This window comes from Streptomyces sp. NPDC001002 (assembly GCF_053599215.1).
Genome location: NZ_JBSFLV010000056.1, coordinates 1 through 55,633, shown reverse-complemented (window position 1 = coordinate 55,633; position 55,633 = coordinate 1). Strand labels below are relative to the sequence as shown.

Genomic DNA, 55,633 nt, shown 5'->3' with positions numbered 1-55,633 from the left:
CCACCTGCGCTCGCTGCGCCCCTTCGGCATCCCGCTCACCGTCACCCCGGGCGACACCGGCCCCGGCTACGAGGCCTCGACCGGCGGTCCCGCCTACCGCGCCGCGCTCGCCGCGATGGAGGAGGCCTGGGGCGCGGACGCCTCGTACGTGGCCACGGGCGGTTCGATCCCGCTGGTCAACGGGCTCGCGCAGGCGGCCCCGGACGCCGAGGTGCTGCTCTTCGGGGCGCAGGACAGCATGTGCAATCTGCACGCCCCGAACGAACGGGTGCTGTTCTCGGAACTGCGCAACACGGTCGTGGCGATGTGCGGATTCGTCGAACGGTACGCGGCGGACTTCCGGCGGGAGAGCGCCGTATGACCGCGGAAGACGGCCGCGCGACCGCCGACACGGACACCCAACAGCCTGGCCAGAAGCGGAAGTTGACGTTTCCCTCCGCGCTCACCGTGCTGGCGATCGTCACCGTCGCCGTCTGGCTGCTCGCCTTCCTGATCCCCTCCGGGCAGTACGAGCGCAACGACTCCGGCGCCCCGGTGCAGGGCACGTACCACCGCGTCGACTCGGGGCAGAGCTTCCTCGACCGGCTCAACGACCTGTTCCTGTCGCCGGTCAACGGCCTGTACGGCATCCAGGACGAGAAGTCGGGCCAGGTAGGCCCCGATCTGGCCGGCGAACTCTACGGCAGCGCGGGCGTGTTCCTGTTCGTGCTCGCCATCGGGGCGTTCATCACGGTGGTGTTCGCGACCGGCGCCCTCGACCGGGGCATCGCCCGGCTGGCCCACCGGCTGCGCGAGCGTGGGGCGTTGCTGATCGCCGGGATCATGGTCGTGTTCTCGGTGCTCGGCACGGTCGAGGGCTTCGCCGAGGAGACCCTCGGTTTCTACGGGCTGATCGTGCCGTTGATGCTCGCCCTCGGCTACGACCGGATGGTGGCCGTCGGCACGATCATCCTCGGCGCCGGGATCGGGGTGCTGTGCTCGACGGTGAACCCCTTCGCGACCGGCGTCGCGTCCTCGGCGGCGGACATCTCGCTCGGCGACGGCATCGTGCTGCGGTTCGTGATGTGGGTGGTGCTGACGGCGGTGACGGTCGCGTACGTGATCCGGTACGCGCGGCGCGTGCAGAAGGACCCGGCGCGGTCGGTGTCCGGGTTCCTGCCCGGGGACCGGGACCAGAACGAGGAGGCCGTGGGGGAGGCCCCCGAGCTCACCGGGCTGCACAAGGCGGTCCTGGTCACCATGGGCCTGGTCTTCGCCTTCATGATCTTCTCGGTGGTGCCCTGGGCGAGCGCGCTCACCGGCGACGCGGACGCGACCCCGTACGGCTGGGAACTGGACTGGTCCTTCCCGCAGTTGGCCGCGCTCTTCCTGTGCGCGGCGGTCCTGATCGGACTCGTGGCGCGGATGCGCGAACAGCAACTCAGCTCGACGATCATCCAGGGCGCGGCGGACTTCATCTCACCCGCGCTCGTCATCGTGCTGGCCCGTGGCGTGACCGTCATCATGAACAACTCGAAGATCACGGACACCGTGCTGCACTCCATCGAGGGCGTGGTGAAAGGCACTTCGGCGGGCGTCTTCGCGATCCTCGTCTTCGTCGTCAACCTCCCGCTGGCCTTCCTGATCCCCTCCACCTCCGGCCACGCCACCCTCGCCATGCCGATCCTCGCGCCCCTCGCCGACTTCGCCGGTGTCTCCCGCGCCCTCGTCGTGACGGCTTGGCAGGCGGCCAGCGGCTGGATGAACCTGTGGGTCCCGACGACGGCGGTGACGATCGGTGGCGTGGCCCTCGCCAAGATCGGCTACGACAAGTACCTGCGGTTCGTATGGCCGTTGCTGGCGATCCTGTTCCTCCTGATCTGCGGGTTCGTGGCGCTCGGGGCGGCATGGACGTAGCGGACCTGACCGGAGGACGGTGACCCGGACATGGTCATACGGTGGTGACGTGGACGCCCTCGCCGAACTCGACCTGCGCATCTCGGACTGCCGTGCCTGCCCCCGGCTGGTCGACTGGCGTGAGGAGGTGGCCCGCGTCAAGCGCGCCGCCTTCGCCGACTGGACGTACTGGGGACGGCCGGTACCGGGCTTCGGCCCGCCGGACGCCCGGCTGCTGATCATCGGCCTCGCCCCGGCCGCGCACGGCGGCAACCGCACGGGCCGCATGTTCACCGGCGACCGCTCCGGGGACGTGCTCTACCAGGCCCTGTACGACGTGGGGTTGGCGAACCAGCCGACGGCGGTCTCCGTGGACGACGGCCTAGCCCTGCACGGCGTGCGCATCACGTCTCCCGTGCACTGCGCACCACCCGAGAACAAGCCGACGCCGGGGGAGCGGGACGCCTGTCGCCCTTGGCTGGTCGACGAACTGCGGCTGCTGCAGCCGACGTTGCGGGCGGTGGTGGTGCTCGGCGCCTTCGGCTGGCAGGCGGCGCTGCCGGCGTTCACGGCGGCGGGCTGGACGGTTCCTCGGCCACGGCCGGTCTTCGGGCACGGAGTGCGCGTCCCGTTGGACGGGATCGATCTGTTCGGCTGCTTCCACGTCAGCCAACGCAACACGTTCACGGGGAAGTTGACGCCTGAGATGCTGCGGGACGTGCTGCGGACGGCGGGGGAGACGGCGGGCCTTGCGATGCGTGGAGAGGCGGTCTAGAGGGTGATCTTCTTCAGCTGGGCCTTGATGATCGCCTCCTGTACGACGGCCGCCTTCTTGCCCCCTGGGCGCGAGGGGTTGTTGAACGTACGGAACATGGCGACCGTCGCCCCCTGCCGGACAGCGACCACCGCGTAGGGGACCCGGACGTCGTCGCCCGACACCAGCTGTGTCATGCCCAGGGACACCGACTCGTCGCCGAGACCGGCGTCCGGTCGCACCTCGACGTCCTCGTAGGAGAGGTCCGCGGTGACGTCCTTGAAGCCCTCGCACCGCTCGGCGGCCGTCCGCAACGCCTCCATCACCCGCACGGCGTCCGCGGCGCTGTGGGACGAGAGGATCACCTGCGCGCCGCTGCCCTGCTTCTTCGGGAAGACGACACGCCCGACGCGCGCCGTGGCCGCGTAGCCGCTGCTTCCGCCGACCGCCTGCATGAGGGGAGCGCACGCCTCGGGATCGGCCTTCTTGCGGGACGCGTACGTGGCGGTCAGCGTCGTCTGAACCTCGTAGCTGGCGAGATCGGTGGCCGTGACCGCGGACCGTTCCAGCTCCGCCTTGCTCAGGGTTCTGGCCCTCGGGCCTGATGTGTTCTTCGCCTGTTGACGCGCGGGCTCGTCGTCCGCTCCGGAGCCGCACGCGGCCAGCGCCGGAACCATCATGAGCATGGCAATGGATACGGAGAGGCTGAGCCGGGATCGGCGCGCCATGGTGTCCCCCAGTTGGTGATGTTCGTAAGTCGGTTGGTGATGGCTGTACGGCAGTCGGTGTTTCCCGGATGACCCGGTGGATCAGCCGTCCGCCTCGCCATCCCCGAACAGATGCCGCACCGTGGAACGGTAGTTGGCCTGCACGTGGTCCAAGGCGTGGGCGCGAGCCCGGTCGGGATCGCCGGAGGCAATCGCCTCGTACAACTCCTGGTGTTCGGTGAGGAGTTGGGGCCACTCCTCGTTCTGGCGGGTGAGCCAGCGCAGGCGGCCGTCGACCGGTTCCATGACCGAGATCAGGAGGCTGTTGCCGGCGAGGGCGAGGATGCGGTCGTGGAAGCGGGTGTTGACGTCCGTGATGGTCTCGCCGTCGCCCGCCTCGGTCGCCGTGGCCGCCTGGGCGAGCAGTTCGCGCAGCTCCGTCAGTGCCTCGGGTGTCGCCCGTTGGGCGGCCAGGCCCGCCGCGTAGACCTCCAACGCCTCGCGCAGTTCGAAGAGTTCCTTGACGTCGGTGGGTGTCAGACGGCGTACGACCGTACGGCGGGCGGACTCGAAGAGGACGAAGCCCTCGGCGACCAGGGCCCGGATCGCCTCCCGGACCGGCACCCGGGAGACCCCGAACCGCTCGGCCAGCTCCCGCTCGACCAGCCGGTCGCCGGCCCGCAGCCGGCCCGCGATGATGTCCTGCCGCAGCGTGGCCAGGACCCGCTCGCGCACCGCACCGAGGGGTTCGATCTTCGTCATGGCGCCCATGGCCCCATCTTCGCCGACGCGGGGGTGTTCCCGCGGAGGCGGGTGAGGGTGGGTTTACGGAGAAGTAACGGGGCGGACATCGGTCGGAACGCTTGACGGCGGGACCATGTCGGCAGTTTGGTATACCAAACGAATCGGCAAGCAGTCCTCCTCCGTCCCCCAGCCCCGTCGCTCATGGAGGCCCCGTGTCCCTCGCCGACCGCGCCGAAGCCACCGGCGCCCCAGCGTTCGTCCCCGACCCCCGGCTCACCAACGAAGACCTCGCCCCCGCCGGCAAGCGGAACTGGAAGGTCTTCGACCTCTTCGCCATGTGGATGTCCGACGTCCACAACCTCGGCAACTACACCTTCGCCGCCGGCCTGCTGGTCCTCGGCATGAACGTCTGGCAGGTCTTCACCTCCCTGCTCGTCGGCTTCGTGCTCATCTACGTCGGCATGAACTGGATGGGACGGATCGGCCAGGCGCACGGCGTCCCGTTCCCGGTCGTCAGCCGCATCAGCTTCGGCGTGTGGGGCGCCAACATCCCGGCCCTCATCCGGGCCGTGATCGCCATCATGTGGTACGGCATCCAGACCTACCTGGCCTCCGTCGCCGTCAACGTCATGCTGCTGGCCGCCTGGCCGGGCCTTGAGTCCTGGACTCACCACTCCTTCCTGGGACTTGACGCCCTCGGCTGGGTCTCCTTCGTGTCGCTGTGGCTGATCCAGGCGGTGATCATCAGTCAGGGCATGGAATCCGTACGGAAGTTCCAGGACTTCTGCGGTCCCGCGATCTGGCTGGTGATGATCGCGCTGGCCATCTGGGTTCTCTCCAAGGCGGGTTGGAGCATCTCGCTCACCTCCACCCCGCACCCGGTCTCGGTCGGCGAGCAGTGGCGCCAGTGGTTCGGCGCGATCGGGCTGATCCTCGCCACCTACGGCACGTTGATGCTCAACTTCTGCGACTTCTCCCGCTTCGCGCCGGACTACAAGACAGTCCGCCGCGGCAACTTCTGGGGCCTGCCCATCAACTCCACGGCGTTCGTGGTCGTTTCGGTGATCGTCACGGCCGGCTCGCTGGAGGTCTGGGGCCAGGCCATCACCGACCCCGCGGAGCTGGTCGCCAAGGTCGGCAACACCTGGGTGATGGTGCTGGGCGCGCTGACCTTCGCCATCGCCACCATGGGCGTCAACATCGTCGCCAACTTCGTCTCCCCGGCGTACGACCTCGCCAACGTCTGGCCGCAGAAGATCACCTTCAGGATCGGCGGCATGATCAGCACGGTGGCCGCGCTGGTGGTGACCCCGTGGAACCTCTTCTCCAACCCCACGGTCGTCAACTACTTCCTCGGCGGCCTCGGCGCCTTCCTGGGCCCGCTGTTCGGCGTGATCATGGTCGACTACTACCTGGTCAAGCGCGGCCGCGTGAACGTCGACGAACTCTTCGACGCCCGCCCCGGCTCCCGCTACTACTACCGCAGCGGCGTCAACCCCAAGGCGCTGGCCGCGTTCCTGCCGTCGGCGGCGGTCGCGGCGGTGCTCGCGCTGGTGAAGACGTTCAGCGATGTGGCGCCGTACTCCTGGTTCATCGGCACGGCGCTGGGAGCGGGCCTGTACCTGCTGATCTGCCGCGGCGAGCGCGCCGAGCGCGGTGCCGAACCGGCCGTCGAGGTGGGGGTCTGAGCGGAGTGCGGATCGTCGTCACCAACTGCAACACCACGCAGGAGATGACCGAGGAGATCGTACGAGGTGCCCGGGCCGCCGCAGGCCCGGGCACCTCCGTGACCGGCCTGACCCCCGCCTGGGGCCCCGAGTCGGCGGAGGGCTGGCTCGACAGCTACCTCTCGGCGGCGGCCGTCATGGACCTGCTGCGCACATACGAAGGCCCCGCCTACGACGCCGTCGTGCTGGCCGGCTTCGGGGAGCACGGGCGGGAAGGCGTACGGGAGTTGGTGGACGTACCCGTGGTCGACATCACGGAGGCGGCGGCTCACTTGGCATGTCTGCTGGGCCGCCGCTACGGCGTGGTCACCACCCTTGAGCGCTCCTGCGGCCAGATCGAGGACAGCCTGGAACTGGCCGGCGTGGGCCGCAACTGCGCCGCCGTCGTCGGCACGGGGCTCGGCGTCCTCGACCTGGGCGACCCCGACCGCACGGAGGAGGCGTTCGTGGCGGCGGCGGAGCGGGTGCGGGCGGCGGGGGCGGAGGTGTTGGTCCTTGGGTGCGCCGGAATGACGGGGCTGCAGAGGGTAGTTGGGGAGAAGCTGGGCCTGCCGGTGGTGGACGGGGTCGGGGCCGCGGTCAAACTCGCCGAGTCGTTGGTGGAGTTGGGGTTGTCGACGAGTCGGGCGGGGGGCTATGCGCGGCCGTTGGTGAAGCGGCGGGTTTGGGGCAGGGGTTGAGGAGGTGGTGGGGGTCTGATGGAGCGGGGGCGACTCCTGAGGGCGCAGGGGCCTGCGGTCAGAATGAGGGCATGAACCTTCCTGACGGACTCACTCCGGTTGCTGAGGGGCTCCATCTGTGGGCGCCGCAGCACGTCGGCACCTGGGGCTTCGCGAACTGTCTGCTGGTCACCTCGGGCGAGCAGGCGGCACTGGTCGACACCCCCTACGACCGGCCGATGACGGAGGCGTTGATCGCGGCGGCGGGCCAGGCCCTGACTGCCGACGTCACCGTGAGGACGATCGTCAACACCCACGTCAACGGCGACCACACCTTCGGCAACGGCTGTTTCCCCGGCGCCGAGATCATCGCCACCCGCGCCAGCGCGGAGCACCTGTGCCGCGAACCGTCACCCCAGCAGATGCACTTCCTCACCCACGGCACACCGCCCGACGAGCCCCTCGGCTGGTACGCGCGTGAGCACTTCGGACGCTACCGGTACGAGGACCTGGAGACCGCCCCGCCCACCACCACTTTCTCGGGCCGGTACGACCTCCAAGTGGGCGACATCCAGGCCGAGTTGATCGAGGTGGGGCCGGCGCACTCGGCCGGTGACCTGATCGTCCACTTCCCCGCCCAGCGGGTCGTCTGCGCCGGGGACGTCCTGTTCGCCGACGACCACCCCGTGCACTGGGACGGCCCGTTGTCCGCGATCATCGCCGCCTGCGAGACGGTCCTGGCCCTCGACCCCGAGGTCGTCATCCCCGGCCACGGCCCGCTGATGACTCCGCAGGACGTCCGGGCGTACGTCGACTATCTCCGCGAACTCGAAGCGCTGGTCCACGCCCACCACGCGGCGGGGGTCCCGGCGACCGAGGCCGCCGCCGACATCCTCGCGACCGGCTTCTACGACCACCTGGGTCTGCCCGAACGCGTGGTCATCCTCACCGCTGTTGAATACCGCCACCTCGACGACGACACCTCCGAGCCGAACCTCGTCGAGTTGTCGGCGCGGGCGGCGGCTTGGGCGTATCGGCATCGGGGGCCGGGGAGTGGGCAGTCCGGGCAGGCGGGGCTTGCTGTCGTGCCGGCGTCTGCGGGAGACGAGGGGTTGCGACCGCCGTCGGGGTGATTTTCCGACGACCTGCCCGGTGGTGCGCCGGGCTGTGCGGAGCCGTACCCGCAGACTCCGGTCAGGACGAGCGAGTCGTGGCGAGTCGTGCCGGGGACGGAGAAGCCAGTGTTCAGGAACCTGCCCGCTCGACTGCCGGGGTCTTGCCGGGCGAGGCAGGCGTCGGGGTCGGCGCCGCGCATACTGCTGGCGGCGTTGCTGGCCGGCCTGTGCTGCACGGGCGCGTCCCGCACTGCTGCGGCGGAGCCGTCCCCTGACCTGTGGACGGACCCCGACTCCCGCGCGGCCCGCCAGTCCGCCGAGTGGCGAGGCGAGGGCCGGACTGTCGACGCCGCCCTCATGGACCGTATCGCCGACCACCCCCAGGCCGAGTGGCTGAACGGCCCGGACCCCGGCCCGGTGGTCCGCGCCCGCACCACCGCGGCCGAGCGAGCGGGCCGCCTCGCCGTGCTGGTGGCGTACTACATCCCGAACCGCGACTGCGGCCAGTACTCGGTCGGCGGTGCCCCCACGGCGGCCAACTACCGTGCGTGGGTTGACCAGTTCGCGTCGGCGCTGGGCGACCGGGGCGCGTACGTGATCGTCGAACCGGACGCCGTGGCGCAGGTGGTGGCGGGCTGCACGCGGGTGGCGGCGACCGAGCGGTACGCGTTGCTCGCCTACGCCGTCGACCGCTTCAAGCGGCAGCCGCACACCCACGTCTACCTCGACGCGGGCAACTCCGCCTGGATCCCGGAGGCTTGGCGCCTGGTCGCCGCGCTGAAGTCGGCGGGCGTGGCCCGGGCCGACGGCGTGGCGCTGAACGTCTCCAACTTCCAGACGAACACGGCGAGTTCGACGTACGGCGACTGGCTGTCCAAGGACCTCGGCGGCAAGCACTACGTCATCGACACCAGCCGCAACGGCAACGGCCCGAACACCGCCGCCACCGGCACGGACGCCTGGTGCAACCCCCCGGGCCGCGCCCTGGGCACCCCACCCACGACCCGCACGACCAACGCCCTCCTGGACGCCTACCTGTGGATCAAACGCCCGGGCGAATCCGACGGCACGTGCCGGGGCGGCCCGGTGGCGGGGGAGTGGTGGCCGACGTATGCGCTGGAGCTGGCGCGCAACGCGGCGCAGGGAAAGGCCGGTTGAGCCGAGAGAACGCCCGTCGTAGGCAAGCACGTGGACGCCGACTCTACGGCTGCCACACGTACCGCACATCCGGCTCCCGCTCCTCGTTCCCGCTCCCGTCCGTGTACTCGACGGCGACGAAGCCGTGACGCTCGTAGAAGCGGTGGGCGGGCTTGTTGACCTGGAAGGTCCACAGGGTCAGCCCCTTCGGACTGCGCTCCTTGGCCAGCCCGACGAACAGATCACCGATCCCGCGCCCACGCCAGTCGGGTTCGAGATACAGCTGGGAGAGCTCGTCTCCCTTGACGACCATGACCCCGACGACCGTCCCCCCGACCTCCGCGACCCACGTCTCCCGAAACGGCACCACCACGTCCCGGAAATGGCCCCGCACGTCATCGGCGGACCGCGGACTGACGACGGTCGGCAGCGCGGCGGCGAAGGAACGGAGCCAGACGTCGGCGGCGGGGCGTGCGTCGGGGGCGGTGGCTCGACGGAGGACGACTTCGGGATCCGCGTCGCTGCTCATGCGGGCACCTTATGCGGCGGCCGGTCGTGGCTCACCTCATTTGTGCGACGACGAGGTGGGGTCATTCGGCATTCGCGTCTGGTGAACTCCCGTCCTCTGTCTCGAGATCCCAGACCGCCACGCTCAACGTGTGCCCCAGTTCCTCGATGTCCTCGGCGGCCCGGATGACCTGCGCCGTGTCGGTCGTGGCGGTCCACAGCACCACGTCCGCACCGACTTCGTCATCGCGCCAGGCGTAGCGCAGGGCGGCGACCACTTCGGGGGTGTCGTCGTAGCGGAGATAGCGGAATGCCCGCAGTCCTTCGCCGAGTGGTTCTGTGCGGGCGGATTCGACGACGGGCGGTTCGACGGCATCCGGATCCTCCGCTCCGACGAGGAACCGCAACGTCTCCTCACGGTCACCCTGGGCGGGCTTGACCATGGTGCACACCTGGAGAGGCATTCTCGTCGGTTCCCACATGCGCAGCAGCACGCGCGTATCGAAGGGCTCGGGCGCGAAGGCCTCCGCGAAGCGCCGCAGCGTGCCCGTGAGGAAGAGCACTCCGGATTCTTCCGGGTCCTGTTCGTACGCCCGCCAGTACAGCTTGGCGCACGTGTGCGCCCAGACGCCGATGTCCTGCCACTCCTCGGTGTCCCAGCGCGGAGGGAGCTCCAGCCAGCGACTCGGGTCGTAATCGATGTCGAGGCTGAATTCGTGCTCCAACTCGACCCTGGGTTCGGTCATGTCCAGCTCCACCTGAAGGTCGTCATCAGCGCGTCGAACCACTCGACCAGGGCATCAGCGAGTTCGTCCCGCGGGTCGCCGGCCCCGATGGTGGAGAACGCCGCCACGAACCAGCGCTCCGGATCGCCGGGAACAGGCATGAAGTAGTCCACCCTCCGGCTGGCCAACTCGGCCCCGCGGTCCACAGCCGCAGGCGCGACACGTTCCCGGCGCACGGCAAGGGCACCGTCCACCTCACCGCTGCTCGCATTCAGGTCGGCGGCCATGTCGCCGGAGAGCAACCACAGGGCGGTCTCCGCCGGATCGGACACGCGGCCGGTCATGGTGTCGGACCCCGTATGTGCGGGGACCAGCGTCTCGGAGACGATGATCGACGCACCGAGGTTCGCTTCCCCCGCCAGCCGCATAGGGAGGTACAGCTCCAGTGCCTCGGCCTTCCGAGCCTCGGCCACGGCTGCCCGCAACCTGCGTTCGAGCTCCAACCGGAGAGGGGTCAGCTTGTCGCGCGGTACGTCGGCCGGCACGCGCGAGAAGGCCGAGGTGACGATGGAGCGTACGGACTCTTCCGCGTCACCCTGCCGTAGTGGGACCTGCACCCAGTCCGACGGCAGGAGCAGGCGATAGCCGGTGGGTGGAGATGTCGACTCAACCACGCGCACGAGCCTGCCTGTTGGTGTGCCAGATGCCCGCGAAGACGGAGACGCTGAAGACGACGGTCGGCAAGAGCGGCAAGAAACCTTCGCGCAGGGCGCCGACGACGGCCATGAAGAGGTAGAGGCCACTGACGATCTTCAGATCGGACTCCATGGTCACACCGCTGCGCCTGGCCTCGGGATCGCGGAACCGGAATAGCGCCAGCAAGGGAGTCAGGGCCGCGATGTCGGTCCACCAGGTGGGCATGGGCACCTGCCATCCCCACAACGTCGCGTTCCTCAGAGCGGGCAGAAACCACAGAAGCGTGAGCACCAGCACGGCGACGAGTACGTAGCGCAGTCTGGTCGCGAGCTTGAAGAGTGCCTCGTCCGACCGGCGCGCGGCCGCTCGGTCGGCGTCGGCGGTGCCGGTGTTCTCCGCTCCCTGATTGACCGGCTTGAATCTCACCATCGTGACCCCAACGCACCTGCTGCAGGTGCCGTCATATGACCCTTTGCTTTCACGTACGTGCTTGAGTACTCGTCGCCGAGCCTGCCGCCGAGGTCGAGCACCGTGCTTGCGCCCCACGAGGCCCGCGCCATTCCCAACTGACGCTCCGCTGCGTCAGCTGCGGTGGCCAACCGGGCGTTGTCGGGATACTGGCTGCGCCAGCGGCGGATGTCCTTCACCTGCTTGGACGTGTCCCTGTCGCCGAAGGCGAGGACCTTCTCGTTTCTCGACAACTCCGGCAGGGGCTCGTCCCGTACCTGCCTGCCCGCTGCCCGTCCCGACGCGTTCTCACGCGCCCGGTGCACGCGTGCGAGTCGACCGCCGCCCCTTCTGCTCGCCGCGTTGGCACGCATGGCCTCTCGCCTGGCCTGCGCTTTGGCAAGCCCCTCGGAGAGACCGCGAGCCTCCTGCTGCAGCCCTTTGACGGCCTTGGCCGCCCTGATGCCGTTGCGCGCCATCTTGAACGATGCGACATCGGTGAGAACGTCGAACCAGGAACCGTTGCCTGTCAGCGCCTGAAGCACGTGGATCACGATGACGACCCCGGTGAGGAACCCGGCCAGAGCACCGACGGCCGGGAAGAAGATCGCGATGATGGACAGCACTGTGGTGATGTCGCTCAACCACTCGGCCAGGTCCCCGAGCCAGTCACTGCCCGCCCACGCCTTGGCCTCGTTCCACCAACTGTCTTCCATGTCGTCGTCGATCGACGACCGGATCCTGCCGGCGTGGTGGTCGGCGCGCTCACCGTAGAACGAGACAGCCTGGGTCAGCTTCGTACGGGCCGTCTCAAGGGCTTCCTCGGCCCGCTTGACGGCGGGGGTGTCGTCGGGATGGCCCCTGTCGGAGCCCTTGCCCGTGCCTTCGCTGCCGTTGTCGGGCTTGCGAAGGTCGATGACCCGTTGGGCGTCCTTCGCGTCGTCGAGGGCCCGATCCGCCCTCGTCTGGGCGGTCTCCATGTCGTCCGCCCAGCCGCCGAGATGCCCTTTCACCTTGCGGTACCGGTCTTCGGCAAGGTCCAGTCTGCGGCCCAACCCGCGTGCCTTGTCCCCGAGTTCGTCCGCGTACTTGCCTCTCAGGCCGTCGCAGTCGGCGATCGCCTGCATGGCCTTGGCCTGTGTGCGCAACTTCTCGGCGATCTTCCTCATGTGCGCGACCTCGCGCCGAATCCCTTCGGGATCCCCCGGAACGGGGTCGGTCTCGGCGAGCGGCGCCCAGTCAGCCGGCCGAGCCATGGATGTTCCCCCTGTGAAGAGCCATCGCTCCTTCTGCGCCCAAGGTGCTACCTCTTCCCCTCGGTGGCGCCGGCCAGTCGGGTGTCGAGTCCCTTGAAGGCGTCGCTGGTCGTCCTGACCATCTTCCCGACCTCTTCGATCTCTTCGACCAGCCGCTTTCGGTTCCTGTCCCAGTTGTTCACGAAGTCGGCCATGGCGCTCCGGACACGGCTGTCGCCCAGCAGAGTCGCGATGTCGTGCTTCCAGTCCTCCATACCTTTGAACTCACGGCGAATCTGGGCGAGTTGCTTGGCGCTTGTGGACAGGAGGTCGTAGTCGACCTGGAGATCCGATTCCTTCGACACAAGATCGACTCCCGGTGGGGCGAGGGTTCTCTCGAGCAGACCGAAGGTATCGGGACGGCAACAACGACACCAAAGCCAGTTCTGTCCAGGTTGACGAAGGGCAGGGGTGTTCACCGAATGAGTTCCACGACGGCCTCCGGATTCCCGTCACGGAACGCCGAGCATCGACCCGTCGTCGTACGGACTCTCCACCCGCCAGCCGTCCTCGCGTGCCACTTGCTCGAACACGCCGATCTTGTAGGCCAACCCCTCCGGCTCCCCGATGTCGCACCACCCTGTCGCCTTGGCCCACTCCTTCTCTCCGCGCACCAACGGCCGTCCGCGCACGGCGAGATGGAGCGCGAGTGTCGACAGTGCGTACAGTTCCAGCGTGCTTCGACGCTCGGACAATCGCCGGTACGCGTCTGTCTTGTGCAAGCGCAGTCGGTGGCCGTCGGTGCTGCCCACCAGAAGCGTGTTCATTTCCTCCGGTTCGGTCGAGGTCGTCGAGGGCCCGTCATCGCCTGCTACGCCTGCTACGAGAAACGTCAACGAACCGTCGGCGGCCTCGTGGACTTCGTAGCGGGGCAGGTACGACAACCGGGCGAAGCCGAGGGCGTGTTTCCAGGAGGTGAGCCAGAGGCCGCGGGTGAGGTAGAAGCGGACGGATCTCTGCCAGGTCCAGTACGAGTCCAGGCGGAATCCGTGCAGCCCTTCGGCGCGGCATGCCTCGTACACCGTGTTCAGTGCTGCCGTGGCGAGTCCGTGGCGGCGGGCGACCGGATGGACGTAGAGCGAGGAGACGCGCAATGCCCCGCCGCCCAAGGACAGGGTGCCGACGGCGATCGTGCCCACCGGGCCGCGGTTGCCGTCGGGCGGCAGGATCCAGTACCGGCGGCAGAGGGTGTCGTCGTACCGGTGCTCACGTCCGGCGGCGCCCAATCCGAGCCGTAGCCGTTTCTCGCTCGTCACCGTCAGCGAGTCCGGGTCGACGCACTCGCCGAGGGCGCCCTCGGCGAGGGAAGCGAGATCCCACAGCCCGAACCGGCGGCCTTCGCCGAAGGCGACGGGGTGCAACAAGGGGCAGGTCGCGAGCCGTTGGTGCACCCGCTGGGCTTGATCGTCCTTCATACGGCCGGAGCGTAGGGGCGCCGTGGGGTGCGGACCGGGTGCTGTCCTGGCCATCGCCGGGTACGTCATCCCGGCGATGGACCGCACTCCCGTTCAGACAACTGCCGTTCGCACTCCTGTCCCAGGTTCGGGTACGCCTCCGCGATGGCCGCGTAGATCCGGCGCCGGAGCAGTTCCTCGGCGACCGAGCGGCCGGAGCTGCCGTGCACCCCGTCCAGTAGTTCCTCGTACCGAGTCAGTCGGTGGCGTAGATAGTCGACCTTCCAGCCGTCGGGAGTGAGGTGGCCGGGGATGCGGCGGTCGGTAGTCGTGTCCCTCACTACGCGTTCGTAGGGACGCTTCTCCTCGTCATGCCGGCGGCGATGCTCGACCGCGAGTTGCTCCAGCCTCCTTGGGGCCAGTCGCGGTACCTCGATGGGTTCGGCCGCGATCCGGGCCAATACCTCGCGCCTCCTGCGCTGCGCGGCAGCCTTCGCCGCGACCGAGCGGCGTACCGCGGCAGCCGCCAGGCTCTTGAACTCCTCGCCCTGCTCGGCGGCTTCGACCCGTTCGACGCCGTAGAGCCGGATCTGTGGGGCCGCGCGGAAGTGCGGGTTGTCGCGGAGGAGATCCGGTTGGCCGAGCAGCCGGCGAATCATTCCTCGCGTCCAGCCCCGCGCCAGTAGACCAGTCGTCGAGATGTGCGTCGTCATCACTAACTCCCCCGTCGTTACACTGAGTGACGAGCTCATTGATAACGCGTGGCACTGACAATCGGTCGGGCTGGTACCTAGCCTGCTACGCCGACGGTCTCCACAGCTCCCACCAGCTCCCGGAGTTTGGCCCTAGTCTCCGCATCGGTCGAGTAGATCATCGTGCCGATCATCCCTCGCGTCAGCAACACTTTGTACGTATTGCGGATGAGCCGGTCGACGTCCGTATCCGCCGTCGACTTCTTGAACACCGGATCCTTGGACTCCGTTCGATCGGTGATCCAACGATCACCACGCCAGACCAGATCGGGTCCCATGATCACCCCGCTCCAGTCGTATTCGAAGCCCTGCGCGGTGTAGACGCAGCCGACCTGTCCGAACCCGGCCGGATCCGTGGCCCAGAGAGCGGCGGGCGGCGCACCGGCGATCCCGCGTTCCCCGTACACGTTCCACGGCCGCGCCCAGTCGCCGATCACCACATCCGTGGGCAGCGACTGACCATCCGCATACTTGGTGGTCCACTTCCAGCAGTAGCCGGCGGACATCCGAGCGCTGAAGCCCTGGGAACGGCGCTCCTGGAGGAAGTCCTCCATCTCCTGAGGGCTGTTCGCCACATGGAGCCGCATCCGGTCGTCCGGCTCCCAGGGAACCGGCCCGCCGGGTTCCAGGTTCAGCAACTGGACGACCCAGCGCAGGTAGGCATCACTGCCGCCGCACCGGAACTGGCTGTCCAGGGAGACTTCGTGGCAGGTCAGGCTCTTCGCGGCGGCGGCGTCTCGGATGTCCTTGAGGGAGCCCATCTCGCCGGGCCGTACCACTTGGTGCTCGTCGAGGAGGAAGACAGGTACCCGGGCGGCATCGATGAGTTCCTCTATCTGCCGCTTGCCCGTTCGGTGTTCGGCACGCGTGTACCGGTTCTCCGAGGTCTTGCGGATGCGGTGGGCCTCGTCGCAGATCAACACGTCAAGGCCATTCCGCTCCGCCGTCATAAAGCTGTTGAAGTACTTGAACAGCTCCTGGACTTCGCGCTTCCGGGTCCCCGCCACCTTCCTCATGGTCTTGGTGAACGAGGCCGAGCCCGTCGCGTGCAGAGCGGTTCGGCCCTGCCGGTACAACTCGCCGAGCAGAGACAGGGCGATCACGCTCTTGCCGGTGCCCGGACCGCCGGTGACGACGACCACCTCCTTGTGGTCGGCGCGAGCGGCTCTGCGTACGGCGCGCATGACCGTCTCGTAGGCGACACGCTGCTCGTCCAGGAGCACGAACTCCTCGCGCTCGCGGACCTCCCTGGCCGCGACGGCCATCAGTTGTTTGGAAGGGCCGATCTTGCCCGCGGCCAGTTCGTCGGCCGCGGTCGCTCCCGAGGCCGGCGAGAGCCGCGACTTGAGGAAGTCCACGAACTCCCCGCGCCGTTCCTCGCTGAACAGCCGTCCGCGCTCGCTCTGCTCGACGCCGTAGAGGCCGCTGATACCGAACTCGGTCGCATTGTGGAGATACGCGGCTCCGGCAATGCGGTCCGGGGTGAAGGAGAGGGCGCCGTTGAAGTGGGCGAGATAGTCGCAATAGCCCCGAACCTGCTCGACAGGGTTGAGCACGGGACGTGAATAGCTGTCCACTCTGCACAGCAACGGGTCGTCCTCGTCCGACTCGGCGTTCGACCACTGCTTCAACTCGACCACGACGTACGACGGTTCACCGGTTCTGGGGTGAACTCCCGCCAGTACGGCGTCCGCACGCTTGCTCGTCAGGGGCAGCTGGTACTCGAAGAACACATGGACATCCCCCAGATCAGCCTCCAAGAGGACGTCGAGCAGCCGGGGGAGGCTCTGTCGCCACGAGTTGGCCTCCGAGCCGCTGGGGCGATAGCCGTGCGCGTGTACGAAGCGGTCCGTGAGCCGGTGGAACAGGTCCTCGCTGAAGGCCTGTTCACGGGCGGCGGAGACGGATTCACGAAGCAAGGCGGGCTCCCGGGCAGCACGATATGACTCGTGCGGGTGGGGGCGTGTCCATGATGGGAAGCCCGGCGGGCCGCAGCAGGGTTGATCGGCCGAAGCCTATATCGGGGCACATCGTTTGCCTTCGCCTCACTTACGTCCCCAGTGATCTTTGGGCAAGTGCTTCAGGACGATGGCGATTTGGCCCAGAATCCTTGCCCGATGCGCTGAATCGCTGTCCTTCAGTGGGGCCTTGATGGCCTGGTTTCGGGTGTAGCAGTTGAAGGCATCGCGCACGATCACGACGAGCGCCGTGGCGATGATGGCGGCAATGGTCACAGCCTGGCTCTGCACGGAAACACCTTCGGGAAGAGGTGCCGGAGATGAGGCGGGGAATCGTTACGCCTCGATCCGGGCACAGGTCGTCAATGTCTTCGGACGTGCTGCGGCCGGATCAGGCCTGGATGCCGCGAATGCAGCAGCCGCCGTGGATGACGAAGTCTTCCCGAGGTGGGGAGAGTGCGAGTGGAGAACGCACTGCGTGCGCTGAGCCGCGATCTGCGGACATGAGGGAACTCCAAGTTCGGGTGGTGATGTCCCTGGTGGAGCTCAAGGGGCGAGACATCAGGCGGGCCGATCGAGTGTTCGAAATGCTAGCACGGAGAGTGACAGGTGGGGCCATGGGTTTCTGTGGAGTCCACGCGCAGAAACGGTCTGCCTCCGCCTACGCTTCCGATGACGCCCGGCACTCACATGATCGGTTGGAGCCGTAACCGTGCCCACTCTCCCTGGCTCCGTCTTCCTCGACGCCGTCGCCGACCGCCTCGCCTCCCTCCCCGCCGTCCGTGCCGTAGCCCTCGGTGGGTCCCGTGCTCAGGGCACGCATCGTCCCGACAGTGACTGGGATCTTGCCGTCTACTACCGGGGTGCCTTTGATCCGGAGGATCTTCGGGGACTCGGGTGGGAGGGGGAAGTGTCTGAGGTCGGTGGGTGGGGAGGTGGGGTTTTCAATGGTGGGGCCTGGCTCACCATTGATGGGCGACGCGTTGACGTGCACTATCGCGATCTCGATGTCGTGGAGCACGAGTTGGCGGAGGCTGAGGCGGGGCGGTTTCGGGTGGAGCCGTTGTTGTTTCATCTGGCGGGGATTCCGAGTTATCTCGTTGTTGCTGAGCTGGCTATCAATCAGGTGTTGAGGGGGGAGGGGGAAGTGCCGCGGCCGGAGCGGTATCCGGAGGCGCTGCGGGTCTCCGCCTCCGCGCGTTGGTACGGGACCGCCCGCGCCACCCTCTCCTACGCGAGGGCCAATCACGTTCCGAACGGTCGGCTCACCGAGGTCGTCGGGGCCGTTGCCACGGCTGCTGTCCAGGCTGGGCATGGTGTGTTGGCCGCGCGGGGGGAGTGGGTGACCAATGAGAAGCGGTTGTTGGAGCGGGCCGGGTTGAGGGGGATTGACCGGGTGCTTGGGGGGTTCGGAGCGGGATTGGGGGCGGAATCGGGGGCGGATCCGGTGGTGCTGGCCCGCGCTGTTGACGATGCCGGGACGCTCTTTCGGTCCGTTGCCGATTCATTCGGCGGGTGACGGAAAACCTTTCGCCTTACGGGAGTTGACGCTGCTAGCTTCCTTCTCGTGGCGAAACTCAATCAGATCATCGCGGTAGAGAAGGGCATCAAGTCCAAGGCCCATCAGGACCTCACGGCTGCCCAGCACGGGCTGCAGAAGCCGGCGTTGCTGGCCGGTATCTCGCGGACGTATCAGCCGAAGGACGAGGAGGGTGAGCAGTTGCCGCCCGAGTCGACCCGGGTGCAGGTGCAGGCCGAAGGGGTGTTGCGGGAGACCGCGGCGACGCTTACCCGGCTGTTCGACGTGACCGCCACCAAGGACTGGGCCAACTGCGAGGCGCGGGCGGATGTGACGGTGGACGGGCGGGTGGTCGTCGCCGCTGTGCCCGTTTCGTATCTGCTCTTTCTGGAGAAGCAGCTCGTCGAACTCAATGCCTTTGTGCGGAGGTTGCCCGTTCTCGACGCCTCCGAGTTCTGGGTGCAGGATCCGTCCACCGACGCCTGGAAGACCGAGGCCGTACGGACTCTGCGGACCAAGAAGGTGCCTCGCAACCACGTGAAGGCCGAGGCCACCGAGAAGCATCCCGCGCAGGTCGAGGTGTACTACGAAGACATTCCCGTCGGGTACTGGACGACCGTGAAGTTCTCCGGCGCGCTGCCCGCCCGCCGCGTCAACGAACTCCTCGACCGGGTCGAGAAGTTGCAGCAGGCGGTGAAGTTCGCGCGCGAGGAGGCGAACGGGGTCGAGGTCGTCGATCAGCGGGTCGGGGACGCCGTGTTCGGCTATCTTTTCCAGCAGTAGCCAGTAGCCAGTAGCCAGTAGCCAGTAGCCAGTAGCCAGTAGTTCAATTTTCCAGTTTTCCGGAATTCAAGACTCCCCGGTCCTTGTGGCCGGGGTGCGCCAAGAGCGCAAAGCTGATGCTGAAGCTTGTCGTGATGAATCAATCTCAGACTCTCGCTCCAGACTCAGTATTCGCCGTCCATCGCCGGATCCATCGGGGTCAGGCCCCCACGTCGTCGAAATACTGGTTCAAGTCCAGTCCGCGCAGCTCGATGTGCGGTGGTCCAAAGGCAGGACGCGACGACATGATGACTGACCTGGGCCCTTAAACGGGCCGGCGTGTGAATGTGGGCGGCCTCACAGGGCCCGGGGGCAGGCTACGCCCCCGGGTCCGCCTTCATTTGAGGGGCGGGTGCCCGGGTTTCGTTCATAAAGAACTCACCCTTCCCGCCGATCGTCACATTCCTGAAATGCCGACGCCCCGTTCTCTCCCCTCACGCGGCCTACCGTGAAGACCGTGTCCCGCACCGCGCCCGTCGTACCTCCCTGGCTCGCCCACGCCCTCCGCGCCCAACGCGGCCCCGTCCCCTGGAGCGCCGTCACCCGTGGGGCGTTGTCCGCGGGCCCCCTCCTCCTCGCCGCCGTCCTTCTCGACCGCACCTCCCTCGGTGTCGTCGCCGCCATCGCCGCGATGCTCGCCGGGATCAACGACCGGCCCGGCAGCAGGCGGGCGTCCGTGCGGCGGATCGGAGTGCCGGCGCTCGCGGGGGCCGGCGGGATGCTGGTGGGGACGTATGCGGGGGAGCATGTGGGTGCCGTCGTCCTCACCCTTCTGTTCACCGGCATCGGGCTGATCGCCGGTGGAGTCAGCGCAGTTGGGCCCATCGCCTCCGGCGCCGGTACGCAGTTGCTCGTCGCCTCCGCCATCGGTGCCGGCATGCCCCTGCCCGAGGAAGGGTGGCAGCGCGCCCTTGCTTTTCTCGCCGGTGCCGGGTGGCTGGTGGCGTTGCGGCTGGTGTTGCCGACCCCCGGCGCCATCGCCGGTGACTTCCGCTTCGACGGCGAACGCGTCGCCGTCGCCGCCGTGTACGACGCCGTCGCCGAACTCCTCGACGCCGTCGGCACCGATGAAGCCATCGCCCGGAGGGCAGCCCTGACCGCCGCCCTCGATCATGCGCAGGACGCCCTCGCGGGGCCCCGGTTGCGGCGGTACGCCAGTTCCTCGTCCGAGCGGCGGCTGCACGCGCAGTACGCGGCCGCGCTGCCGTTGGCCGAGGCCGCGACCGCGCTCGCCTGGGGCGGGGAGGCCGTGGCTGGACGGGCCTCCGAAGGACCGCGCCGGCTCGCCACCGCCGTACGGGAAAGCACGCACACGGGACCGTTGCCCGCGCCGCACCGGTCCGCGCCCGCGCTACGGGCCCTGGACGACGCGCTGTTGCACGCGGCCGAGGCCTTCGACCGGGGGAAGGGGACCGACCTGCACACCCGGCGGCGGTCCGTCCGGGGGCTGTTCAAGGTCGCTTTCGGGGTCGGCGGGCGGGAGTACGGGCTGCGGGTCGCCCTCTGCTTCGGAGCCAGCGTCGCCGTCGCCCAGGCCCTGCACCACGCCCGCTGGTACGGGCAGCACGAGCACTGGTACTGGCTGCCCGCCACCGCCGTCTTCCTCGTCAAGCCCGACCTCGGGCCCCTCGCCTCCCGGGTGTTGTGCCGGGCGGCCGGCACCGTCCTCGGCGCACTCCTCTTCGCCGGGTTCGCCCTCGTGCTGCCCCGGCCCGGAGGGCTCATCGCGCTGGTCGCCGTCAGCGGCGCCCTCATCCCCGTCGCCACCCGCCACTTCGCCGCCCAGACCGCCGTCGTCACCGTCCTCGTGCTCGCCCTGGTGATGGTCGGCGGCGAACCTCAGGCTTCCGCGGGACGGATCGGCGAGACGCTGCTGGCCTGCGTCATCGTGCTCGTCGTCGGACACCTGCCGATGCCGGGGCAGCGGGGCGGGACCGTACGGGCCCGACTCACCGCGGCCGGCACCGCCGCGCACGCCTACCTCGACCACGTACTGAGCGGCTCCGACGACCGCACCGCCCGCTGGACCCTGCGCCGCGAGGCTTACCGCGCCCTCGCCGAGGCCCGCACCGCCATCGCCCTCGCCGCCGCCGAACTCCCCGCCCTCGCCCGCCACTCGGCCGGCACCGACAAGGTCGTCACCACCCTCGAACGGCTCGTCGACACCACGACCGCCTGCGCCGTCCACCTCGACGACTCCGGCCACCTCTCGGCCCGACACAGCGAGCAACTCGCCGAACTCCTCGACGAGTTGGAACGGGAGAGGGAGCGGACGGGGCTACGGGGGCTACGGCCGCCCGCGTTGCCTCTCGCCGGGTAGCGACCCGATCCGGGCAACTCCGTGACCTGGTGCCCCGGTTGCTCGCCTCCCTCCGGACCCAACCCCGTCACCGCAACAACCGCCGCTCCTTCGCCACCGCCACCGCGCCCGCCCGCGTCTCCACCCCCAACTTGCCGTAGATCCGCCCGAGATGGGTCTTCACCGTGGCCTCGCTGATGAACAGCGCCCGGGCGATCTCGCGGTTGCCGAGGCCGCGGGCGAGTTGGCCGAGGATGTCGTGCTCGCGTTCGGAGAGGGTGGGGCGCGGGCTGCGCATGCGGGCCAGGAGGCGGTCGGCGACCGGCGCGGACAGGGCCGTACGGCCCGACGCGGCACTGTGGATCGCCGTGAAGAGTTCCTCCGGGCGCTCGGCCTTGAGGAGATACCCCGTGGCGCCCGCCTCGATGGCCCGGGTGATGTCCGCGTCCGTGTCGAACATCGTCAACACCAGTACGCGCACGCTCGGTTCGGCCGACGTCAGCTCTCTCGTCGCCGTCACTCCGTCCATGCCCTCGCCCAGTTGCAGGTCCATCAGCACCACGTCCGGCCGGAGCCGCGCGGTCAGCGCCAGCGCCTCCTCCCCGCTGCCCGCCTCGCCGACCACCTCGATGCCCTCGGCGCTGGACAACAGAGCGCACAGGCCCGCCCGTACGACCGCGTGGTCGTCGCACAGGAGGAGACGGACGGGGAGACGCGCGGGCGTGCCCGTCGGACCGGCCCCGGTTCCGTCATTGGTGCTCAAGAAGCCTGCTCCTCAAGGATGTTGGAGGGTACGGGGATCGCCGCCGACACGACCGTCCCCTCGCCCGGTGTCGACTCAACGGTCAGCGTCCCGCCCGACTGTCGCGCCCGGATCCGCATCGCCGGCAGGCCATGGCCGCGCGCCGGGTCGGACACGCCCGTCGGTGCCGTGGCGGTCGTGTCGAAGCCCCGCCCGTTGTCGGCGATGTCCAGCGAGACCTGGTCGTCCAGCCAGGTCAGGGTCAGCGCGGCCCGGGTCGCCGCCGCGTGTTCGCGGACGTTCGCCAACGCGCCCTGGGCGATGCGGAGAAGGGCCGCCTCGGACCGTTCCGGGAGCGGGCCCTGGGCGCCGTCCGGCCGGAACTCCCCGAACTCCCGGAACTCCCCGGACTCCCCGAACTCTTGGAACTCGACCGTCAGTCCCGGCCCGCTCTCCCGTTCCGCCAGCGCGGCCAGCGCCCCGGGCAGGGAGTGCTCGGCGAGGTCGGCCGGCGCCAAGTCGTGGACGAAGCGGCGGACTTCGGCGAGTCCGCGCGAGGTGATGCCCGCCGCCTTGCCGAGATGCGCGCGGGCCGCCGCCGGGTCCGACTCCCACACCCGCTCGGCGGCCTGCAGCAACATCCGCTGGCTGGACAGGCCTTGGGCGAGGGTGTCATGGATCTCGGTGGACAGCCGCTGCCGTTCGGCGAGCACGCCCGCGCGTCGTTCGGTGGCCGCGAGATCGCGCCGGGTGCGGACCAGGTCGCCGATCAGGACTCGTTGGCGTACCGACTGCCGTTGCAGATGGACCAGTACAGCGGTGGCGACCGCGGCGACGGCCGGTGGGGCCACGACCATGTTCGGGTTGAGCGTGCCGTGCGCGACGCGGATCTCGGAGGCGACGACCAACGCGGTCAGTACGGCGGCCAGCGGCACCGCGATCCGTGGCGGCAGCGTGTGCACCCCGACGAACAGCAACGGCATCGCGCACCACGTGGCGCTCGGCGCCAGGACCACGAGGACGGCCCAGATCGCCGACACCGAGCCGAGCCAGACCAGATGACGCGCGGTCGGTGCCGAGCCGGGGCGGGGTGCCGGGGTCAGTACGCGGCCGAGGACGTAGAGGAGGGAGAAGGCGGCGAAGAGGGTCACGATCCAACCCGTGTGCGCTCCGCGCCCGTCGCGCATCAGGAAGCGGACGAACGAGGAGCCGAGCAGCAGGAAGAACGCCGCGTGCACGGTCGCGACCAGCCAGCGCTCGTCCGGATCGATCGGATCAGCCGGATCGACCGGCTCGGTCGGATCGGCCGCATCGGAGTGTTCCATCCTCCGTGTCTAACGCCCTCAGCGTGGCGGCGCATCAACCGATCGGTTGACATCAGGTTCGTCCGAAGGGGCCGCGGACCAGGGACTGTCGGTCGAGCCACGAGCCGTGTCCACGCCCCGAGGCTGGGTGCAGAGCACGCACCGCCACCCGAAAGGCCCCGCCTCATGGCCGCCAAGACCCTCACCGCCAACCGCGCCGCCCTCGGCCACCGCGTCACCTACGCCCTGCGCCACCCCGACCGGGTGCCCCGCCATCTGGCCCGCGCCGCCCGGGACTTGTGGCTCAGTCACCGCCATCCCGACCATGTCTCCTACTACCGCGCCGTGATGCGCTCCGACACCCGCGCCGACCCCGACAACGCGGTCGGCAGCCGCAACCGTGAACGCTGGCTCGCGCTCGGCGCCCTGCAGTTCGACTACCTCGTCGGCCACGGACTGCGCCCCGAACACCGCCTGTTGGAGATCGGCTGCGGCAACCTGCGCGGCGGCTGGCGCTTCATCCGGCACCTGGAGCCCGGCCACTACTACGGCATCGACATCTCCCCGGACATCCTCGTCGCCGCGCAGGACACGGTCGTCGAGATGGGGCTGCAGAAACGGCTCCCCACCCTGACTCCCGTCCACGACCTCACCCTGGGCTTCCTGCCCGACGCCCACTTCGACGTCGTCCACGCGCACAGCGTCTTCTCGCACTCCCCGCTGTCCGTGATCGAGGAGTGCCTGGCCCATGTCGGGCGGGTGTTGGCGCCGGGGGGCTGGTTCGACTTCACCTTCGACCGTACGGAGGGAGAGGAACACCAGGTCCTCCGCGAGGACTTCTACTACCGCACCGAGACGCTCCTCGCCCTCGCGGCCCGACACGGCCTGACCGCACGCTTCATGGACGACTGGGAGCAACTCCCGCACGGTCAGTCGAAGATCCGCGTCACCGCGCCCGGTCAGTCCACCCGCACCCACACCGGTGCGTGATCCGAGCCCGGCGCGCCCCGCCGCTCCGCCGGATCCGGTCCCACCGACGGCAGTCGCAGCGTGCCCTCGCCCGGTAGGCCCGTGCCCGCCGCCGTCACGCGGTGGACCAGGCGGTGGCTGGCCAGTATGTGGTCGATCAGTTCGCGGCGGCCGGAGTTGATACGGGAGTAGCGCTGGTCGGCGGGGATCAGCGGGGCCACGTCCCAGAGGCGGAGCGCGTCGCCCTGGTCCGGGCGGTCGTAGCCCGCCGTGCCGAGCTCCGAGCCGGGCGGGCCGAGCAGGATCTGGGTGGTCGCCGCCTGTACCTCGTCGTTCAGGTCGCCCAGTACGGCCACGTCCCGCTCGCGGCCGTCGCCGGAGAGGAGTTCGTCGGCGAGGGCGCGCAGGGTGGTGGCCTCGGCGGCGCGGCGGTAGAGGGCATAGGCGCCGTAGCGGGCGCGCTCGCCCTCGTTGTGGGGGAAGAAACGGCCCCCGGGGTAGGACAGCAGCTTCGACTTGAGGTGGGCGACGGCCACCCGCAGCGGGCCGGCTTCGGTCACCGTCTCCACCGCGAGGAAGCCCCGGCCCGCCGCCCCGACCTGCTCGCCGGAGTCGTCCTCCTGCACGGGGCGCAGTTTCGCCGGGAACGCGTTCGTGTCGGACAGCACCTCCAGCGGTGTACGGCTGAGGAAGCCGACCCGGATGCCCCGGCCGTCCGGGTGCTGGGAGAGCTTGATGTGCCAGGTGCCGGGCAGCAGGCCGGTCAGGTCGTCCAGCGCCTCGGGGTCGCCGACCTCCTGCACGCCCAACAGGCCCGCGTCGAGCTGCTTGAGCATCTTGGCGAGGGCGTCGAGCTTGGCGTCGTAGGCGGTCTTGTCCTTGGGGCCCGAGGGGCCGCCGGGGCGGTAGAGGTTCTCCAGGTTCCAGGTGCCGAGGAGCATGCCGGGCCTCTTTCCGGAGCCGTCGGGCGTGGATGGTGAGGCCAGGGTCCCCGCCCGGGCGAATCCTGGACAGGGCCGTGACGGGATGCGCGGTTCGGCTCACGCGCGCCGACGACCTCGTCGTACGTTGGCGGGATGACCGAGTCTCCCGCTGATCTCATCATCACCGGATGCACCGTCCTCACGCACGACGATCAAGAACGGATCGGGTTCGAGGAGGACGCGGCCCTCGTCGTACGCGACGGGCTCGTCGAGTCCGTCACGACCGCCGCCGCGGTCGAAGGGATGCCGGCCGTCGAGCGCATCGACGCCCGCGGGCAGGTGGCCATGCCTGGGCTGATCAACTGCCACACCCACGCGCCGATGGTCGCGCTGCGCGGGGTCGCGGAGGATCTCCCGACCGAGGAGTGGTTCAACGACGTCGTCTGGCCGATCGAGTCCAACCTCACCGAAAAGGACGTGGAGTTGGGGGCGCGGCTCGCCTGCGCCGAGATGATCCGGGCCGGCGTCACCTGCTTCGCGGACCACTACTTCGCGATGGACGCGGTGGCCGCCGTGGTCGAGGAGTGCGGGCTGCGCGCACATCTGGGGGAGGCGTACTTCTCCTCGCAGGGTCCCCAAGGCCGGGAGAAATCACTGGAGTTCGCGCTACGACACCGGGGCGGCGCCGACGGCCGCATCACCACCGCCCTCGCCCCGCACGCCCCCTACACCGTCGACGACGCCGACCTCGCCGCCACCGCCGAACTCGCCCGCGTACACGGCCTGTCCGTCCACCTCCACGCCGCCGAGAACCGCGACCAGACCGAGGCCAGTCTCGCCCGCCACGGCGTCACCCCCATCGAGATCCTGGCCCGCACCGGCATCCTCGACGTGGACGTCCTCATCGCGCACGGCACCGGCATCCTCGACCGCGACCTGCCGGTACTGGCAGCGGCGAGCGGCCGTACCGCGGTGGCCACCGCACCCCGCGGCTACCTCAAGTTCGGCTGGCCCACGACCACCCCGGTCCGCGCCCTGCACGGGATCGGCATCCCCGTCGGACTCGCCACGGACGGCGCCGCCTCCAACAACTCCCTGGACGTATGGGAGTCGATGGCGCTCACCGCCCTCATCCAGAAGTCCACCACCGGCGACCCCCGCTGGCTGACGTCCCGTCAGGCCCTGCACCACGCAACGCTCCAGAGCGCCCGCGCGGTCGGCCTCGGCGACACCCTCGGCACTCTCGCCCCCGGCCGCCGCGCCGATCTCGTCCTCGTCGACCTCACCGGCCCGCACACCCAGCCCGTCCACGACCTCGCCGCCACCCTCGTGCACAGCGCCCGCTCCTCCGACGTCCGCACGACGATCGTCGACGGCCGCGTCCTGATGCGCGACCGACAGCTCCTCACTCTCGATGTCCCGTCAGTGGTAAGGGAGTTGGGGGAGCGGCTGCCCGCACTGCTGGACCGCGGACACGGTCGGCGGATCCAGGACTACGACACCTGAGGCGGCCCGGGCGCGTCATCCGAGTCACCCGGAGCTCCGCATAGGCTGGCCCCATGGACGACCTCGCCGAAGGCCTTCTCGACCAGCCCTACGACGCGTACCGGCATCTGCGCGACACCTCGCCCGTGCACCGCATCGCCGGTCCGGACGGCACACCCGCCTGGCTGGTCACACGGTACGAGGACGTACGGGCGGCGCTGGCCGATCCGCGCCTCTCGCTGGACAAGAGGCATGCGACGGCGGGGACTTACAAGGGACTGTCGCTGCCGCCCGCGCTCGACGCCAACCTGCTGAACATGGACCCGCCCGACCACACCCGGGTCCGCCGACTGGTCAGCCGGGCCTTCACGCCCCGCCGGATCGAACAACTGCGCACGCCCATCAGGGAAACCGCTGACCGCCTCCTCGACGCGCTCGGCCCGCACGGCACCGCCGACCTGGTCGCCGCCTACACCGCGCCGCTGCCCATCACCGTCATCTGCGACCTGCTCGGCGTCCCGGACACCCACCGCCTCGACTTCCGCATCTGGACCGACGCCCTGATCGCACCGGACCCGGCCCGGCCCGAGGCCGCCAAGCAGGCGGTGGTGGCCCTGCTCGGCTACCTCACCCAACTCCTCGTGGACAAGCGCCGGGAGCCCGCCGACGACCTGCTCTCCGACCTGATCGCCGTGCGCGACGAGGGCGACCGGCTCAGCGAGGACGAGCTGATGTCGCTGGCCTTCCTCATCCTCTTCGCCGGGTACGAGAACACCGTGCAGCTCATCGGCAACGCGGTGCTCGCCCTGCTCCAACACCCGGACCAGCTCGCCGAGTTGCGCAAGGACCCGGCCCTGCTGCCGGGCGCGGTCGAGGAGTTCGCCCGCTACGAAGGTCCCGCCCTGTTCGGCATCCGGCGCTTCCCCGTCGAGGACGTGACCATCGGGGACGTCACCGTCCCGGCCGGCGAGACCGTCTGGGTCTCCCTGTCCGCCGCCGACCGCGATCCCGACCGCTTCCCCGACCCCGACCGCCTCGACCTGGGCCGCGACGCCTCCGGCCATCTCGCCCTGGGCCACGGCATCCACTACTGCCTGGGCGCACCCCTGGCCCGCGCCGAGACCGAGATCGCCCTGGCCGCTCTCCTGGAACGCTTCCCCGAACTCGCCCTCGCGGAAGAGCGACCGACCTGGCGCCGCTCGCTGCGCGCCCGCGGGCTCACGGCGCTGCCGGTGACGTACTCGCGAACTCCCGGAGCCCCGGGACTTTCCTGACCCGGCGAGAAAACTTCTGCGGCACCGATGAGTTCCGCCCCTCCCCTCGGTCACCTCTGCGGAACGGACCGTTGCAACTGGAGGGGCCATGTCGCTTCCCGAGATCGTCTCGCGTGAACAGTGGCGCGCGGCGCGCGAGGAACTGCTGGTCAAGGAGAAGGCCGCCACCCGCGCGCGGGACGCGCTGAACGCCGAGCGGCGCGGGCTGCCGATGGTCGAGATCGACAAGGAGTACGTCTTCGAGGGCGGCGACGGGAAGGCCACGCTGTCCGATCTGTTCGAGGGGCGGCCCCAACTCGTCGTATACCACTTCATGTTCGCGCCGGAGTGGGACGCGGGCTGCCGCAGCTGCTCGGGGTTCCTCGACCAGGTCGGGCACTTGGCGCATCTGAAAGCGCGGGGCACGACGTTCGCGGCGGTCTCCCGGGCGCCGTACACGAAGATCCTGCCGTTCAAGGCGCGGATGGGGTGGACGCTGCCCTGGTACTCGGCGTGCGGTGGTGACTTCAACCATGACTTCGAGGCGACCCTGGAGGAGAACGGGGAGCTCTTCGACCGGCCCGGGATCAGCTGCTTCCTGCGGGACGGGGGGCGCGTCTTCCACACGTACTCGACGTACGCGCGCGGGCTCGACGGTCTCGGCTCGACCACGAGCTTCCTGGACCTGACCGCACTGGGGCGTCAGGAGGAGTGGGAACTGCCCGTGGGGCGGGCCTCGGCGCTCGGGGCGCCGGCCGGCAGCGAACGCGTCCGGTATCACGACGAGTACGAGGACTGACACATTCCGTATGGCCGATGATCGATTGATGATCGGTTCGTGACGGGATCCTCACACTCCGCAGTGTCCGTGTGTCGACTACGTCTCAGAACCGCAACTTGGCGAGGCGTTCACCCCTGGTTCGGCGTTAACTCCTACAGGAACTCCCGCAAGACGACGTTTCTGGAGGTGCAGGATGGTGAACGGGCGCACAGTGCTCGAGCGCTTTCCCGCGGGCGGGCCGCGGGGTTCGTGGCCGGCCGAGGAGTTCGCGCAGGCGCGACGCATGGAGGGGCTGCAGGCGGAGGTCGTGATGGACCTCGCGACGGACACGTTCCTGGTGGTCGTGCGCGGCGGCGAGGCGGCGGTGGACGCGCTGGCCTGACGGCGGCCTCCTTTCCGCACGAACTGGCCCGTCTGACGTCAGCCTCCTTTCCGCGCGAACTGGCCGGCCTGACGTCAGCCTCCTTTCCGCACGGCCTCGACGGACTGGACAGGGATGGGCGCGGTGAACTGCTCCGCCTGGAGCCGGTACAGCTCGGCGTAGATGCCACCGCCCGCCAGCAACTCCTCAGGGGTGCCGGACTCCGCGAGTCGTCCCTGGTCCAGGACGTGCACCAGGTCCGCGTGGCGCACGGACGCCAGCCGGTGGGTGATGAGGACGACGGTCTGGCCGGTCGAGGCGAGGGCGCGGATCTTCTCGAAGACCTCCAGCTCGGCCCGCGCGTCCAGGGCCGCCGTCGGCTCGTCGACGATGAGGATGCGCCCGCGCCGGTAGGCCGCCCGCGCGATGCCGAGCCGCTGCCACTGGCCGCCGGACAGCTCGTGGCCGCCGCTGAAATTGCGGGCCAGCAGGGTGTCCAGGCCGCGCGGCAGGTCCGCGACCACGTCCTCGGCGCCCGCCTCGGTGAGCGAGGTGGCCATGTGCTCCTCGGTCAGGGGCGCGGCGGAGCGGCCGATGGCGACGTTGACGCGGGCGGTGAACGGCCAGCGCTTGAAGTCCTGGGCCAGCATCGCGACCCGGTCGGCGAGCGCGTGCCGGTCCGCGGTCGCCGCGTCGACGCCGTCCCACAGGATGCGGCCCCGGTCCGGGGTGTACAGGCCGGCGAGCAGCTTGACGAGGGTGGTCTTGCCGGAGCCGTTCTCGCCGACCAGCGCGACGATCCGGCCCAGCGGCAGGGTGAGGGTGACGTCGTCGAGGGCGGGGCGGGCGGACTCGCCCGGGTAGCTGAAGGTGACGTTCTCGAAGCGGATCTCCGCCGGGTCCTCGGGCAGCGGGTCGCCGCCGACCGGAATCGCCCGTTCGGCGGCCTCGACGTACAGCTTCTGCAGATCGCCGACGAACAGGGCCTCCTCGTGCAGCGCGTTGACCTCCAGGACGAGACTGTCCAGGCTCGACGAACCGGTCCGGATCGCGATCACGGCCGTCCCCGCCACCGACAGCGCCATCGTCCCGGACAGCAGCAGACCGCCGAGCGTCGTGTACGTCGCCACGGTCGCCAGGCCCGTCCAGACCGCGGCGATCAGCCCCGTGCGCGCCGCCAGCCGGGCCAGTCGGGCCTGTTCGGCCTCGGCCGTCTCCGACATGGCGCGGAAGTGGCGCAGCAGGAAGGGGCCGACGCCGTGCACGCGGATCTCGGGCGCGGCTGCCGGTTCGGTGAGCAGCCCGCTGATCAGGTGGCCGGCGCGGGCGTGCTGGACCCAGGTGTGGAAGGACTCGTATCGGCGTCGGGCATTGGTCAGCGCGCTCCACGCGCTCGGCAGGGTCATCGTCGCGAGCAGCGGGAGCAGGGCGGGGTGCAGCACGGTCAGCACGCTCGCCGCCGCGATGAGCGAGATGCCCGCGTTCACGACCCGGGTGGCGTACGAGATCATCCGGCGGGCCGAGCCGGCGCCGTACTGGGCGGTGTCCAGCAGCTTGTGGAAGGCGTGGTCCTCGATCGCGGCCAGCTCTACGGCCGCCGCGCGCTCCAGATACAGCTCAGTGGCGACCCGCTCCACCTTGGGCTCCAGGCGCCCGGTGGCGTAGGTCGACGCGGCGCGCAGCAGAGCCCCGAACATGGTGACCGCGGCCATCGCGATCAGCGCGGGGGCCGCGTCGCGCAGCCGGTCGGCGATCGGGCCGCCGGCGATGAGCCGCCCCAGCACGCTGTTGACGGCGAGCAGACCCACCGCCTGGGCCACGCCCCGGCTCACCTCGGCGCCCATCACGATCCGCGCGGCGCGCCGGTCGGCCTGCCAGGCCAGCCGGAAACTCGACCCCATCAGGGCCGGCAGCCGCGTCACCATCGCCCGGAAGTTCAGCTCCAGGAACGCCTCGCGGTACTGGTTCCAGCCCATGTCGTACCGCAGCGGTCCGCCGAAGAGCAGCCGCTCCGACTCGGAGACCTCCGGATCACCCTTGTCCTGCTTCTTGGCCAACGCCCTGTTCCCCCGATCCGCCGAGCCCCGCCGATGAAGGGCAACTATCGCGGGACGGAGGTGGGCAGGGGAGGGCGCGAGACAAGAGAGGAGCGACCGCGCGGGCGTACGCCGTGCGGGGCGGAGAAAGAGCGGGACGGAGAAAGAAGCGGGGGGAGAAAGAAGCGGGAAGCTCCGCGTCGGCGGGTCCGCCACCGGCCGCCACCCTCGGGACTACGCCACGCCGGGCGCTCGGGGTTCCTTCGGCTTCCCCGAGCGAAGCCGAAGGAACCACCGGCGAGGCCTTCCGGCGGAGCGGCCCCCCTGTGGCACCCCGCCCGGCCTTCTCAGCGGTACGTCAGGCGCTGACCGGTCGTGACCAGGTCGGCGTGGTCCCCGTGACCCGGCACAGCGCCAGGTACAGGGGGATCGGCGGGGTGTACGGGAGTGTGCCGTCCGGCTTGTGGATGAGGCCGGGGACCGCCGGGGCGTCCGGAACTACCGCCCCGGCGGTGTATTGCGCGGGCGCCGGCCACTCCAGGGCGTAATCGGAGTCGGACGGCACGAGCCACCACCAGTGCGCCTCGTCGGCGTAGACGCACCCCACTCGTGGCAGCCGTGGCAGCACCAGCGGACCGAACTCGGCAGGCGCCGCCACCGCGTCGCAGCCGAGGGGGGCCGTCATGCCGACGGGCAGCGGCAGTCGCCGCGAACCGGCCGGCACGCTCAGCCCCCGCTGGACACGGACCAGCGTGTCCAGGCTCAGTACCCGGCCGCCGCCGGGTGTCCCGCTCACTGCCGCCCCCGATCCCGGGCGGAACCGTCGGACGGAGGAACCCCCACGTCACTCGTCCCTCCGACCCGCGGGGCCCCCACGCCCCAGGTTCCCTGGATCTGACCGCCGACCCGAGGAGTCACCGCCCCCCACGACTCCGGAGCCTGACCTCCGGGCCGAGGAGTCCCTGCGCCCCGCGACTCCGGAGATTGATCTCCGGGCCGAGAGGACCCTGCACCCCACGACTCCGGAGCCTGACCTCCGGGCCGAGGAGTTCCCACATCCCACGGTTCCGAGGTCTGACCCCCGGGCCGCGGAGTTCCCACACTCCATGACTCCGGAGCCTGACCTCCGGGCCGTGGGGCCCCCACGCCCCACGGCTGTCGAGCAGCCTCTCCGTCGAGTGGCGGGACCCCCCTGGATCCCGCCTCCCGACCGTGCTCATGGGCCTGCGGGTGCGGGGTGTCGGTGCCGTCCCCGGGTTCACCGGCTCGCTCGTCGCCGGGTCGAGGGGCCCCCACGCCCCCCGGTCCGTCGGCCCGCTCGTCGGGGGAGGGGGCTCGGACGTCCGCCGAGCCTCCCGTTCCGCCGAGCGGCAGCGTGTGGTGGCCTTCCGGCTCGCCCTCCTCGTCCGGACCGTCCGCGGGACCGGGCTTGGGGCGGGCGCCCCAGCCGAGGTCGTTGCAGGGGCCGCAGTCGTGGCGGGGGGAGTCGGCCTTGCGGGGGAGCTCGGCCCAGACCAGCAGGCCGGGACCGTGTTCCTGGGCGCCCCACGCGTGACAGAGGCCGTCTATGAGAAGCAATCCCCTCCCGTGCTCCTCCTCGGGCCGGACCGGAGACGGGTGTGGCTCACCCGGCGCGCAGCCCTCGTCACGCACGGCTATGCGCACCAGGTCGGCACCGTCGTGCAGCTCGCAGACTATGAGGCTGCTCGCGGTGTGCACGATGGCGTTGGTGACCAGTTCGGAGATCACCAGGACCGCCGTGTCGCAGATGTCCTCGCACACCGACCAGCCGGTCAACCGGGCCCTGGCTAGGCGTCTCGCCTGTGCGGGGGAACCCGGATGGGCGGCCAGCTCGAAACGGAACCGGCGCTCGGCAGCGGCGGCCCCGTGGGGCGCTGCTCCCGCGGCGGCACCGAGGCCGAGGGGGCCTGCGGCGGCGTCTGTTCCTAAGGGCGCGGACGGAATCACGCTTGCCACTATCGCCCCGCCGTGAACACTTGGCAAGTGTCACTCTGAAAAATGCAGAGTGCGGTGTGACGGTGTGGATGGTCGTGGCACACTGCTCAACAGCACGTTGAGCGGCGCCAGTTGGGATCACCGGAGATCCGTACATATCCGTACAGATCTTCGAATAGGTCTTCGAATGGCGCCGCAGGGCTGTCAGCATGCTTCTGGCGTCGGCCGGACCCGTCCGCGCCCGGCCGATCAAGGGACTCAGTGGAGGTGGAGCCGTGAGCGAACCGCGGTCCGCGCCGACGGTCGGCCAGGTCGTCCTCGGTCGCCGCCTGCTGGACCTGCGGGAACGCGCCGGACTCAAGCGCGAGGAGGCCGCCCGCGTGCTGCGCGTGGCGCCCGCCACCGTCCGCCGCATGGAGATGGCCGAGGTCTCGCTCAAGATCCCGTACCTCCAGCTGCTCCTGAAGTCCTACGGCGTCTCCGACGAGGAGGCCCAGACCTTCGTCCTGCTGGCCGAGGAGGCCAACAAACCCGGCTGGTGGCAGCGGTTCCACGACATCATGCCGGGCTGGTTCTCGATGTACGTCAGCCTGGAGGGCGCGGCCGGCCTGATCCGCTCCTACGACCCGCACTTCCTGCCCGGACTCCTCCAGACCGAGGACTACGCGCGCGGAGTGCTCACGTCGGGCGCCATAGGCCAGACCCAGCCAGAGGACATAGAGCGCCACGTCGCCCTGCGCATACAACGCCAGGATCTGCTCACCCGTCCCGACGCGCCCCGCTTCTGGGCCGTCTTCGACGAGACCGCGCTGCGCCGCCACGTCGGCGGCCCGGAGGTGATGCGTGCACAGATCGACAAGCTGCTCGACGCCACGAAGCTGCCCAATGTGACGCTGCAGGTCGCGCCCTTCTCCAACGGGCCGCACCCCGGCACGTTCGGGCCCTTCGTGCTGTTCCGATTTGCCATGTCAGAACTGCCGGACATGGTCTACAGCGAGTACCTGACCGGCGCCGTCTACCTGGACGCGCGCGCAGAGGTGGCGACCCATCTCGAGGTCATGGACCGCATGGCGGCGCAGGCCGCTACGGCACATCGCACGAAGGAGATCCTCCGGGATTTCCGCAAGGAGCTGTGAATGGATCGCATCAAGCCGCGCAAGCAGGTCTACAACGGCATGCCCGCGCGGGAGTTGGGAAGCGAGGGCTGGCACAAGCCGTGGAGCGGCGGGAACGGCGGCAACTGCCTGGAGGCGATGAAGCTCGCCGACGGCCGGATCGCCGTCCGCCAGTCCACCGACCCGGACGGACCGGCGCTGATCTACACCACCGACGAGATGACCGCCTTCATCGAGGGCGCCAAGGCGGGTGAGGCGGACTTCCTGCTGTCCTGAGACCGGTTTCCCGGCTCATTGATTTTCGTCACCGTCCCACCGACAACCCCCCACCAACCCCCCGCAGGTATTGCAAGTCCCTTGGTTCGACACTGAGTTGATCACTAATCGCTGCATCTTGTTATGGAGTCAGAGCCACGACAGCATCCGTCGTGGCGCGTCCACCAGCCGACTGACGGCGACCACCGGGAACGGTGGCTGCTCCAGCCGGCCCGTCCCGAGGCTGAGCGCGTAGTAGATCTGCTCGATCGACGGCGGTCCGACCGCGAGATTGCGCCGGACCGCCTCCTCGGGCGACCGCTCCCCGGTCCGTACGAGATAGGCGGCCGCCATCGTCCCCGTACGGCCGACCCCCGCACCGCAGTGCACGAACACCCGTCCCGGCGCCTGTGCGACCACGTCCAGCAACCGCCGCACCTGCTCCGGCCTCGGCGTCTGACCGTCACGGACAGGCAGTCGTACGACATCCAGCCCCGCCTTGCCCGGTTCGGCGAGCTGGGCCGCGCTCAGGTCCTCCGCGCGCAGGTCGACGACCGTGGTGAACCCCATGCCCGCGAGCTCCCGGTACCCGGCGGGCGACGGCGCCGCGCCCCGCCACAACTTCCCCTCGGTGTCCACGGGTTGGAAGTGGTGGATGCCCTGCACGGTACGAGTCCCGGGCGGCGGCGGAGTCTCCGACCGCACCCAGTAGGACAGCGCCAGCACGCCGAGCGCACCGGCCGCCCACAGGACGACGTAACCGAGGACGACGGCGAGCAGGATCCGCAGCACACGACGTGGCAGCCGGGCCCTGGGCAGGGCGGGCCGGGACGGGGGAGCGAGGGCGACAGCCATGGGCGACCCGGGGGGCTAGGGGACGGGGGCGCTTTGGCATGGTAACCCGAGTGGGTGATGGGTGAGTTGTCCGTGTACGTACGGGTATGCGGGGTGGGGCGAGAGGGGGGTGTGATTCAGTCGTCGTCCGCGTCAGCGTCTCCGATGCCGACCACCGTGAGGTGGGCGCGGTCGAGGGTGGTGTCCTCCAGGCAGCCGCGCAGCCGCATCCGGTCGTGCTCGGTGAGCGCGGGACGCACCACCCCGGCGTACACGCCGTCGCCCAGGTTGCCCAGGGTCGCGTGGTTCAGCGGCACGGACGTGGCGTCCCGGCAGCGCTCCCACACCTGCTGCGCGGCGAGCGTCCGGCGCTCCGCGGTCATGCCGCTGCCGCGCATGTCGACCTGGAGCAGTACGGAGGTCGCCTCGTTGTCGTTCTCGTGCTGCTCCCGGGTCTGGGTGAGGTCGGCGAGCCCGACGACGAGCCCGGCGAGCAGGGCCGCCCCGACGATCGCGACGGCGGCCACGCGCGCGGTGTAGCCCTTGGAACGCCGGCCGCCCAGCGCGGGCCGGTCCTCCAGCTCGCCCGCCGTGGCCGGATCCGGCGCGGTCAGGACGGTGAGCCGTCCCGCGAGCCGCCGCTCCGCCGGACGACCGGTCGCGGACGCGATCCGCTGCACCACCCAGGCGAGCCCGGACAGCAGCACACCGGTGACCATGAGGACGGGCACGAAGACGTACGTCCGGTCGGCGGTGTCCTCCAGCCAGCGGAACCGGGCGCTCTCCCGCTCGACGGGCCCCTGCCGCAGCCGTACCAGCACGTCTTCCTGACGAGTCGTCAACTCCCGCTGCTGCTCGGCGCTTTCCTTGACCCGCTCCTCGATCCGCGCCAGCCGCCCGAGCAACACGATGCCGAGCAGCATCACTTCGACGACCAGCAGCAGGATCCCGCACAGGATGGCCCGCTGCCACTGCCAGCGGTACAGGTACACGACGAGATAGGTCCCGGCCCCGGCGGCGGCGAGGCTCCCGAAGAGGTACGCGATCCGTCTCATCGTCCGTCTCCCGTCCGACCGTCTCCCGACAGCCCGTCCCCTGTCCGTACGTCACCGGTGGTGCCGTCCACGGAGATGCGTGACCCCGGCGGGAAGCGCCGTACCGCATCGGCCGCGCCCACGACCGCGGGCAGTCTGAACTCCCTTGCCAGTACCGCGAGATGGGAGAGCGGGCTGCCGGTCTGCGCGACCAGACCGGCGAGTCGGGGCAGCAGCGGGGCCAGCGCGGGGTCGAGGGTGCGGACGACGAGCACGGCGTCCGGCGGCCTGGGCCCGGTCCCGTCCCAGGCCGTCCCGACGACCCGCCCGCCGGACACGCCCCTGCCGTCACCGGCACCGTCGGTGCGCTCGGCGACCACCGCGCCCTCCGCCAGCCGGAAGGCGTCCGGCAAGGGCGGCGACTCGGCCTGCGGCACGCGCGCGTGGAGATCAGCGGGCAGCGGGTCGCCGTCGAGCGCGGCGACCAGTTCCGGCCAGCGCAGCAGCCCGGCGCGCTCCGGGGTCAGCCCGAGTCGCCGGGCGACCTCTCGGACCAGCCGTACCTGCAGCTCCTGAACCCAACGGACGCGGAGACGGAGGGCTTCGCGGGGCGGGAGGGAGGGGGTGGGGGAGAGGGGGAAGGGAGCGGTGGGGGTGGGAGTAATGGGGGTAGGGGCTGGTGGCGTGGCGGCAGCGGGGATGGGGGGAATGGGCGTGGGGGTTGGGGGAGCGGCGGCCAGCAGGGTCGGTGCGGCCGTCGGCGTCAACTGGGCCGGACGCAGGCCGAGTTCCTCGCCGGTGTCCGACGCGGCGCTCTGAGGCAGCCGCCCCTGTTCCCGAAGGGCCGGCGCGGTGAGGGCGAGGATCGTCGGGGAAGCGGTGGGTGCCTGGTCGTCCGGGATGCCTCTGGCACGGGTTTCCGCGAGGGCGGTCAGCGCGGCGCCCGCCGCGGTGCGGGTCGTCGAGGGATCGGGCTCGTGCAGGAGGGCGCCCGCGAGGGCCTCCTGGGCGTGCAGGGAGACCAGTACCGCACGGGTCCAGCGGAGTTCGGCGGCCAGGTCGGGGGCGGGGAGTCCGGTCGGCGCCGGGATCTGGGCGAGGTGACGGTCGACGTCGGCGACGAGGTCCGCGGCGAGACCGGGGAGCGCGGCCGTGAGGCGGCCCACCCGCCAGGCCGCACCGAGCCGCCGCGCACCCGGCGCCGGGTTGAGCAGCGCGAGCCACCGGTGCTTGGGAGTTGCCGCGCCGAGCAGACGCAGGTCGGCCGCGGCCCACCCGCCGACGGTCGTGACCACCGGTACCGTCCGCAGCAGCCGGCGTGACGCGCTGCCGGTGATGTCGAGCGCGGCGGTCAGCCCGCGGGCCATGGGCGTCACCCACAAGTCCTGCTCCAGCGGCTGGAGTTGCTCCGGCAAGGTCTCGGCGACGGGCCCGGGCCCGAGCAACCGGGCCCCGCGCGGCGGCCGTACGGCCATCGCGGTGATGGGCCGGCTCTGGAACAGCCACAGCCGGTCGGCTCGTTCGCCGGCACGTTCTCCGTTGCTGTTGCTGTTGCTGTTGCTGTTGCTGTTCCTGCTTCCGGCGCCGCCCCCGCCCTCGCCTCCGCCCCCGGCGAACCCGAACTCGATGTCCTGCGGACCCCCGAAGACCTGCCGGGCGCGGCGCGCGAGCCGCGCCAACTGCCGTAGTTCGGCGGGCGTGAGCAGTGCGTCGGCGGTCGGCGGCTCCGTACGCAGCAGGCGCCCCCGCCGGCTCAACCAGTAGTTGGTTCCTGGCTGTTCACCGCTGACCAGAGTGTCCGGCCCGCCGCGCACCGCACTCACCAGCATCCGGTCGGCGCGCCCCTCCACGGGATCGGCGCCGAACATCACCCCGCCCACACGTGCCGCCAGCATCGGCTGCACGAGCACCGCCATGGGCGCGGTGGACCCGTCGGGCCGGTGCGCCGAATCGAGCACGGTCCGCACCGCCGTACGGAATCCAGGCCAGTCGCGTACGTCGAGCACGGAGTCGAACTGGCCCGCCAGGGACGACTCCTGGGTGTCCTCCTGCGGCGACGAGGACCGTACGACCAGGGGCAGGGAACCGGAGTCGGAGATGTCCTGCCAGGCCCGACGCAGGGCGACCGTGTCGCCGTCCGCGCCCTCGGGGATCACGAACCCGGGGAGCACGGGCAGTCCGGCACGCGCCGCACGTGCGAGGTTCGCCGCCTTGGAACCGGCGAGTCGGGGCAACGCGGCGACGGGGTGATCGAGGGGGACGACGGCCGGGCGGTACGCCCCCTGCGCCGCACGCGCCTCGATCGGCTCCAGGGCCACCTCGCCCCGGGGTCCGTCCCCGTCGCGCGAGCCCTCTCCATGACGTTCGTCGAGCGTCGTCATCAACACCCTCCAGGACCGACCGCCAACAGGGGGGACGCGCGGGGGTGGCCCTGCGCCTGACGACGGAACGAAGGATGGGGGCGAACCGGCGGCCGGCCCGACTCCGGGCCCGACGACGACTCGCCTCCTACCCCGATGCTCCCACCGCCGTTGCGTTTCCAGTCGCCCGGAAGCCACCTTCCGGCCCCCCTACGGCGGATTTCGTGATCCCGGAGGAGACCGCGGCCGGGCGGCTCGTCCGCAGGTAGTACACGCGGTCTCCTCCGGAGGTGCGAGCGGCGGGCGTACGGCTTTTCAACCGGCCGTCGGGGAATACCGGGCGGCCCCTCGTCGTGCCCTGCGGCGGGGCGACGGGCGACTCCTCATCCACCGGCCGGGGCCTCCGTCGCCTCCCCCGGCGGCAGCACCCCGCACAGCGCCTCCAGGGCCGCCCCGTACGCGTGCTCGGACGGTGTCGCGTACCCCACGACCAGGCCGTCCCGGGCGGGCATGGCCGTGTCCGGGTGGCGGAAGTCGGCGAGGCCGTCCAGGGCGACGCCCTGCCAGGCGGCGGCCTTGAGGGCGGAGCGTTCCGTGCCGGGAGGCAGCCGCAGCACCGCGTGCAGGCCAGCCGCGACCCCGGTGACCTCGATGTGCGGGGCGTGCGCGGCGAGCGCCGCGACCAGGCGGTCGCGCCGGCTCCGGTACCGCTGCCGCATCCGCCGCACATGACGGTCGTACGACCCCGACGACACGAAGTCGGCCAGGCTCAGCTGGTCGAGGACGCTCGCCCAGGCCTCACGCTCGCCCTTGGCCGCGAGCACGCCCTCGACGTACCGTTCCGGCAGCACCATCCACCCCAGGCGCAGCGCCGGCGACAGGCTCTTGCTGACCGAGCCGAGGAGGATCACCCGCTCCGGGTCGAGCCCCTGGAGCGCCCCGACGGGCTTGCGGTCGTAACGGAACTCACCGTCGTAGTCGTCCTCCAGCACCACCCCACCACGCGCGCGTGCCCAGTCGATCACCGCGGCCCGCCGCTCCGCGTGCAGCGGCCCGCCGGTCGGGAACTGGTGCGCGGGCGTCAGCAGCACCGCCCGCTCCCGTCCCAACTCCTCGACGCACGCGCCGTGTTCATCGATCGACAGCGGTACGGTCCGCACGCCCGCCGCCGCGAGCAGCGCCCGGTGGAAGCCGAGGCCGTACGCCTCCACGGCCAGCGGTCCGCGCAGCACCCCGCCGCCGCCCTGCCCGAACAGCAACCGCAGCCCGTGCGCGAAGCCGGAGCAGATCACGATCCGGTCGGGTGCGGTCCGCACGCCACGCACGCGTGCCAGGTATTCGGTGAGCGCCTCCCGCAGTTCGATCCGCCCGGCCGGGTCACCGGGCCCGAACACCTCGTTCGGCGCCTGCTGAACGGCCCGCCGGTACGACGCCAGCCAGGCCGCGCGCGGGAACGCCGACGCGTCGGGCGTGCCCTGCCGCAGGTCGTGCCGGGGCGCACGCGCGCGTGAAGGTGCCGTCGCCGGGCCGTTCTTGGCGCGTCGCGTCGGTTGCGCCCGCGGTTCGCTCCGGAGCGGCCGGGCTCGCTCGGCGACCCTCGTGCCCGAGCCCTGGCGCGCGGTCAGCCAGCCCTCCGCGACGAGTTCCGCGTACGCGTCCGCCACCGTGTTGCGGGCGACACCGAGGTCCGCGGCGAGCGAGCGGTACGGCGGCAGCCGGGTGCCGGGGGCGAGCCGACCGTCGCGCACGGCCGCGCGCAGGGCGTCGATGAGGGCGGCCCGTCGACCGCCGCTTCCGGACAGCTCCAGGTGCAGATCCGCCCCGATCCGCTCCGCCGAATTGACCCATGATTCCGCCATGGAAATGCACCCTACAGGGGGTCTTTGCGGCTCGTAGATTTGTCACATGACGACGAACACGAACACGAACGCCCAGGTCACCAACATCGCCACCGCACCTCGCATCGACCTCGCGAAGTCCGCCCCGAAGGTCTTCCGCGCCCTCATCGGCTTCGACGCCGCCGCCCGCGAGGGCCTCGACCCGGCTCTGGTCGAGCTCATCCAGATCCGCGCCTCGCACCTCAACCACTGCGCGTACTGCCTCCACATGCACACCAACGACGCCCGCAAGGCCGGCGAGAGCGAGGACCGGCTGCACATGGTCCCCGTCTGGCGCGAGGCCCGGCACTTCTTCACCGAGCGCGAGCAGGCCGCCCTCGCCCTCACGGAGGCGGTGACCCTGGTGGCCGACGGCGGCGTCCCGGACGACGTCTACGCGCAGGCCGCCGCCCACTTCGACGAGCAGGAACTGGCCCACGTGCTCTCCCTGATCCTCACGATCAACACGTGGAACCGGGTGGCGTTGGCGACGGCGAAGGTGGCGGGGACGGATACGCGGCGCTGAGCAGGCCCTGGGCGGGCCGGCCCTGCGGGATTGAGGAGGTGTCCTGGGCGGCCCGGTCTTACGGAGCCGGGGTCCGCCTCTACACCGTCATCGGCCGGTCGTACGGCCCGATCGGCGCCGGCAGTCGCGAACTCCCCGTCAGATGGCGGTCGACGGCCGCCGCCACCGCCCGCCCCTCCGCGATCGCCCACACGATCAGCGACTGCCCGCGCGCCGCGTCCCCGGCGGCGAACACCCCGGGGACGTTCGTCGCGAAGTCGGCGTCCCGCGTGATCGTGCCGCGCGGATCCATCGCAAGGCCCAACTGGTCGACGAGCCCGTCCGCCCGGGCGGGCCCGGAGAAACCGAGGGCGAGCAGCACGAGGTCGGCGGGCAGGGTCCGTCCGCTGTCCGCGACGGGCCGACGCGCCGCGTCGACCTCGACGAGGTGCAGCGACCGCACATGCCCGTCCTCGTCGCCGGTGAAGCGGAGCGTGGACGCCGCGAACAGCCGCGCGTCCGCGTGCGCCGCCGGTGCCGTCCGCAGGTCCCCGGCCTCCTCGTGCGCGGCCGACAGCCGGTAGATCTTCGGATACGTCGGCCAGGGCTCGGCCTCCTCGTCGCGCTCGGCGTCCGGCTGGGCGTAGATGTCCAACTGGCTTACGGACACGGCCCCTTCACGCACCGCGGTGCCCAGACAGTCGGCCCCCGTGTCACCGCCGCCGACGATGACGACGTGCTTCCCGGCGGCCGACATCGGGGAGTCGGCCAAGTCGCCCTCGCACACCCGGTTGGCCAGCGGAAGATACTCCATCGCCTGCTGGACCCCGGCCAACTCCCGCCCCGGAACCGGCAGTTCGCGCCACGCGGTCGCCCCCGTCGCGATCACCACGGCGTCGTACCGCGCCCGCAGCTCCGCCGCCCCCACGTCCCGCCCGACCGCCGTCGACGTGCGGAACTTCGTCCCCTCGGCCCGCATCTGCTCGATCCGCCGTTCCAGATGCCGCTTCTCCATCTTGAACTCCGGGATGCCGTACCGCATCAGCCCGCCGAGCCGGTCGTCCTTCTCGTACACCGCGACCGTGTGCCCGGCCCGGGTCAACTGCTGCGCCGCGGCGAGACCGGTCGGCCCCGACCCGATCACCGCGACCGTCCGCCCCGACAACCGGTCCGGCGGACGCGGTGGCGTGAGCCCCAACTCCCAGGCCTGGTCGGCGATGGCGACCTCGACGTTCTTGATGGTGACCGCGGGCTGGTTGATGGCGAGCACGCACCCCGCCTCGCACGGCGCCGGACACAACCGCCCCGTGAACTCGGGGAAGTTGTTCGTCGCGTGCAGCCGGTCCGCCGCCGCCCGCCAGTCGTCCCGGCTCACCAGGTCGTTCCACTCGGGGATCAGATTGCCCAGCGGACAGGCGTCGTGGCAGAACGGGATGCCGCAGTCCATGCAGCGATCGGCCTGCTTGTCGATGATGGGCAGCAGCGCCCCCGGGACGTACACCTCGTCCCAGTCCCGGACCCGCTCCTCGACCGGCCGACGGGGCCAGTCCCTGCGAGGCGTGGTCATGAATCCCTTGGGATCGGCCATGGCCGTCTTCCTTGCGTCCGCATGCGACAGGCCGTGCGTCATCGGGCGGCACTCTTTCGGCCACGATACGGCCCATCGGCCACCTGCGCAGAGTGGACGGACCACGCTTTCCGCCCCCGCCCCACAGGCTTCTCCCAGCTCCCCGCTCGAAAGCCCTCAGCGCACCCTCAGGTGAGTGCCAGCACGTACGACACCGCCGCGCCGGACGAGGCGATCGTGCGCACGGTGTTCCACATCGTCCACTCGCGCACGTACGTCGGCCAGTACGTGGCCGCCTCCGGGGTGCCCGGCTCCAACTTCAGCAGGGCATCGTTGCGCGGCACGTTCGCCACCATGGTCACCCCGAACGAGCCGAACAGATACAGCGCGCTGCCCACCAGCAGCTCCACCGTCCCCTCGTCCGGCCACACCACGAACGTCACCACCGCGATCACCGCGCACAGCACCGCCGACCCGAGGAACACGAGCATGAACGGCGGCTGCAGCGCGCACACGTTGATCGAGTTCATCGCGGCCACGCCCTGCGCCTTCGGCAACGCGGCCAGCGCCCTCATCACAAACGTGGAGAAACCACAGAAGACCCCGGCGATCAGCCCGGTCCCGAGCACCCCCAGCACCACCAGCACGAAGTACGGTCCATCGATCATCCGAACATCAACTCCCCGTATAGGCCGAGCCCCCGCCCGGCACCACCCGCCACCACCACAAGTGAATCCCGGCACCTCCCCGGAGACCATGCCCAAATGCCTCGCGAACATAAGCGAGCGTCCACCCGGCCTGAGCTGGCTGTGGCCAGCCTGCCCGCGGTCAGTCGGGGCGCGATTTCGCCAACAGGACCACCTGATCGCTCTCAACATCGAACCCGAGAACCGGATGGAGGGGAGCGCCGCCCTCGCCATACATCACCACCGGCTTGCCCAGCCGTCGCCCGATGATGGTGAGGAAGCCGCAGAACACGTCGAGCCGCTCCTGGCCCTGGAGCTCCCGCAGATCAACGTCGAAGTCGATCTCCTCCACCGAGTGGAAGCGGAAGATCGCCAACACGTCAGCGGTCGGCCAGACCCGCAGTTCCGGGCACTCGGCGTCAGCCGGGCGCGACAGCACGGCCTCCGCGCGAGGCACCGGGAGTACTGCCTCGCCCTCGGAGTAGTGACACGTCCAGCCGCTCGCGCCGACCAGATCGAGGACCGCCTGCCAGTCCTCCACCGAGGTCTCGGGAACAAGTACGTCCGGCAGCGCCCCCATCAGGTCAGGGTCGAAGAAGGCCTTGACGTCGTCCCACAGCAGGTCAGCCATCCCGCCACCCCCGCAGCACCCCGTCCACCGTCCCCCCGATCCGTCGTCGCGCCTCATGCCGTGGCACCCCGCTCATCAGCAACTGGTCGTACGGCGTGTCCACGTGCCGTACGGATGCCACGACCGCCGATATCACCGCCACCTCGGACAGTGCCCGCCCCGCCGCGCTCCGGCCCACGCGCCCGCTGCCGCGCGCCGACGCGTGGCCGGCGATCTCCCGTGCCCGTTCCGCCGGGCACCCGGGAAACAGCCGCCGTATCTCCGCCGCGAACGCCTCCGCGAACCGGACGTCCTCAGCCGCCCGGCGCCGCGCGTCCCGTATCCGGCGGCGCCGTCGTGCCTCCGCGTCCGCCAGGCACCGCTCCTCGGCCCGGGCGAGCCCCGCCTCCTCGACCAGGACGCCCTGCCGCTCGTACCGGCTCTTGCGCCGGTTGAACCGCACCACGACCGCCGAAAGACCGCTCTCCTCCCGCGACCGGCGTGTCAGCGCGGTGTCGCCGCGCGGCAGGAACACCAGATGCCCTAGGTCGGCACAGTCCAGACACCTCGGCGTGCCCTCTTCCAGCACCAGCAGCGTCAACGGCCCCGTCCGACACTCCGCGCAGTACCGCCTCCTGAGCGGCTGAATGACGAGAAGTCCGGTGAGGTGCGGGGGAGTTGAGAGGCGCGCCATACGTATGTCATTCCCCCTGACCGGCCTGTGACCCCGCCTTGCGGGTCCGCGCCCCCGACTCCGGCCGCAGGACACCGCACCCCACCCGGCGACTGGCGCATCATGGGCCCTGTGCGACTCGAAGCGATCACCTGGGACCGGCTCGGCGACCTCCTCGCCGAGCGCCTGCTCGACCTGAAGCCGGCCGACGGCAGCCCCTGGCCGCGTATCGCCTTCGACGGCGCCCCGGCGGCCCGGCCGGGAGAACTCACCGAACGCGTGGGCCAGGCGCTGCGCATACACGGCCGCCCCTCGCTGACCGTAGGCACGGAAGGCTTCCTGCGCCCGGCCTCGCTGCGCCTGGAGTACGGCCGCCACGACGTGGAGGCCTACTACGACGGCTGGTTCGACACCGGCGCCCTGTGGCGCGAGGTCTTCGGCCCCCTCGAACCCGGCGGCGACGGACGCGTCCTGCCCGACCTCTGGGACCCGGTCACCGACCGCGCCACCCGCAGCCCCCACGTCCAACTCCCGCCCGGTGGCTTCCTGTTGCTCCACGGCCCCCTCCTGCTGCGCCACTGGTTCCCCTTCGACCTGACTGTCCATGTCCTCCTCACCCCCGGCGCCCTGCGCCGCCGCACCCCCGAAACCGACCACTGGACCCTCCCCGCCTACGAGCGCTACACCGACGAGACCGACCCCGCCACCACCGCCGACGTCCTGGTCCGCGCCGACGACCCACGCCATCCGGCGTGGAACGGTTGAACGGGCGAGTGGTTGATCGGGCGAATCGCTTTTCAATGCACGTGCATGTAATTACTCTGATGCCATGACGATCTCCTTCGACGAACCGGTCCGCGCCCTCCTCGACGGCAAGAACTTCGCCGGTGTCGCCACCCTCGGCCCCGACGGTTCCCCGCAGAACTCCGTGGTCTGGATCAAACGCGAGGGCGACACCGTCCTCTTCTCCTCCACCGACGGGCGTCAGAAGGTGCGCAACCTCCGTCGCGACCCCCGTGTCAGCCTCTCGGTCTTCGACCTCGCCGACCCCTACACCTCGGTCGAGATCCGCGGCACTGCCGAGATCCTCCCGGACCCCGACAAGCGCCTCCCGCACGAGCTCTCGCACAAGTACCTCGGCGTCGACCCGCCCGCCGAGAAGGACGACGAGGTCCGCTTGATCATCCGTGTCGTCCCGAAGAAGATCGTCGGCTTCTCGGTCTGAACGTCGCCTTGCGCCTGCCCGTGCGTCTGCCCGGTCCGCCTGCCCGTGCGCCTGCTCGATCCGGCTCCGCCGTTACCGCCCGGTTCCGGGTGCGTCCGTCCTCTCGCGCGGCGAGAATGTAGGGCGCCGGGACCAGCGGTGCTCCCCGTGCCGCGCCGGCCGCCCGGCATCAGGAGGTACTCCATGACCACCGCCGGAGACATCATGCACCGGGGCGCCCAGTGGATCCCCGCCCACGAGACGCTGGACCGCGCGGCCCAGCTGATGCGCGAGCTGAACGTCGGAGCCCTGCCCATCAGCGACGCGAACGAGCGGCTCTGCGGCATCCTCACCGACCGGGACATCGTCGTCGGCTGTGTGGCCATGGGCCACGACCCGGCCAAGATCACCGCCGGCGAGATGGCCCAGGGCACCCCCCGCTGGATCGACTCGGGCGCCGACGTCGGCGACGTGCTCCAGGAGATGCAGAGCCACCAGATCCGCCGGCTCCCCGTCATCGAGAACAAGCGTCTGGTCGGCATGATCAGCGAGGCCGACCTAGCCCAGCATCTGACGGAGGAGCAGATCGCCTCCTGGGCGGAGAGCGTCTACGCCAGGACCGGTCCCCGCTGACCGGACCGTGGCCGCCCGGCGGGTACCGCTGACGGTGCCCGCCGACCCTCCCCGCCGACCAACCCCACCCCGCGGCGACCGCGTGTGTCAGAGCCAGCCGTTGCGCCGGAAGCCGCGGTACAGCGACAGACACGCGACGGATATCACGCCTATGACCAGGGGATACCCGAACTTCCAGTGCAGCTCCGGCATGTGATCGAAGTTCATGCCGTACACCCCGCAGACCATCGTCGGGACCGCGATCACCGCGGCCCAGGCGGTGATCTTGCGCATGTCCTCGTTCTGCGCGACGGTGACCTGTGCGAGGTGGGCCTGGAGGATCGAGTTGAGCAGTTCGTCGAAGGAGGCGATCTGCTCCTTCGCCCGCATGAGGTGGTCGAAGACGTCCCTGAAGTAGGCCTGTATCTCCGGGTCGACCACGCGGATCGGCCGGGTGGCGAGATCCTCGATCGGCCGGGCGAGCGGCACCACCGCCCGCTTCAGCTCCAGCAGTTCGCGCTTCATCTGGTAGATGCGCCCGGGGTCGGCCCGCGCGCCGTTCTCCGCGAACACGTCCGTCTCGACCTGGTCGATGTCCGCCTGGACCGAGTCCGTGACGCTCAGATAATCGTCGACGACGTGGTCCGCGATCGCGTGCAGCACCGCCGCCGGGCCCTTGGCGAGCTGCTGCGGGCTGGACTCCAACTCCTCGCGCAGCGGGCCCAGCGAACCGTGCCGGCCGTGCCGCACCGTGATCACGAAGTCCTCGCCGACGAAGACCATGATCTCGCCGGTGTCCACCACCTCGCTCGTCGCCGTCAGCTTCTCGTGCTCGACGTAACAGACCGTCTTGAACACCGCGAACAGCGTCTCGCCGTACCGCTCCAACTTCGGGCGCTGATGGGCCTCGACCGCGTCCTCGACGGCCAGCGGGTGCAGGTCGAAGAGCTCGGCGATGCCGGCGAACTCCCGGTCCGTCGGCTCGTGCAGCCCGAGCCACACGAATCCGTCCCGGTGCTTGCGCACCTGCTCCACCGTGTCGACGAGATCGCTGCCGCCGGGCACCCGCTCGCCCTCCCGGTACGTCACGCAGTTCACCACAGAGGAGCCCAGCGGAGACCGGGCATGGTGGCTCAGGTCGACGCGGGGGCGCCGCCGGGCCAGCCGTGCCACCTTGCGGAGGCCGCCGACCCTGCCGAGGCTCGTGACCTTCCGCAGATTCCCTGCCATGGACATTTGGATCTCCTTGCGTGGATCTCCCCGGATCTGACGCACGGAACGACGGCCCGTGCCGCGTTCCTGCGCCTTGGTCGGCCAGTTTGCCAGGTCGGCGTGAGCCGCGGGTAAGCCTGTGGGAACAGAATGTTCCGCTTTGTTCCCGCCTGTGGACGAAGGGTCGGCCGCGTCGTCCCCATCCGCCGAGCCGGGCAACTGGGATGATCGCGGCATGACGCGAACCGAGGGCTATCTCCTCACCAACCGGCAGTCCGAGGCCCAGGAGCGCTTCGACGCCTTCGCCACCCTCTTCGACCCCACGACCTTCCGCCACCTCGACCGGTTCGGCATCGGACCCGGCTGGCGCTGCTGGGAGGTCGGCGCCGGCGGCACCTCCGTGGTGTCCTGGCTGGCGAAGAAGGTCGGCCCCACCGGCAAGGTCGTCGCGACCGACATCGACACCTCCCGACTGACCCCGGCCGCCCGCCCGCCGGTGGCGGTCCGCGTCCACGACGTCGCCGCCGAGGAACCCCCGGGCGAGGGCTTCGACCTGGTCCACGCCCGGCTCGTCCTGGTCCATGTGCCGGACCGGGAACGGGCGTTGCACTCGATGATCAAGTCCCTGCGCCCCGGCGGACACCTCCTGATCGAGGACGCCGACCCTGCCCTGCAGCCCTTGACCAGCCCCGACGAACACGGCCCCGAAGAGCAGCTCGCCAACCGGCTGCGACAGGGCTTCCGCGAACTCCTCGCCGAGCGGGGCGCCGACCTCTCCTACGGCCGCACACTCCCGCGGCTGCTCCGCGAGGCCGGACTGCGCCGCGTCGAGGCCGACGCCTACTTCCCGGTCACCTCACCCGCCTGCACGGCCCTGGAATCGGCGACCATCCGCCAGATCCGCGAGCAACTCGTCACCGCCGGCATCGCGACCGACGAGGACATCGACCGCCACCTGGCCAACATCGCGACCGGCGACATGGACCTGGCCACGGCACCGATGATCTCGGCGTGGGGGCGCAAGGCGTAGGGAGGGGAGTGGAGTGGGGGGAGGAGTGGGGAGTTGGGCGGTCGGGGGGCCCGCCCGCACCCTCACCGCCCGGACCCCGCTGGTCTTGGCCGCGCTGCCTCGGCTCCGCCAGTCTCGGCCTAGCCGCCTAGCCGCCTAGCCGCCTAGCCGCCTAGCCGCCTAGCCGCCTAGGCCCTGCCAGCCCGCACCTGGCTGCCGCAGCCTCGTCACTGGCTGCCGCAGCCCGCCAGCCCTCACCTCGTCGTCGAAGCCCCGCCGGCCCTCACCCCACCCGCTTACCCTCGCCCACCCTCACCCTCGCCCCGCCCCGGCGGTCGCCCGCCCACCCGCTCGACCGCCAGCGCCCCCGCCCGGCACCCCTCGCGTGCCGCGGCCTCGGGCTCGGCGCCCGTGAGCAGCGCGGCGAGGAACGCGCCGGTGAAGGCGTCTCCGGCTCCCGTGGTGTCCCGGGGCATGGCCGGCGTCGCGGGGACCTGGGCGCGCACCGCTCCGGAGCGGGCGACCAGCGCGCCCTCCGCGCCCTGTTTGGTGATCACCAGCGGGGCGTACCGGCTCAGTTTCGCCGCCGCGTCGGCCGGGTCGGGCAGCCCGGTGAGCAGACAGGCCTCGTCCCGGCTGGGCAGCAGGACGTCCACCCCGGCGACGAGTTCCAGGAAGCGGTCGACGCCCAGCTCGGTGAGGAAACCCGCCGACGCCGGGTCCAGGCTCACCGGCACACCACGCGCGCGTGCCGACTCCAGGGCCACCGCGACCAGCGCGCGGCTCGGCTCGGAGAACAACAGGTAGCCGGACAGGTGCAGTCGGGCCACGCCGTCGAGCAGCGCGTCCGACCAGTCGCCGGGATCGAAGCGCAGGGCGGCGCCGCTGTCGGTGAGGAACGTCCGCTCGGCCGAAGCACCCGTGTCCACCAGGCAGATCACTGTCCCGGTCGGCGCCTCCTCGTCGACGACGAGCAGCGGCCGTACCCCGCACGCGGTCAGCTCTCGCTCATGCCAGGCGGCCGCGTCCGTGCCCACCCGCCCGAGCAGCCGCACCTCGGGGCAGCCCCAATGCGCCGCCCAGCAGGCCACGTTGGCGCCCGCGCCGCCCGGCACCGTCCGGATCGCGGCCGCCGTGTCCGTCCCCGCGGCGAGTGGCCCCCGGTGCCGGGCGACGACGTCCGTGATGACGTCCCCGACCACCAGCAGCGTCCCGCCGGGTGCCGTGGTCACGCCGCGGCCCGGGCCGCCGCGATCCGCGCCGCCAGCCGTACGTTGCCGCGCACCGCAGCCAGGTTCGCGGTCAGCGAGGCCCCGTCGGTGTGCTCGACCAGGTAGCCGAGCAGGAACGGTGTGACGGCCTGGCCGGTGATGCCCTCCGCCTCGCACGCGTGCAGCGCGTCGGCGAGCACACGCGCGTGCAGTTCGGGATCGAGCTGCTCCTCCTCGGGCACGGGGTTGGCGACGATCAGTGCCGACGCGGGCCCGTCCAGCGCATCCTGCGCTCGCATGACCGCCGCGACCTGCTCCGGGCTGTCCAGCGTCCAGTCCACCGGATGCCCCGAGTCCGACAGATAGAAGCCGGGAAAGCGGTCCGTGCCGTACCCGGCCACCGCCACGCCCAGCGTCTCCAGCCGTTGCAGGGTCGCCGGCACGTCCAGGATCGACTTCACACCGGCGCACACCACCGTGATCCGCGTCCGCGCGAGCAGCCCCAGGTCGGCCGACTCGTCCTGCGTCACCGTCCACTCCCGGTGCACACCGCCGAGACCGCCCGTCGCGAACACCCGCACACCCGCGAGGGCCGCCAGCAACGCCGTCGCCGACACGGTGGTCGCACCGCTCGCCCCGGACGCCACCGCGAGCGGCAGGTCCCGATGGCCCAGCTTGCGGATCCCGTCCTCGTTCGCGACCCGCTCCAACTGCTCCTTGTCGAGCCCTACTCGGGGCTGCCCGTCGAGCACCGCGATCGTCGCGGGAACGGCACCCTCCCGCCGTACGACGTCCTCGAGTTCCAGCGCCACCTGCAGATTGCGCGGGCGCGGCAGCCCGTGCGCGATGATCGTGGACTCCAGGGCCACCACGGGTCGACGCGCGTCGATCGCCTCCCGCACTTCTTCGGACACCACCAGCACCACGCGCCTCACTCCTGTCATCGGGTCTTCCCTCATCTCTGGCAAGCGACAGAGCCGGTCAAACACTTGCGGCCTGTGGGGGAGGACACCAGCCTGAGGGGCATGACGGACAACACGACACGTCTCGACCACGTCGTCCTGTGGGTGACCGACCCGGTCGCCTCGGCCGACTTCTACGACAAGGCGGTCGGCCTGCGCCCCGTACGGCTCGCCGAGTTCACGGAGGGCAGCATCCCGTTCCCCTCCGTACGGCTCAACGACGAGACCATCATCGACCTCATGCCGCACTCCATGGCGGAGCGCATGAAGATGCTCCCCGGCGCCGCCGACAGCTCGGGCCACCCGGTCAACCACGTCTGCCTGGCCCTGCCCGCCGAGCACTTCGACACCCTCCGCAACCGCCTGGAGGAACGCGCCGTCCCCGTCTCGAAGATCTCCTACGACTCCTTCGGCGCCCGCGGCAGCGCCACCCGCAGCTTCTACTTCCGCGACCCGGACGGGAACGTCTTCGAAGCCCGGCACTACGACTAGCTGCGGCCCCGAAGAGCGGCAGACGGCGGCACGGAAAAGGGTGCCCACGCGCGCGTGGCGTGTGGGCACCCTCCGTGTTCACAGGCTCAGACGGGTCGTACGCCCCTCAGCGCCCCGTGTGGATCGAGCACGTACTTGCGGCTGGCGCCCTGGTCGAACTCGGCGTAGCCGCGCGGCGCGTCGTCCAGGCCGACGACGGTCGCGTTGACCGCCTTGGCGATGTGCACGCGCCCGTGCCGGATCGCCTGCATCAGGCCACGGTGGTACTTCATCACCGGGCACTGACCGGTGGTGAACCGGTGGCTCTTGGCCCAGCCCAGGCCGAGCCGCACCTTCAGCGTCCCGGACTTGGCGTCCTCGTCGACTCCACCGGGGTCGTCGGTGACGTACAGCCCGGGGATGCCCAGCGCCCCGCCCGCGCGCGTGATGCCCATCAGCGAGTTCAGCACGGTCGCCGGCGCCTCCGGGGCGTCCGGACCGTGCGCCCGGGCCTCGAAGCCGACCGCGTCGACCGCGGCGTCCACCTCGGGCTCCCCGAGGATCTGCGCGATCTGTTCCTCGATGTTGCCCTGCGCGACGTCGACGGTCTCACAGCCGAAACTCCGCGCCTGGGCGAGGCGTTCGGCGTTGAGGTCGCCCACGATGACGACGGCGGCGCCCAGGAGCTGCGCCGACGCGGCCGCCGCCAGACCCACCGGCCCGGCCCCGGCGACGTACACCGTCGAGCCCACACCGGCGCCCGAGGACACCACACCGTGGAAGCCGGTCGGGAAGATGTCCGACAGCATGGTGAGGTCGAGCAGCTTCTCGCGCGCCTCGTCCCGGTCGGGGAACCTCAGCAGGTTGAAGTCCGCGTACGGGACCATGGCGTACTCGGCCTGGCCGCCGACCCATCCGCCCATGTCGACATAGCCGTAAGCCGCCCCGGGACGGGCCGGGTTGACGTTCAGGCAGATGCCGGTCTGGCCCTCCTTGCAGTTGCGGCAGCGGCCGCAGGCGATGTTGAACGGTACGGAGACGATGTCGCCGACATCGATGAACTCGACGTCAGGGCCCCGTTCGACGACCTCTCCGGTGATCTCGTGTCCGAGGACCAGCCCTTCGGGCGCGGTCGTCCGCCCGCGCACCATGTGCTGGTCGCTTCCGCAGATGTTGCTGGCGAGCACCTTGAGGATCACACCGTGCCGGCATTTGCGGCCGACGTTGGCCGGTGCGACCCCGGGCCCGTCCTGGAGTTCAAGCGTCGGGTAGTCGATGGTCCTGACTTCCACCGCGCCCGGCTTGAGATATGCGACTGCCCTGTTTCCGCTCATGCGTGATCGCCGTCCCTTCGGCTCCGATTTGCGGATGCCTGTGGCTGTACGCACGGCGGAGTCTGCTACCGCCCCTGGCTTCCGGCCACCCTTCGCGCGACCCGTCTCACCGTCGTCTCGAAACAGCGGTTCCGGAGCAGAGATCTCAGAACAGCGGCTCGGGCAGGACGCCCTCCAGCGCCAGCAGTTGACGCTTCGTCTCCAGGCCGCCCCCGAAGCCCCCGATGCCGCCGTCGCTCTCCACGACCCGATGGCAGGGCACCACGATCGGCAGCGGGTTGGAGCCCATCGCCGTCCCCACCGCCTGGGCCGCGCCCGGCTGCCCCACCCGCCGGGCCAGGTCCCCGTAGCCGACGACATGGCCGAACTTGACGCCGGACGCCAGCTCGCGCAGCACCTGACGGTTGAAGCCGGAGATCAGCGACCAGTCCAGCGGCAGTTCGAAGTCGTGCCGCTCGCCCGCGAAGTACGCCTCGAACTGCGCTATCGCCTCGGCCAGCAGCGGGGATTCGGGGTCCTCGACGGGCTCGCTGCCGAGCCGTGACGCGAGTCGGCCGAGGGTCTGGTCCCGCACCGCGTCCGTGGCGTGGAAGACCACGTTGACCAGGCCCTCCCGGGTCGCGGCCAGCAGCAGCGGACCGATCCCGGAGTCGACCACCGCCCACACGACCTGCTGCTCGTACTGCCCATGGCTGTCCATGCGCCCACCGTACGACCCGCCACTGACAACGCCCGGGGAACGGGCGCCAGGCTGCCGTCGGCTCCCAGAGGCCGGACCGGATTCACCGCTCGCGCAGCGCCTCCCGGACCACGTCGGGCCTGTTGCTGATGATGCCGTCGACGCCGTAGCGGGTCACTCTCAGGGCGGTCGCCGCGTCGTCGACGGTCCAGGCGAGGACCGCGAGCGGTCTGCCGTGCGGGCCGGTGAGGGCGTGTGCGGCGGAGACGTACCCGGTCGAGATCGAGGCGTACGAGGGGTTGATCCCGTCGGTGAAGGCCGCGTACCCGGGGAGGTCTGCCGCCGGCGGTGTCCCGAGGAGGGCAGTGGTGACGCCGGGCGCGAGGTCGTGGACGATCCGGATGCTGTCCGCGCTGAAGCTCTGCACGATCAGCCGGCTGTCCGGATACGGCCGATCCAGCCAGCCCTCGTCGCCGAGAAGCTTCAGGATCTGCTGCTCGATGCCGGGGTACAGCTCCGGATTCTTGATCTCCAACAGCAGGTTCTGGCCGTTGTCCGCGACCCGGCGCATGTACTGATCGAGGGTGGGCACGCGCACCCCTGCGAAACGGGAGGCGAACCAGCTTCCCGCGTCCAGGCGGGCGATCTCCGCCGCGGTGAAGTCCTTCACCTTCCACGGAGCACGGCCGGGGAAGACCTCCTCCACGTCGGTCGTGCGCCGCAGGCCGTCGTCGTGGATCACGACGAGTTCGCCGTCCTTGGTGCGCTGGACGTCGTTCTCGACCCAGTCGACGCCCAGCCCGGCCGCGGCGTCGACAGCGGCCAGGGTGTTCTCAGGAGCCAGGGTGGAAGCACCCCGGTGGGCGACGACGGAGGGCGGCTCGACGACGTCGCGCGCCCGGGCGTCGGAGGTGGGAAGCGGCAGGGCGACGGTCCCCAGGAGCGCGGCGGTGAGGGCGGCGACTACGCGCGCGTACATGCGTGCTCCTCGCGTCGAGAGATCACGGACAGATCAACTGTGACAGCAGAGGGTGATGATCGGCACGGTGCACAATGACCACACATTGAATGGAGTTGTCCAAGCCCGCTCACCAGGGCCGCACAACTGGGGCAACAGCGTGTTTCTTTGCCGGAAAATCGTTCGACCATTCCGGCGGGGGTCATACTCTCTGCGTCAACCCTGGCCGCTCGGGCGGTCCTGGGAGGGGGCGCATTTCGGGGATTCAGCGACACAAGAGGGCGGGAAGGACAGCCGCGCATGCAAGGCACGGTCGACGGATTCAGGTACGGACTCGTCACACCGCTGGTGGCCTATCTCATGGCCTGCCTGGGCGGGGCTCTGGGCCTTCGCTGCACCACCAGATCCATGATCGTCGCGGGTTCCTGGCGCCCCGGCTGGCTCGCCCTCGGCTCGGCGGCCATCGGCTCCGGCATATGGACCATGCACTTCGTCGCCATGATGGGCTTCACGGTCGAACAGGCGCCGATCCACTACGACAAGCCGATGACGTTCGCCAGCCTCGCCGTCGCCGTCGTCATGGTGGGCGTCGGGATTTTCATAGTCGGCTACAAGGGCGCGTCCGGAGCGGCCCTGTTCACCGGGGGCACCATCACCGGTCTGGGCATCGCCTCCATGCACTACCTGGGCATGGCCGGCATGCGCCTGGACGGAACCCTCCAGTACAACACCCTCACCGTCGCCGCCTCCGTCGTCGTCGCGATGGCCGCCGCCACCGCCGCGCTCTGGGCGGCCGGACAGGTCAAGGGCATCCTGTGGAGCGTGGGCGCCAGTCTCGTCATGGGGCTCGCCGTCACCGGCATGCACTACATGGGCATGGCCGCCCTCAGCGTCCACCTGCACACCACGAGCGACCCCACCACCGGCGACTCGACCACGGGCCTGCTCGCCCTCATGCTCGTCGGCCCGCTGGCCTTCCTGCTGCTCGCCGGCGTGGTCGTGCTCTTCGACCCGCTGATGGTCGCGAAACCCGCCTGGACCCCCGTCGAACACAAGCCGGGCGTCCCCGCCCACCCCCACCCCGACATCCACCACCCGGGCCGCCACTCGTCGCCGCGCATCCGCCGCCACGTCGGCGAGCGCGGCTCACGGACCCCGCAGAACCGCTGATCCGACCGCGTTGTCAGTGGCGGGTCGTACGGTTGGTGTCATGCGGCCCGTTTCCAACATCGAACGCACGGTGGCGCCCTTCGAGGTCGTCAGCTCCTACCAGCCCAGCGGCGACCAGCCGGCGGCCATCGCCGAGCTGGCCAAGCGCGTGGAGGCCGGCGAGAGGGACGTCGTCCTGCTCGGCGCGACCGGCACCGGCAAGTCCGCCACCACCGCGTGGATGATCGAGCAGCTCCAGCGCCCCACCCTCGTCATGGTGGCACCCTGCGCGTGATCGTCGTGTCGCCGGGCTTCTGTGTGCTGACGGACAGCAAGACGTACCGCTTCACCAAGAGCTGACCCGCTCGCTTTCC

General features: G+C 70.5%; 55 protein-coding genes and 2 pseudogenes (1 of these 57 cut by a window edge). 25 read left to right on the top strand and 32 right to left on the bottom strand.

Going from position 1 to position 55,633, the window contains the following annotated elements; translation table 11 throughout:
• The 3 genes in view from ACWDR3_RS24990 to ACWDR3_RS24980 are tightly spaced (at most 49 nt apart) and all read left to right on the top strand, a layout consistent with a single transcriptional unit that may run on beyond the window.
• Positions 1-361, top strand: the end of a protein-coding gene (locus ACWDR3_RS24990) for a M20/M25/M40 family metallo-hydrolase (RefSeq protein ID WP_450354768.1). It extends 986 nt beyond the left edge of the window; 361 of the gene's 1,347 nt are visible here — the last part of the coding sequence; the start codon falls outside the window, past its left edge; its stop codon occupies positions 359-361.
• Positions 358-1,896, top strand: coding sequence for a YfcC family protein (locus ACWDR3_RS24985; RefSeq protein ID WP_450354767.1), 1,539 nt, complete (start codon positions 358-360; stop codon positions 1,894-1,896). Before ACWDR3_RS24990 ends, ACWDR3_RS24985 begins: the two co-directional genes overlap by 4 nt.
• Positions 1,897-1,945: 49 nt before the next feature.
• Positions 1,946-2,650 (top strand): uracil-DNA glycosylase, encoded by a 705-nt coding sequence (locus ACWDR3_RS24980; RefSeq protein WP_450354766.1) that lies wholly within the window; start codon positions 1,946-1,948, stop codon positions 2,648-2,650.
• On the opposite strand, the gene ACWDR3_RS24975 is transcribed toward ACWDR3_RS24980, so the two are convergent.
• The gene (locus ACWDR3_RS24975; RefSeq protein WP_450354765.1) at positions 2,647-3,357 is read right to left on the bottom strand and encodes a hypothetical protein; all 711 of its coding nucleotides are present in this window, start codon (positions 3,355-3,357) and stop codon (positions 2,647-2,649) included. The genes ACWDR3_RS24980 and ACWDR3_RS24975 overlap by 4 nt on opposite strands.
• An 81-nt stretch (positions 3,358-3,438) precedes the next feature.
• The gene (locus ACWDR3_RS24970) at positions 3,439-4,098 is read right to left on the bottom strand and encodes a GntR family transcriptional regulator (protein WP_450354774.1); all 660 of its coding nucleotides are present in this window, start codon (positions 4,096-4,098) and stop codon (positions 3,439-3,441) included.
• 194 nt (positions 4,099-4,292) lie between these two features.
• Between ACWDR3_RS24970 and ACWDR3_RS24965 the strand changes: the two genes are divergently transcribed.
• From ACWDR3_RS24965 to ACWDR3_RS24950, 4 genes are all read left to right on the top strand, one after another.
• Positions 4,293-5,768, top strand: coding sequence for an NCS1 family nucleobase:cation symporter-1 (locus tag ACWDR3_RS24965; RefSeq protein WP_450354764.1), 1,476 nt, complete (start codon positions 4,293-4,295; stop codon positions 5,766-5,768).
• A 5-nt stretch (positions 5,769-5,773) separates the two neighbouring features.
• Positions 5,774-6,487, top strand: a complete 714-nt coding sequence (locus tag ACWDR3_RS24960; RefSeq protein WP_450354763.1) for an aspartate/glutamate racemase family protein — start codon at positions 5,774-5,776, stop codon at positions 6,485-6,487.
• 71 nt (positions 6,488-6,558) lie between these two features.
• Positions 6,559-7,599: an MBL fold metallo-hydrolase gene (locus ACWDR3_RS24955; protein ID WP_450354762.1), complete on the top strand. Its 1,041-nt coding sequence runs from the start codon at positions 6,559-6,561 to the stop codon at positions 7,597-7,599.
• Between the two features lie 207 nt (positions 7,600-7,806).
• On the top strand, positions 7,807-8,739 hold the full coding sequence (locus tag ACWDR3_RS24950) for a glycoside hydrolase family 6 protein (RefSeq protein ID WP_450354773.1): 933 nt from the start codon (positions 7,807-7,809) through the stop codon (positions 8,737-8,739).
• Between the two features lie 43 nt (positions 8,740-8,782).
• On the opposite strand, the gene ACWDR3_RS24945 is transcribed toward ACWDR3_RS24950, so the two are convergent.
• The 10 genes from ACWDR3_RS24945 to ACWDR3_RS24900 form a co-directional block, all read right to left on the bottom strand.
• Complete coding sequence (locus ACWDR3_RS24945; RefSeq protein WP_450354761.1) at positions 8,783-9,247, bottom strand: GNAT family N-acetyltransferase; 465 nt, start codon at positions 9,245-9,247, stop codon at positions 8,783-8,785.
• Positions 9,248-9,308: 61 nt separating this feature from the next.
• Positions 9,309-9,971: a hypothetical protein gene (locus ACWDR3_RS24940; protein WP_450354760.1), complete on the bottom strand. Its 663-nt coding sequence runs from the start codon at positions 9,969-9,971 to the stop codon at positions 9,309-9,311.
• On the bottom strand, positions 9,968-10,624 hold the full coding sequence (locus tag ACWDR3_RS24935; protein WP_450354759.1) for a hypothetical protein: 657 nt from the start codon (positions 10,622-10,624) through the stop codon (positions 9,968-9,970). Before ACWDR3_RS24935 ends, ACWDR3_RS24940 begins: the two co-directional genes overlap by 4 nt.
• Positions 10,617-11,075 (bottom strand): hypothetical protein, encoded by a 459-nt coding sequence (locus tag ACWDR3_RS24930; RefSeq protein ID WP_450354758.1) that lies wholly within the window; start codon positions 11,073-11,075, stop codon positions 10,617-10,619. Before ACWDR3_RS24930 ends, ACWDR3_RS24935 begins: the two co-directional genes overlap by 8 nt.
• Entirely contained in the window at positions 11,069-12,349 is a 1,281-nt protein-coding gene (locus ACWDR3_RS24925; RefSeq protein ID WP_450354756.1) for a putative T7SS-secreted protein, read from the bottom strand. Before ACWDR3_RS24925 ends, ACWDR3_RS24930 begins: the two co-directional genes overlap by 7 nt.
• Positions 12,350-12,396: 47 nt before the next feature.
• Positions 12,397-12,693, bottom strand: a complete 297-nt coding sequence (locus ACWDR3_RS24920) for a hypothetical protein (RefSeq protein WP_450354755.1) — start codon at positions 12,691-12,693, stop codon at positions 12,397-12,399.
• 147 nt (positions 12,694-12,840) lie between these two features.
• Entirely contained in the window at positions 12,841-13,803 is a 963-nt protein-coding gene (locus tag ACWDR3_RS24915) for a GNAT family N-acetyltransferase (protein ID WP_450354754.1), read from the bottom strand.
• Positions 13,804-13,868: 65 nt separating this feature from the next.
• Positions 13,869-14,495 (bottom strand): hypothetical protein, encoded by a 627-nt coding sequence (locus ACWDR3_RS24910; RefSeq protein ID WP_450354753.1) that lies wholly within the window; start codon positions 14,493-14,495, stop codon positions 13,869-13,871.
• Positions 14,496-14,572: 77 nt separating this feature from the next.
• Positions 14,573-16,453: a DNA/RNA helicase domain-containing protein gene (locus ACWDR3_RS24905; RefSeq protein WP_450354752.1), complete on the bottom strand. Its 1,881-nt coding sequence runs from the start codon at positions 16,451-16,453 to the stop codon at positions 14,573-14,575.
• Positions 16,454-16,579: 126 nt separating this feature from the next.
• Positions 16,580-16,783, bottom strand: a complete 204-nt coding sequence (locus ACWDR3_RS24900; RefSeq protein WP_450354751.1) for a hypothetical protein — start codon at positions 16,781-16,783, stop codon at positions 16,580-16,582.
• A gap of 421 nt (positions 16,784-17,204) precedes the next feature.
• On the opposite strand from ACWDR3_RS24900, the gene ACWDR3_RS24895 reads away from it, so the two are divergent.
• From ACWDR3_RS24895 to ACWDR3_RS24885, 3 genes are all read left to right on the top strand, one after another.
• Positions 17,205-18,011, top strand: a complete 807-nt coding sequence (locus ACWDR3_RS24895) for a nucleotidyltransferase domain-containing protein (protein ID WP_450354750.1) — start codon at positions 17,205-17,207, stop codon at positions 18,009-18,011.
• A gap of 48 nt (positions 18,012-18,059) precedes the next feature.
• Positions 18,060-18,794 (top strand): DUF7873 family protein, encoded by a 735-nt coding sequence (locus tag ACWDR3_RS24890; protein WP_450354749.1) that lies wholly within the window; start codon positions 18,060-18,062, stop codon positions 18,792-18,794.
• A gap of 496 nt (positions 18,795-19,290) precedes the next feature.
• Positions 19,291-21,153, top strand: coding sequence for an FUSC family protein (locus ACWDR3_RS24885; protein ID WP_450354748.1), 1,863 nt, complete (start codon positions 19,291-19,293; stop codon positions 21,151-21,153).
• Between the two features lie 67 nt (positions 21,154-21,220).
• Here the strand turns inward: ACWDR3_RS24885 and ACWDR3_RS24880 are convergent, their stop codons facing one another.
• Together ACWDR3_RS24880 and ACWDR3_RS24875 are read right to left on the bottom strand one after the other, a co-directional pair.
• Complete coding sequence (locus tag ACWDR3_RS24880; protein WP_450354747.1) at positions 21,221-21,895, bottom strand: response regulator; 675 nt, start codon at positions 21,893-21,895, stop codon at positions 21,221-21,223.
• A complete protein-coding gene (locus ACWDR3_RS24875; protein WP_450354746.1) occupies positions 21,892-23,199 on the bottom strand; it encodes a sensor histidine kinase in 1,308 nt (435 codons plus the stop codon). Before ACWDR3_RS24875 ends, ACWDR3_RS24880 begins: the two co-directional genes overlap by 4 nt.
• Positions 23,200-23,364: 165 nt before the next feature.
• Here ACWDR3_RS24875 and ACWDR3_RS24870 point away from each other — a divergent pair, with 165 nt between their 5' ends.
• Positions 23,365-24,168: a class I SAM-dependent methyltransferase gene (locus tag ACWDR3_RS24870; protein ID WP_450354745.1), complete on the top strand. Its 804-nt coding sequence runs from the start codon at positions 23,365-23,367 to the stop codon at positions 24,166-24,168.
• On the opposite strand, the gene ACWDR3_RS24865 is transcribed toward ACWDR3_RS24870, so the two are convergent.
• Entirely contained in the window at positions 24,138-25,088 is a 951-nt protein-coding gene (locus ACWDR3_RS24865; RefSeq protein ID WP_450354744.1) for an endonuclease/exonuclease/phosphatase family protein, read from the bottom strand. The two genes, ACWDR3_RS24870 and ACWDR3_RS24865, sit on opposite strands and share 31 nt — an antisense overlap.
• Positions 25,089-25,223: 135 nt before the next feature.
• Here ACWDR3_RS24865 and ACWDR3_RS24860 point away from each other — a divergent pair, with 135 nt between their 5' ends.
• The 4 genes from ACWDR3_RS24860 to ACWDR3_RS24845 all read left to right on the top strand — a co-directional run bounded on the left by ACWDR3_RS24860 (position 25,224) and on the right by ACWDR3_RS24845 (position 28,971).
• Positions 25,224-26,576 (top strand): amidohydrolase, encoded by a 1,353-nt coding sequence (locus ACWDR3_RS24860; RefSeq protein WP_450354742.1) that lies wholly within the window; start codon positions 25,224-25,226, stop codon positions 26,574-26,576.
• Between the two features lie 53 nt (positions 26,577-26,629).
• Entirely contained in the window at positions 26,630-27,829 is a 1,200-nt protein-coding gene (locus ACWDR3_RS24855) for a cytochrome P450 family protein (protein WP_450354741.1), read from the top strand.
• Positions 27,830-27,917: 88 nt separating this feature from the next.
• Positions 27,918-28,607 (top strand): DUF899 domain-containing protein, encoded by a 690-nt coding sequence (locus ACWDR3_RS24850; RefSeq protein WP_450354739.1) that lies wholly within the window; start codon positions 27,918-27,920, stop codon positions 28,605-28,607.
• A gap of 175 nt (positions 28,608-28,782) precedes the next feature.
• Positions 28,783-28,971, top strand: a complete 189-nt coding sequence (locus tag ACWDR3_RS24845; protein WP_402347262.1) for a hypothetical protein — start codon at positions 28,783-28,785, stop codon at positions 28,969-28,971.
• Between the two features lie 74 nt (positions 28,972-29,045).
• Here ACWDR3_RS24845 and ACWDR3_RS24840 read toward each other — a convergent pair whose 3' ends face one another.
• The 3 genes and pseudogenes from ACWDR3_RS24840 to ACWDR3_RS24830 all read right to left on the bottom strand — a co-directional run.
• Positions 29,046-31,007, bottom strand: a complete 1,962-nt coding sequence (locus tag ACWDR3_RS24840; RefSeq protein ID WP_450354738.1) for an ABC transporter ATP-binding protein — start codon at positions 31,005-31,007, stop codon at positions 29,046-29,048.
• Positions 31,008-31,344: 337 nt separating this feature from the next.
• Positions 31,345-31,782: a hypothetical protein gene (locus tag ACWDR3_RS24835; RefSeq protein WP_401727236.1), complete on the bottom strand. Its 438-nt coding sequence runs from the start codon at positions 31,780-31,782 to the stop codon at positions 31,345-31,347.
• A gap of 584 nt (positions 31,783-32,366) precedes the next feature.
• Positions 32,367-32,990: pseudogene (locus tag ACWDR3_RS24830) on the bottom strand (ATP-binding protein); the annotation flags it as partial.
• A 227-nt stretch (positions 32,991-33,217) separates the two neighbouring features.
• Here ACWDR3_RS24830 and ACWDR3_RS24825 point away from each other — a divergent pair.
• Both ACWDR3_RS24825 and ACWDR3_RS24820 read left to right on the top strand, forming a co-directional pair.
• Positions 33,218-34,078, top strand: a complete 861-nt coding sequence (locus tag ACWDR3_RS24825; protein ID WP_450354737.1) for a helix-turn-helix domain-containing protein — start codon at positions 33,218-33,220, stop codon at positions 34,076-34,078.
• Positions 34,079-34,333 (top strand): DUF397 domain-containing protein, encoded by a 255-nt coding sequence (locus ACWDR3_RS24820; protein WP_124004405.1) that lies wholly within the window; start codon positions 34,079-34,081, stop codon positions 34,331-34,333.
• Positions 34,334-34,462: 129 nt separating this feature from the next.
• On the opposite strand, the gene ACWDR3_RS24815 is transcribed toward ACWDR3_RS24820, so the two are convergent.
• From ACWDR3_RS24815 to pdxR, 4 genes are all read right to left on the bottom strand, one after another.
• On the bottom strand, positions 34,463-35,167 hold the full coding sequence (locus ACWDR3_RS24815; protein ID WP_450354736.1) for a protein-tyrosine phosphatase family protein: 705 nt from the start codon (positions 35,165-35,167) through the stop codon (positions 34,463-34,465).
• Positions 35,168-35,283: 116 nt separating this feature from the next.
• Positions 35,284-36,201, bottom strand: coding sequence for a hypothetical protein (locus ACWDR3_RS24810; RefSeq protein ID WP_450354735.1), 918 nt, complete (start codon positions 36,199-36,201; stop codon positions 35,284-35,286).
• Positions 36,198-38,561 carry a PEP/pyruvate-binding domain-containing protein gene (locus ACWDR3_RS24805; protein WP_450354734.1) on the bottom strand — a complete coding sequence of 788 codons (2,364 nt, stop codon included), beginning with the start codon at positions 38,559-38,561 and terminating at the stop codon, positions 36,198-36,200. Before ACWDR3_RS24805 ends, ACWDR3_RS24810 begins: the two co-directional genes overlap by 4 nt.
• Before the next feature lie 362 nt (positions 38,562-38,923).
• Positions 38,924-40,399, bottom strand: a complete 1,476-nt coding sequence (pdxR, locus tag ACWDR3_RS24800; protein ID WP_450354733.1) for a MocR-like pyridoxine biosynthesis transcription factor PdxR — start codon at positions 40,397-40,399, stop codon at positions 38,924-38,926.
• 46 nt (positions 40,400-40,445) lie between these two features.
• Between pdxR and ACWDR3_RS24795 the strand changes: the two genes are divergently transcribed.
• On the top strand, positions 40,446-40,943 hold the full coding sequence (locus ACWDR3_RS24795; RefSeq protein WP_450354731.1) for a carboxymuconolactone decarboxylase family protein: 498 nt from the start codon (positions 40,446-40,448) through the stop codon (positions 40,941-40,943).
• A gap of 79 nt (positions 40,944-41,022) precedes the next feature.
• Here the strand turns inward: ACWDR3_RS24795 and ACWDR3_RS24790 are convergent, their stop codons facing one another.
• The 4 genes from ACWDR3_RS24790 to ACWDR3_RS24775 all read right to left on the bottom strand — a co-directional run bounded on the left by ACWDR3_RS24790 (position 41,023) and on the right by ACWDR3_RS24775 (position 44,479).
• Positions 41,023-42,510, bottom strand: a complete 1,488-nt coding sequence (locus tag ACWDR3_RS24790; RefSeq protein ID WP_450354730.1) for a glutamate synthase subunit beta — start codon at positions 42,508-42,510, stop codon at positions 41,023-41,025.
• A gap of 167 nt (positions 42,511-42,677) precedes the next feature.
• Positions 42,678-43,157: an anthrone oxygenase family protein gene (locus ACWDR3_RS24785; protein WP_450354729.1), complete on the bottom strand. Its 480-nt coding sequence runs from the start codon at positions 43,155-43,157 to the stop codon at positions 42,678-42,680.
• 160 nt (positions 43,158-43,317) lie between these two features.
• The gene (locus ACWDR3_RS24780) at positions 43,318-43,806 is read right to left on the bottom strand and encodes a hypothetical protein (RefSeq protein WP_450354728.1); all 489 of its coding nucleotides are present in this window, start codon (positions 43,804-43,806) and stop codon (positions 43,318-43,320) included.
• On the bottom strand, positions 43,799-44,479 hold the full coding sequence (locus ACWDR3_RS24775) for a DUF2293 domain-containing protein (RefSeq protein WP_450354727.1): 681 nt from the start codon (positions 44,477-44,479) through the stop codon (positions 43,799-43,801). Before ACWDR3_RS24775 ends, ACWDR3_RS24780 begins: the two co-directional genes overlap by 8 nt.
• A 102-nt stretch (positions 44,480-44,581) precedes the next feature.
• Between ACWDR3_RS24775 and ACWDR3_RS24770 the strand changes: the two genes are divergently transcribed.
• The 3 genes from ACWDR3_RS24770 to ACWDR3_RS24760 all read left to right on the top strand — a co-directional run bounded on the left by ACWDR3_RS24770 (position 44,582) and on the right by ACWDR3_RS24760 (position 46,295).
• On the top strand, positions 44,582-45,223 hold the full coding sequence (locus ACWDR3_RS24770; RefSeq protein ID WP_450354726.1) for a uridine kinase: 642 nt from the start codon (positions 44,582-44,584) through the stop codon (positions 45,221-45,223).
• Positions 45,224-45,287: 64 nt separating this feature from the next.
• Positions 45,288-45,683 (top strand): PPOX class F420-dependent oxidoreductase, encoded by a 396-nt coding sequence (locus ACWDR3_RS24765; protein ID WP_450354725.1) that lies wholly within the window; start codon positions 45,288-45,290, stop codon positions 45,681-45,683.
• Positions 45,684-45,866: 183 nt separating this feature from the next.
• Positions 45,867-46,295 carry a CBS domain-containing protein gene (locus ACWDR3_RS24760; protein ID WP_450354724.1) on the top strand — a complete coding sequence of 143 codons (429 nt, stop codon included), beginning with the start codon at positions 45,867-45,869 and terminating at the stop codon, positions 46,293-46,295.
• An 87-nt stretch (positions 46,296-46,382) separates the two neighbouring features.
• Here ACWDR3_RS24760 and ACWDR3_RS24755 read toward each other — a convergent pair whose 3' ends face one another.
• The gene (locus ACWDR3_RS24755; RefSeq protein ID WP_450354723.1) at positions 46,383-47,510 is read right to left on the bottom strand and encodes a magnesium and cobalt transport protein CorA; all 1,128 of its coding nucleotides are present in this window, start codon (positions 47,508-47,510) and stop codon (positions 46,383-46,385) included.
• Between the two features lie 211 nt (positions 47,511-47,721).
• Here ACWDR3_RS24755 and ACWDR3_RS24750 point away from each other — a divergent pair, with 211 nt between their 5' ends.
• On the top strand, positions 47,722-48,516 hold the full coding sequence (locus ACWDR3_RS24750; protein ID WP_450354722.1) for a methyltransferase domain-containing protein: 795 nt from the start codon (positions 47,722-47,724) through the stop codon (positions 48,514-48,516).
• A 275-nt stretch (positions 48,517-48,791) separates the two neighbouring features.
• Here the strand turns inward: ACWDR3_RS24750 and ACWDR3_RS24745 are convergent, their stop codons facing one another.
• Both ACWDR3_RS24745 and ACWDR3_RS24740 read right to left on the bottom strand, forming a co-directional pair.
• Positions 48,792-49,727, bottom strand: coding sequence for a carbohydrate kinase family protein (locus tag ACWDR3_RS24745; protein WP_450354721.1), 936 nt, complete (start codon positions 49,725-49,727; stop codon positions 48,792-48,794).
• On the bottom strand, positions 49,724-50,632 hold the full coding sequence (locus ACWDR3_RS24740; protein ID WP_450354772.1) for a pseudouridine-5'-phosphate glycosidase: 909 nt from the start codon (positions 50,630-50,632) through the stop codon (positions 49,724-49,726). Before ACWDR3_RS24740 ends, ACWDR3_RS24745 begins: the two co-directional genes overlap by 4 nt.
• Positions 50,633-50,731: 99 nt before the next feature.
• Between ACWDR3_RS24740 and ACWDR3_RS24735 the strand changes: the two genes are divergently transcribed.
• Positions 50,732-51,160, top strand: a complete 429-nt coding sequence (locus tag ACWDR3_RS24735; RefSeq protein ID WP_450354720.1) for a VOC family protein — start codon at positions 50,732-50,734, stop codon at positions 51,158-51,160.
• Positions 51,161-51,246: 86 nt separating this feature from the next.
• Here ACWDR3_RS24735 and fdhA read toward each other — a convergent pair whose 3' ends face one another.
• From fdhA to ACWDR3_RS24720, 3 genes are all read right to left on the bottom strand, one after another.
• Positions 51,247-52,473, bottom strand: coding sequence for a formaldehyde dehydrogenase, glutathione-independent (fdhA, locus tag ACWDR3_RS24730; protein WP_450354719.1), 1,227 nt, complete (start codon positions 52,471-52,473; stop codon positions 51,247-51,249).
• A gap of 145 nt (positions 52,474-52,618) precedes the next feature.
• A complete protein-coding gene (locus tag ACWDR3_RS24725; RefSeq protein WP_450354718.1) occupies positions 52,619-53,173 on the bottom strand; it encodes a methylated-DNA--[protein]-cysteine S-methyltransferase in 555 nt (184 codons plus the stop codon).
• Between the two features lie 82 nt (positions 53,174-53,255).
• Positions 53,256-54,131, bottom strand: coding sequence for a glycerophosphodiester phosphodiesterase (locus ACWDR3_RS24720; protein WP_450354717.1), 876 nt, complete (start codon positions 54,129-54,131; stop codon positions 53,256-53,258).
• A 279-nt stretch (positions 54,132-54,410) separates the two neighbouring features.
• Here ACWDR3_RS24720 and ACWDR3_RS24715 point away from each other — a divergent pair, with 279 nt between their 5' ends.
• On the top strand, positions 54,411-55,280 hold the full coding sequence (locus ACWDR3_RS24715; protein ID WP_450354716.1) for an MHYT domain-containing protein: 870 nt from the start codon (positions 54,411-54,413) through the stop codon (positions 55,278-55,280).
• Between the two features lie 40 nt (positions 55,281-55,320).
• A pseudogene (locus ACWDR3_RS24710) lies at positions 55,321-55,536 on the top strand (DEAD/DEAH box helicase family protein); the annotation flags it as partial.
• Positions 55,537-55,633 lie beyond the last annotated feature (97 nt).

Bases quoted from the DNA above. Each gene is read 5' to 3' on its own strand.
- ACWDR3_RS24985 (WP_450354767.1), top strand. From the start codon at position 358: ATGACCGCGGAAGACGGCCGCGCGACCGCCGACACGGACACCCAACAG.
- ACWDR3_RS24975 (WP_450354765.1), bottom strand. From the start codon at position 3,357: ATGGCGCGCCGATCCCGGCTCAGCCTCTCCGTATCCATTGCCATGCTC.
- ACWDR3_RS24970 (WP_450354774.1), bottom strand. From the start codon at position 4,098: ATGACGAAGATCGAACCCCTCGGTGCGGTGCGCGAGCGGGTCCTGGCC.
- ACWDR3_RS24955 (WP_450354762.1), top strand. From the start codon at position 6,559: ATGAACCTTCCTGACGGACTCACTCCGGTTGCTGAGGGGCTCCATCTG.
- ACWDR3_RS24945 (WP_450354761.1), bottom strand. From the start codon at position 9,247: ATGAGCAGCGACGCGGATCCCGAAGTCGTCCTCCGTCGAGCCACCGCC.
- ACWDR3_RS24940 (WP_450354760.1), bottom strand. From the start codon at position 9,971: ATGACCGAACCCAGGGTCGAGTTGGAGCACGAATTCAGCCTCGACATC.
- ACWDR3_RS24930 (WP_450354758.1), bottom strand. From the start codon at position 11,075: ATGGTGAGATTCAAGCCGGTCAATCAGGGAGCGGAGAACACCGGCACC.
- ACWDR3_RS24925 (WP_450354756.1), bottom strand. From the start codon at position 12,349: ATGGCTCGGCCGGCTGACTGGGCGCCGCTCGCCGAGACCGACCCCGTT.
- ACWDR3_RS24915 (WP_450354754.1), bottom strand. From the start codon at position 13,803: ATGAAGGACGATCAAGCCCAGCGGGTGCACCAACGGCTCGCGACCTGC.
- ACWDR3_RS24910 (WP_450354753.1), bottom strand. From the start codon at position 14,495: ATGACGACGCACATCTCGACGACTGGTCTACTGGCGCGGGGCTGGACG.
- ACWDR3_RS24875 (WP_450354746.1), bottom strand. From the start codon at position 23,199: ATGGAACACTCCGATGCGGCCGATCCGACCGAGCCGGTCGATCCGGCT.
- ACWDR3_RS24870 (WP_450354745.1), top strand. From the start codon at position 23,365: ATGGCCGCCAAGACCCTCACCGCCAACCGCGCCGCCCTCGGCCACCGC.
- ACWDR3_RS24865 (WP_450354744.1), bottom strand. From the start codon at position 25,088: ATGCTCCTCGGCACCTGGAACCTGGAGAACCTCTACCGCCCCGGCGGC.
- ACWDR3_RS24860 (WP_450354742.1), top strand. From the start codon at position 25,224: ATGACCGAGTCTCCCGCTGATCTCATCATCACCGGATGCACCGTCCTC.
- ACWDR3_RS24855 (WP_450354741.1), top strand. From the start codon at position 26,630: ATGGACGACCTCGCCGAAGGCCTTCTCGACCAGCCCTACGACGCGTAC.
- ACWDR3_RS24850 (WP_450354739.1), top strand. From the start codon at position 27,918: ATGTCGCTTCCCGAGATCGTCTCGCGTGAACAGTGGCGCGCGGCGCGC.
- ACWDR3_RS24845 (WP_402347262.1), top strand. From the start codon at position 28,783: ATGGTGAACGGGCGCACAGTGCTCGAGCGCTTTCCCGCGGGCGGGCCG.
- ACWDR3_RS24820 (WP_124004405.1), top strand. From the start codon at position 34,079: ATGGATCGCATCAAGCCGCGCAAGCAGGTCTACAACGGCATGCCCGCG.
- ACWDR3_RS24815 (WP_450354736.1), bottom strand. From the start codon at position 35,167: ATGGCTGTCGCCCTCGCTCCCCCGTCCCGGCCCGCCCTGCCCAGGGCC.
- ACWDR3_RS24810 (WP_450354735.1), bottom strand. From the start codon at position 36,201: ATGAGACGGATCGCGTACCTCTTCGGGAGCCTCGCCGCCGCCGGGGCC.
- ACWDR3_RS24805 (WP_450354734.1), bottom strand. From the start codon at position 38,561: ATGACGACGCTCGACGAACGTCATGGAGAGGGCTCGCGCGACGGGGAC.
- pdxR (WP_450354733.1), bottom strand. From the start codon at position 40,399: ATGGCGGAATCATGGGTCAATTCGGCGGAGCGGATCGGGGCGGATCTG.
- ACWDR3_RS24795 (WP_450354731.1), top strand. From the start codon at position 40,446: ATGACGACGAACACGAACACGAACGCCCAGGTCACCAACATCGCCACC.
- ACWDR3_RS24790 (WP_450354730.1), bottom strand. From the start codon at position 42,510: ATGGCCGATCCCAAGGGATTCATGACCACGCCTCGCAGGGACTGGCCC.
- ACWDR3_RS24785 (WP_450354729.1), bottom strand. From the start codon at position 43,157: ATGATCGATGGACCGTACTTCGTGCTGGTGGTGCTGGGGGTGCTCGGG.
- ACWDR3_RS24780 (WP_450354728.1), bottom strand. From the start codon at position 43,806: ATGGCTGACCTGCTGTGGGACGACGTCAAGGCCTTCTTCGACCCTGAC.
- ACWDR3_RS24775 (WP_450354727.1), bottom strand. From the start codon at position 44,479: ATGGCGCGCCTCTCAACTCCCCCGCACCTCACCGGACTTCTCGTCATT.
- ACWDR3_RS24770 (WP_450354726.1), top strand. From the start codon at position 44,582: ATGGGCCCTGTGCGACTCGAAGCGATCACCTGGGACCGGCTCGGCGAC.
- ACWDR3_RS24765 (WP_450354725.1), top strand. From the start codon at position 45,288: ATGACGATCTCCTTCGACGAACCGGTCCGCGCCCTCCTCGACGGCAAG.
- ACWDR3_RS24760 (WP_450354724.1), top strand. From the start codon at position 45,867: ATGACCACCGCCGGAGACATCATGCACCGGGGCGCCCAGTGGATCCCC.
- ACWDR3_RS24755 (WP_450354723.1), bottom strand. From the start codon at position 47,510: ATGTCCATGGCAGGGAATCTGCGGAAGGTCACGAGCCTCGGCAGGGTC.
- ACWDR3_RS24750 (WP_450354722.1), top strand. From the start codon at position 47,722: ATGACGCGAACCGAGGGCTATCTCCTCACCAACCGGCAGTCCGAGGCC.
- ACWDR3_RS24735 (WP_450354720.1), top strand. From the start codon at position 50,732: ATGACGGACAACACGACACGTCTCGACCACGTCGTCCTGTGGGTGACC.
- fdhA (WP_450354719.1), bottom strand. From the start codon at position 52,473: ATGAGCGGAAACAGGGCAGTCGCATATCTCAAGCCGGGCGCGGTGGAA.
- ACWDR3_RS24725 (WP_450354718.1), bottom strand. From the start codon at position 53,173: ATGGACAGCCATGGGCAGTACGAGCAGCAGGTCGTGTGGGCGGTGGTC.
- ACWDR3_RS24720 (WP_450354717.1), bottom strand. From the start codon at position 54,131: ATGTACGCGCGCGTAGTCGCCGCCCTCACCGCCGCGCTCCTGGGGACC.
- ACWDR3_RS24715 (WP_450354716.1), top strand. From the start codon at position 54,411: ATGCAAGGCACGGTCGACGGATTCAGGTACGGACTCGTCACACCGCTG.